Here is a 54556-nt window from a genome sequence, read left to right on the forward strand (position 1 = left end):
CAAGATCGACAGCCGCACCATCCTGGGCGAGATGGGCGCCGAGCAGCTGCTCGGCCAGGGCGACATGCTCTACATGGCCGGCGGCGGGCGCATCACCCGCGTGCACGGGCCCTTCGTCTCGGACGCCGAGGTCGAGAAGGTGGTGGCCCATCTCAAGACGCAAGGCCGGCCGGACTATCTCGAGGCGGTCACCGCCGAGGAGGACGAGGGCGGCGAGGCCGAGGACGGCGCGGTGTTCGACAAGAGCGCCATGGGCCAGGCCGACAGCGACGACCCCTACGAGCAGGCCGTCGCGGTGGTGCTGCGCGACCGCAAGGCCTCGACCTCCTACATCCAGCGCCGCCTCCAGATCGGCTACAACCGCGCCGCCTCGATCATGGAGCGCATGGAGACCGAAGGCATCGTCGGCCCCGCAAACCACGCCGGCAAACGCGAGATCCTCGTCGAGGCCGGGGCGCCGCGCGAGGACGAGGAGTGAGCGCCTCGGCGAAACCGGTCCTGAAAATGCCATGAGACCGCTGCAACCTCGCGCAGGTCGCGGCGGTCTGCCCTTGCGTCTGCCGGCGATCGCCCCGATATCCGACGCAAGGCCCTGAACGGAACCGACGCGCTTGATGACCACGACCCGAGCCCTGCCAGTCCTCGCTGCCGCCGCCCTGGCGCTCGCGCTGGCGCCGGGATTCGCCACGGCGCAGCCGCTGGACATCAAGCCGTCCTCGCAGCCGGCCGCGCCCCGCGTCGCCGCCCCGCGCGGCATTCCGCTGCCGCCGGCCCGTCCGCCGGGCCTCGGCATGCCGGCCGGCACCGCCCCCGTCCAGGCCCAGCCGGTCGCGAGCGCGACGGAGGCCCCGCCTGTCGCGACCCCGGTGCGCCAGGCCCGCCCGAGCGGCAATCTCTCGCGCGCCGAGGCGGTCGAGCGGCTCAACGCCTATTTCAACAGCTTCGCCACGCTGCAGGGCAATTTCACCCAGGTCGGCGCCGATGGCCGCCGCATGCAGGGGCGGCTCTACATCCAGCGCCCCGGCAAGATGCGCTTCGAATACGATCCGCCGGCGACGACCGAGGTGATCGCCGACGGCACCTCGGTGGCGATCCGCGACCGCCGGCTCGCCACGCAGGATCTCTACTCGATCGGCCAGACGCCGTTGAAGTTCCTGCTCAAGGAGCGGATGGACCTCGCCCGCGACACCGTCGTCACCGGCGTCACCACCCGCGGCGACATCCTCTCGGTGCGTCTCGACGACAAGTCGACGCTCGGCGGCACCTCGAAGATCACGCTGAACTTCGACCTCGCCGCCAACGAGCTGCGGCAATGGGTCGTGGTCGACCCGCAGGGCTACGAGACCTCGGTCTCTCTGCGCAATCTCGACACGCAGAGCCGGCCCGACCAGAAGAACTTCATCATCAACTACGAACGCGTTCTCTGAGGGCCAGTCACTCAGCCGTCATTCCGGGGCATCGCGGAGCGATGAACCCGGAATGACGGTGACATTGCGAGCCTTGCTTTTCGCCGCGCCGCGCCACAGGTTCCCGCCCGACCCGCCCAAAGCCGGAAGCCGTTCGTGAACCTCACCGTCACCACCTGGAACATCAACTCGGTGCGCCTGCGCATCGGCCTGGTCACCGATTTCCTCGGCACGCACGCGCCCGACGTGCTCTGCCTGCAGGAGACCAAGACGCCGGACGAGCAGTTCCCGGCCAAGGCCTTCGCCGAGGCCGGCTATCCGCACCAGGCCTTCATCGGCAACAAGGGCTATAACGGCGTCGCCATCGTCTCGAAGCTGCCCTTCAGCGAGCGCGACGCCATGGCGATGTGCGAGCGCAACGACGCCCGCCATATGAGCGTGGTGCTCGACGCCGGCGCCGGCCCGGCCGCAGGCATCGCCATCCATAACTTCTACATCCCGGCCGGCGGCGACATCGCCGACCCGGTGGCCAATCCGAAATTCGCCCACAAGCTGCAGTTCCTCGACGCGATCGGCGCCTGGGGCGTCAACAAGAACCCGGCCGGGCGGCCGAGCATCCTGGTCGGCGACCTCAACATCGCCCCTTACGAGCACGACGTCTGGAGCCACAAGCAGCTGCTCGACGTGGTCAGCCACACGCCGATCGAGACCACGACGCTGGAGCGGCTGCGCAGCGAGCTCGGCTGGACCGACGCCGCCCGCACGCTGATGCCTGAGCCGGAGAAGCTCTACAGCTGGTGGAGCTATCGCGCCGCCGACTGGCAGGCCTCGAACCGCGGCCGCCGGCTCGACCATATCTGGCTGTCGGAGGCGTTGAAGCCCGCGCTGCGCCAGGTCTCGTTCCTGCGCGAGGCCCGCGGCTGGGAGCGTCCCTCCGACCATGTCCCGGTGACGGTGAGCGTGGCGCTCTGACGGCGGACCGGCGCAGCCGGCTCCCGGCTCAGCGCCAGTCGATGGCGCGCAGCGCCATGCCGACCGAGGCGAGCTCGCCGGTGAAGCTCTGCAGGCGCTCCTCGATCGCCGCGGCGATCGCGTCGGCGGAGGCCGGCGATTCGCCGAGCACGCGCCGCATCACATTGCGCGACAGCTTCATCACCTGCGTCTTCTCGCGGGCGATCGCCGTCGCCGGCCGCTCGACCGGGGCAAACAGCGCCAGCTCGCCGAGCAGCGTGCCGGGCCCGGCGATCTCCTCGGCCGGGCGCCCGTCGTCGACCCGGCTCAGCGCCACCGCGCCCGACACCACGAGATAGGCCCCGTCGGCGCCGTCGCCATGGCGGAACAGGACGTCGCCGGCGCGCAGCGTGCGCGGCTCCGCCGCGAAGGCGACCAGCCGCAGCGCGTCGCGATCGAGCAGGCCGAGCAGCGGCTGCCGCGTCAGGAGCCGGATATCGTCTTCGAGCGCCATGCCGGCTCAGGGGTCGAGCCGGTAGCCACCGGCGTCGGTCACCAGCAGCCTCGCATTGGCGGGATCCGGCTCGATCTTCTGCCGCAGCCGGTAGATATGCGTTTCGAGCGTGTGGGTGGTGACCTGCGCGTTATAGCCCCAGACCTCCTGCAGCAGCACGTCGCGCGCGATCGGCTTGCGCCCGGCGCGGTAGAGGAAGCGCAGGATCGCCGTCTCCTTCTCGGTCAGCTTGGTCTTGGAGCCCTTGGCGCTGACCAGCAGCTTCGAGCCGGGATGGAAGGTGTAGGGGCCGACCTGGAAGACCGCGTCCTCGCTCGCCTCGTATTGGCGCAGATGCGCGCGGATGCGGGCGAGCAGCACCGCGAACTTGAACGGCTTCACCACATAGTCGTTGGCGCCGGCCTCGAGCCCCAGCACCGTGTCGGCGTCGGAGCCCTGGGCGGTGAGCATGATCACCGGCCCCTTGAAGCCGTTGCGGCGCATCAGCTTCACCGCCTCGCGCCCGTCCATGTCGGGCAGGCCGACATCCATCACCACGAGGTCGATACGCTCGGCCTGAACGGCCTTCAGCGAGGCGCCGGCGGTCTCGGCCGACGACACCTTGAAGTCGTCGAGCGGCGCCAGCTGCTCGGCCAGGGCCTCGCGCAGGGTCTGGTCGTCGTCGACGAGGAGGATATGATGCGTGGCTGGCATGGCCCGGTTCGGATCGGTTTCGGACGCCGCAACACTAGCCCGCCCCGAGCGGACGGCAAGTCGCGCAGGATGGATTTCCCGTGAAGAGAGCAGAGAATGCCGGCCCGAAGCGCGGGCTGACCCGCTTGCGGGTGGTCCGCTCGGTCCGCGACCGGCGCAAGGGCTTCCTCATCGCGGGCGCCGCGATCGTGCCCTGCGCGCTCGGGCGCGGTGGCATCGTCGTCGCGAAGCGCGAGGGCGATGGCGGCACGCCGCGTGCCGGCATGCCACTGCGGCGCGTGTTCTACCGCGCCGACCGGCTGCCGCGGCCGCGCTGCCTGCTGCCGGTGCGCCGCATCGATCCACGCGACGCCTGGTGCGACGACATGGCCGATCCGCGCTACAACCGCCTGATCCGGCGCCCGCCGGGCGAGGCTGAGGAGCGCCTCGCCCGCGCCGACCATCTCTACGACGTGATCGTCGAACTCGGCTGGAACGACGCGCCCGTCCGGCGCGGACATGGCAGCGCCATCTTCTGGCACCTCGCCCGCCCGGGCTTCACGCCCACCGCCGGCTGCGTCGCGGTGACGCGGCAGGTCTTCGCGCGGCTGCTGCCGCGGCTGTCGCGCGACTGCGTGCTGATGGTGCGCTGACGGCACCGGCCTGACCGCCTTGCGGCCGGCCGCGCCCTGGGGCAAGACTGGCGGCGAGCACCGTCTCGTCGATCATCATGGGTCAGGAACCGCCGTCCGGAGCACCGTCTCCGCGCCGGCGCGTCCGCCCCGCACGAGACCCGCCATGACAGACCAGCCCGACCTCCCGGCATCCCCGATCGGCTTCGGCCGCATCGCGGCGACGCTGCCCGTGCGCGACATCGCGCGCGCCTGCGCCTTCTATGAAGGCGCACTCGGCTTCTCCCGCAGCTTCCAGAACGGCGAACCGGTCGGCTTCGTCATCCTGACCAGCGGCGCCGCCGAACTGCACCTGACCTTGCAGCCCGGACACCGCGCCGCGCCCTTCCCCGTCGCCCATATGCTGGTCGACGATATCGAGGCCCTGCACGCGCTCTGCCAGAGCCGGGGCTTGCGCATCGTCAAGGGGCTGAAGAGCCAGGATTACGGGCTGCGGGCCTTCGTCTTCGAGGATCCGGACGGCAACCGCATCGATGTGGGCCAGCGCCTCTGAGCAACCGAACGCCGGCTGCGAGGACGAACGGTTCGGACCGGGATCAGCCGCGCGCGCCGAAGATCGCGCTGCCGACCCGGACATGGGTGGCGCCGAGCTGGATCGCCGCCTCGTAATCGGCGCTCATGCCCATCGACAGCATCGAGAGCCCGTTGCGGGCGGCGATCTTCTTGAGCAGGGCGAAATGCGGCGAGGGCTGGTCCTCGACCGGCGGGATGCACATCAGCCCGGCGATCGACAGGCCGTAATGCACACGGCACAGCGTCAGGAAGCCGTCGACCTCGGCCGGCAGGACGCCGCCCTTCTGCGGCTCAGCCCCGGTGTTGACCTGGACGACGAGCTGCGGCGCGCGGCCGCTGCGGGCGATCTCGCGCGACAGCTCCTTGGCCAGGCTCTCGCGGTCGAGCGACTGGATCACGTCGAACAGCGCCACCGCCTCGCGCGCCTTGTTGGACTGCAGCGGCCCGATCATGTGCAGGCGCGCCTGCGGGAAGCGCTCGCGCAGCGCCGGCCACTTCTCCTTGGCCTCCTGCACGTAGTTCTCGCCGAAATCGATCTGCCCGGCCTCGAGCACCGGCAGGATCTCCTCCGCCGGCTTGGTCTTGGAGACGGCGATCAGCGTCACCTCGCCGGGCTTGCGGCCGACATCCCGCGCGGCCCGCGCGATCGCCGTCCTGGTCTCCTCGAGCCTCGCCACCGCATCCGGGGTCATCGCCTGCTTCCTCGTCTCTCGTGCCGCCGCCGGCCCGATCATTGACCCGGAGCCTGCGATGGTGTCCTAGTCCGGGCCAGTCCGCTCACGCAAGAACGACACGATCAGCATGGCCGCCGAACGCTACAATCCCAAGGAAGCCGAGCCGAAATGGCGCAAGGTCTGGGACGAGCGCAAGCTCTACGAGACCCGGAACGACGACACCCGGCCGCCCTACTACGTGCTCGAGATGTTCCCCTATCCGTCGGGCCGCATCCATATGGGCCATGTCCGCAATTACGCGATGGGCGACGTCGTCGCGCGCTACAAGCGCGCCAAGGGTTTCGCCGTCCTGCATCCGATGGGCTGGGACGCCTTCGGCCTGCCGGCGGAGAACGCCGCCAAGGCCAACAAGGTCCATCCGCGCGAATGGACCTACGCCAATATCGCGACCATGCGCGCCCAGCTGCAGTCCATGGGCCTGTCGCTCGACTGGAAGCGCGAGCTCGCCACCTGCGACCCGAGCTATTACCGCCACCAGCAGAAGCTCTTTCTCGACTTCCTGAAGGCCGGGCTGGTCGACCGCAAGACCGCCAAGGTCAACTGGGACCCGGTCGACGAGACCGTGCTCGCCAACGAGCAGGTGATCGACGGGCGCGGCTGGCGCTCCGGCGCGATCGTCGAGCAGCGCGAGCTGACCCAGTGGTTCTTCCGCATCACCGCCTTCGGCCAGGAGCTCAGCGACGCCCTCGACGGGCTCGACCGCTGGCCGGACAAGGTCCGGCTGATGCAGAAGAACTGGATCGGCCGCTCCGAGGGGCTGATGGTTCGTTTCGCGCTCGAATCGAATGCGGTCGGCGAGAACGAGGTCGAGGTCTATACCACCCGCCCGGACACGCTGTTCGGCGCGCGCTTCCTCGCCGTCGCCGCCGATCATCCGCTCGCCAAGGCGGCCGCGGCCGGCAATCCGGCGCTGCAGGGCTTCATCGCCGAGTGCAAGAAGACCGGCACGGCGCAGGAGGTCATCGACAAGGCCGAGAAGCAGGGCTTCGACACCGGCATCCGCGCCGTGCACCCGCTCGACCCCAGCTGGACGCTGCCGGTCTACGTCGCCAATTTCGTGCTGATGGACTACGGCACCGGCGCGGTCTTCGGCTGCCCGGCGCATGACCAGCGCGACCTCGACTTCGTCAACAAATACGGGCTCGGCAACACGCCCGTGGTCTGCCCCGAGGGCACCGACCCGGCGAGCTTCGTCATCACCGACACCGCCTATGTCGATGACGGGCGGATGATCAATTCGCGCTTCCTCGACGGCATGACCATTTCGGAGGCGAAAGAAGAGGTCTCCCGTCGCCTCGAGAGCGAGGAGCGCGGCGGCCGGCCGGTCGCGACGCGCAAGGTCAATTTCCGCCTGCGCGACTGGGGCGTTTCGCGCCAGCGCTACTGGGGCTGCCCGATCCCGATCGTGCACTGCGAGGCCTGCGGCGTCGTGCCGGTGCCCGCGGCCGACCTGCCGGTGAAGCTCCCCGACGACGTCTCCTTCGACAAGCCCGGCAACCCGCTCGACCATCATCCGAGCTGGAAGCATGTCGCCTGCCCGTCCTGCGGCAAGCCGGCCCGGCGCGAGACGGACACGATGGACACCTTCGTCGATTCGTCCTGGTACTTCGCGCGCTTCACCGATCCGTGGCGCGAGCAGAGCCCGACCGACCGCGCCGTCGTCGACCGCTTCCTGCCGGTCGACCAGTATATCGGGGGCGTCGAGCACGCGATCCTGCACCTGCTCTATTCGCGCTTCTTCACCCGCGCGATGAAGGCGACCGGCCATGTCGGGCTCGACGAGCCCTTCGCCGGCATGTTCACCCAGGGCATGGTGGTCCACGAGACCTACAAGGCCCAGGATGGCAGCTGGATCGAGCCCGGCCAGGTCCGCATCGAGACGCTGGACGGCGCGCGCAAGGGCTTCGACGTCGATAGCGGCGCCCCGGTGACGATCGGCGCCATCGAGAAGATGTCGAAGTCGAAGAAGAACGTCGTCGACCCGGACGAGATCATCGCCTCCTACGGCGCCGATACAGCCCGCTGGTTCATGCTCTCCGACTCGCCGCCCGATCGCGACGTGATCTGGACCGACGAGGGCGTGCAGGGTTCGGCGCGCTTCGTGCAGCGGCTCTGGCGCATGATCGCCGAGATCGCCGAGCGCACCGGCAACGCGGTCGCGCGCCCGGCCAGCTTCGGCGAGGCCGCGCTCGGCCTGCGCAAGGCCACGCACCGCGCGCTGCACACCGTCGGCGCCGATATCGAGCGCCTCGCCTTCAACCGCTGCGTCGCGCATATCTACACACTGACAAACGCCATCGGGAAGGCGCTGGACGGCGCCGCCGAGAGCGCCGAGCTGCCCGCCGACATGGGCTTTGCCCTGCACGAGGCGGCGACCATCCTGGCCCAGCTCGTGGCGCCGATGATGCCGCATCTCGCCGAGGAGTGCTGGCAGGCGCTCGGCCGGCCGGGGCTGATCGGCGAGGCCGCCTGGCCCGAGACCGAGGCGGACCTGTTGACCGATGACAGCATCGTCCTGCCGGTCCAGATCAACGGCAAGAAGCGCGCCGAGGTGACGGTGGCCGCGGATGCGGATACTCTGGCCGTCGAGGCGGCCGCCCGCGCATCCGACGCCGTTCAGAAGGCGCTCGAAGGCCGGCCGATCCGCAAGATCATCGTGGTTCCTCGGAGAATCGTGAATGTCGTCGTCTGAAGCCCGCCTCGCCGGCCGCCTGCGGCCTCTCGCGCTCGGCGGCGTGCTGTTGCTGGCGGCACTCGCCGGCGGCTGCTTCCGCCCGCTCTATGCCGAGAGCACCGCCAGCACGGTCGGCGGCAGCGTCCGCTCGGCCCTGCTCAGCGTCGACGTGCCCGAGATCAAGGGCCTCGTCGGGCACTATCTGCGCAACGAGCTGGTCTTCGATCTCGACGGCAGTGACGCGCCCGACGCGCCGAAGACGCTGACGCTCGACATCACCACCACCGAGAGCCTCGAGGTCATCACGGTCGACTACGCCAATGGCCGCGCCGATTCCGCCATCCTGATCGCCACGGCGAACTGGTCGCTGAAGCGCAAGGGCTCCGGCGAGGTCGTGGTCTCGGGCCAGAGCGTGGCGCGCGCGCCCTATGAGCGCTCGCAGCAGCGCTTCGCCACGCTGCGCGCCGCCCGCGACGCCCAGATCCGCGCCGCCAAGAGCCTGGCGCAGCTGATCCGCGCCCGCATCGCCGGCGCCATCACCGCCGCCTGACGGCCGGCCGATGGCATCGATCAAGGCGCATGAGGCCGAACGGGCACTCGCCCGGCCGGACCCGGCCTGGCGCCTGTTCCTGTTCTACGGCCCCGATTCCGGCCTGGTCTCCGAGCGCGCGGCGGCGATCGCCCGCGCCAGCGTCGACGATCCCGAGGACGGCTTCCAGCTGATCCGGCTCGACGGCGACGATGTCGCGGCCGATCCGCTGAGACTGGTCGACGAGGCCAATACGATCGGCCTGTTCGGCGGCCGCCGCGCCATCCGCGTCTCGCAGACGGCAAAGCAGCTCACCGCCGCCGTCGAGCCGCTGCTCGCCACGCCCTCGCGCGACGCCATCGTGGTGATCGAGGCCGGCGACCTGCAGAAGTCCAATCCGCTGCGTGTAGCCTGCGAACGCGCCCGCTCGGCGCTGGCCGTTCCCTGCTATGGCGACGCCGCCCGCGATCTCGGCACCATCATCGACGAGATGGTCCGCGCCGCCGGCAAGAGCATCGACCGCGGCACACGCGAGCACCTCACCGGCATGCTCGGCGGCGACCGCCAGAGTTCGCGCCGCGAGATCGAGAAGCTGCTGCTCTATGTCGGCACCGATCCGGCCGTCACCCAGGCCCATGTCGAGGCGATCGTCGGCGACAGCGCCGCGCGCGAGCAGGCCAGCCTGATCGACGCGGTCTTCGCCGGGCGCTTCCCCGCGCTCGACCAGGCCTTCGGCAGGCTCGCCGGCGAGATGGACCAGGGCGTGCTGCTCGGCGCGGTGCTGCGCCATGCGCTGGCGCTGCTCAAGGCGAAGCTCGCCATGGAAGCCGGCCGCAGCGCCCGCGACGCGGTCTCCGGCATGCGCCTGCCCTATCCGCGCATGGCGCCCGCCGAGGCGGCGCTCCAGGGCTGGAGCACCGAGAAGCTGCGCGAGGCCGTGGTCATCCTCGGCACCGCGATCGCGGCCGTGCGGCGCGATGGCGACATGGCCCGCCCGCTCGCGGCGCGAGCGCTCTGGACGCTGGCGCGCACCGGCCCGGCCGCGCGGCGCTGACCGGCGACGTGCGTGCGGTCTCCGTCTCTAAAATACTATTGAAATCAAGACTTTAGGCGGCGGCAGAGTGTCTCGAGCTGCTCCAGCGTGCGATAGCTGATCCGCATCTCGCCGGCGCCATTGGCCTTGTGCTGGATGCTGACGCCGAGGCCCAGCGCCTCTTCCAGCGCCTTCTCGACCGCACGGGTGTCGGCATCTTTCTCGGGCCGGGCCGCAGCCGGCTTCGGGGCGACGGCGCTCTTGGTCTCGCCCCGCGCCTCGTCTTGGCCGATGCGCTCGACATCGCGCACGGTCAGGCCCTGCTCGACCACGCGGCGCGCGACGAATTCCGGATCCGAAACGGCCAGCAGCGCGCGGGCATGGCCCGCCGAGACTGCGCCCTCGCTGACCAGCTTGCGCACCGGCTCGGGCAGCTTGGTCAGCCGCATCGTGTTCGCGACATGGCTGCGGCTCTTGCCGATCACCTTGGCGAGGTCGTTCTGCGTGTAGTCGAATTCGGCGATCAGCCGCTCATAGCCGGCCGCCTCCTCCATCGGGTTGAGGTCGGCGCGCTGGACGTTCTCGACGATGGCGATCTCGAGCGCCTCGCGGTCGTCGGCCTCGACGATGATGACCGGGACCTCGTGCAGCTCGGCCCGCTGGGCCGCGCGCCAGCGCCGTTCGCCGGCGATGATCTCATAGGCGTCGAGCATGCCGGGAATGGCGCGCACGATGATCGGCTGCAGGATGCCGCGCTCGCGCACCGAGGCCGAGAGATCGGCGAGATCCTCCTCGGCGAAGACCCGGCGCGGATTGCGCGCATTCGGGCGCAGGAACTCCACTGGCACCTTGCGCTGCCCGCGGGCGCGCTCGATCGCGCCGATCTCGTCGCCGACATCGCCGATCAGTGCGGCGAGGCCCCGGCCAAGGCGCGAGCGTCCCTGTTCCTCAGCCATCGTCATTCCCCTCGAATCATGCGTCGTTCAGCGGTTCAGGCGGCGCGCAGGGCGCGTTCGCGCCGGATGACCTCGGAGGCCAGCCGGAGATAGGCCTGCGAGCCCTGGCAGCGCAGGTCGTAGAGCAGCGCCGGCTTGCCGTAGGACGGCGCCTCGGAGACCCGGACATTGCGCGGGATCACGGTCTCGTAGACCTTGTCGCCGAGGAAATCGCGGACATCGGCCATGACCTGGCCGGAGAGATTGTTGCGCGGGTCGAACATGGTCAGCACCACGCCCTGGATGATCAGGCGCGGATTGAGCCCGGCCCGCACCTGCTCGACCGTCTTGAGCAGCTGGCTGAGGCCTTCCAGCGCGAAGAACTCGCATTGCAGCGGCACCAGCACCGCATCGGCCGCCGTCATCGCGTTGATGGTGATCAGGCTGAGCGAGGGCGGGCAGTCGATCAGCACATAGGTCAGCTCGCTGCAGCGCTGGTCGTGTTCGAGCTCGTCGATCGCCTTCCTCAGGCGCAGCGCCCGATCCTTGGCGCTGGCGATCTCCAGCTCGACGCCGAGCAGGTCGAGCGTCGAGGGCGCCAGGAACAGATTGGGAACAGCGGTGGCCTGCATCGCGAGACCGAGGCCGATATCGCCGCAGAGCACGTCATAGGTCGAGGCGCGCCGGCTTTTGCGATCGACGCCGAGCCCGGTCGAGGCGTTGCCCTGCGGATCGAGATCGATGATCAGCACCTTCTCGCCGATCGCCGCCAGCGCCGTGCCGAGATTGATCGCGGTCGTCGTCTTGCCGACGCCACCCTTCTGATTGGCCAGAGCCAGGACACGTGGCCGGCCGGGACTGTGACGATGACCCGGTTCGTTCATGGATCTGCCCGCCTCTGAGCCTCGCGGATCACAAGGATTCGCGCGGCCGGATCAGTGACTGAAGGAAAGGTTAACGCCTGAAGTGTCCAAGATTTAGACGCTTCGGTCAATTCCGCATCTAGATGTTGACCCTTCGGAAAGACCGCGGTCACCCCGGTTCTCAACAGCTCTTTGCACCAGTCGAGCAGTTGCGGCAGCGGCGCCAGCGCCCGCGCCGTCACCACGTCGACCTTGCCGACGAAGCGCGGCATCGCCTGCTCGATCCGCTCGGCATGGACGGTGACCGGCGCGCCGGTCAGCCGCGCGACATGGCGCAGGAAGGCGCATTTGCGCGCATTGCTCTCGACCAGATCGATATGGCCGCCGGTCTCCGCCAGGCAGATGCCGAGGACGAGCCCCGGAAAGCCACCGCCGGAACCGAGATCGAGCCAGCGCCTCGCCCCGTCGGGTGCATGGCGGAAGAGCTGGAGCGAATCGGCAATGTGGCGGGTCCAGACCTCGGCCAGCGTCGCCTCGGAGACGAGGTTCTTCGCCTTCTGCCAACGCCCCAGCTCGGCGACGAGGATGTCGAGGCGCTCCACTGTTTCACGTGAAACAGGCGTCAAGCCCAAAGCGGTGCGCCGGCCGGAGTTGTCCTTGTTATCAACAGAGTTCACAGCATCACGCCGCCGATTCGATGGGTCTCTCCCGTCTACGCCGCGCCTGCGCGGCGAGCAACGTCAAAGCCGCCGGCGTCATGCCCTCGATCCGCGCCGCCTGGGCGATGCTGGCCGGCCGTGCCTCCTTGAGCTTCAGCCGCAATTCGTTGGAGAGGCCCGACACCCCGTCGAGATCGAGGTCGTCGGGCAGGGCCAGCGCCTCGTCGCGGCGATAGGAAGCGATCTCCTGCGCCTGCCGGTCGAGATAGACCGCATAGGTCGCATCGGCGACGACGCGATCGACCACGCCCGCCGCGAACCCGCGGATCTCCGGCCAGTTGCGCGCGAGATCGTCAAAACCGACTGCCGGATAAGACAAAATCTGGAAGGCGCTGCGGCGGACACCGTCGCGATTGACCTGAAGGCCCAGCGCCTCAGCCTCAGACGGCGTCATCACCCGCTCCTGCAGCAGGGCCGTCAGCCAGCCGATCTCGGCCTGCCGCCCCTCGAAATGTCCCCGGCGCTCACTGCCGACCACCCCGAGCCCGATGCCGAGCCCGGTCAGGCGCTCATCGGCATTGTCGACCCGCAGCGACAGCCGGAACTCGGCCCGCGAGGTGAACATGCGATAGGGCTCGGTCACGCCGCGCGTCACCAGATCGTCGATCATCACGCCGATATAGGATTGCGTCCGGTCGAGCGTGATCGGCTCGCTGCCGCCGGCCCGTCGAGCCGCGTTCAGCCCGGCGAGCAGGCCCTGCCCGGCCGCCTCCTCATAGCCGGTGGTGCCGTTGATCTGCCCGGCCAGGAACAGCCCGCGCAACGCACGGGTCTCCAACGTCGCCGACAACGCGCGCGGATCGACGAAGTCGTATTCGATCGCATAGCCGGGGCGCAGCATCACCGTCCGTTCCAGGCCCGGAATGGTCTTGAGCAGGCCAAGCTGAACGTCCTCCGGCAGCGAGGTCGAAATGCCGTTGGGGTAGACGGTCGGGTCGTCGAGCCCTTCCGGCTCCAGGAAGATCTGATGGCCGTCGCGATCGCCGAACCGGCCGACCTTGTCCTCGATCGACGGGCAATAGCGCGGCCCCCGCCCCTCGATCTGGCCGGAGAACATCGGGGCGCGATGCAGATTGGCGCGGATCAGCTCATGCGTCGCCAGCGTGGTGCGGGTGATGCCGCAGGCGATCTGCGGCGTCTCGATCCGCGCCGTCAGCGCCGAGAACGGCTCCGGCGGGTCGTCGCCGGGCTGCATCTCCAGCGAGTTCCAGTCGATGGTGCGTCCGTCGAGCCGCGGCGGCGTGCCGGTCTTGAGCCGGCCGAGCGGAAAGCCGTGACGCTCCAGCGTCAGCGAAAGCCCGACCGAGGGCGCTTCGCCGACACGGCCGGCCGCGATCTGGGTCTCGCCGATATGGACGAGGCCGCGCAGGAAGGTGCCGGTGGTCAGCACGACTGTTCCGCAGGCGAATCGACGGCCATCGGCGAGCACGACGCCAGCGACCCGCGCCTCGTTCACCACCAGATCGAAGACCTCGCCGGCGACGAGGTCGAGGCCGGGCTGGGCCGCGAGCGCCGCCTGCACCGCCTCGCGATAGAGCCTGCGGTCGGCCTGGGCCCGCGGACCGCGCACCGCCGGGCCCTTGCGCCGGTTGAGCATGCGGAACTGGATGCCGCCCTTATCGGCGCAGCGGGCCATGATCCCATCGAGCGCATCGATCTCGCGGACGAGATGGCCCTTGCCGAGACCGCCGATCGCCGGATTGCAGGACATCACGCCGATCGTGTCGAGGCGATGGGTGATCAGGGCAGTGCGCGCACCGGCCCGGGCCGCCGCGGCGGCCGCCTCGGCGCCGGCATGGCCGCCACCGACCACGATCACGTCATAGCTGCTGTCTTCGCTCATCGTGTCTCGGGATCCCGCTGGAACATCGGCTCGGCAGGCGCCTGAGGCGGTCCGCACCGTCCGCGGACGGCGTGGCTGTCACGGCCTGCCCATCCGGGGGCCGGCGCATCTCCGCGAGCCGGAAGAACGCCGCATCTCTCTACAGCATCGCCCGCTCGCGTGGAAACGCGATTTCGCGGGTGTGGAGGCGAGGGAAGGCGGCAAGTGGGCGCGGCGGCGATGTCGAAGCGTGCGGTGGCCTGTCACTCATCTGACCAGTGCCACGCCCAGCAGAGCCGCAGCCCCATACCCCAATCCGCTGTCGCCCTGTCATGCCGGAGCGCGGCGCGCGCGGGAAACCCGCCACCGTATCATCCAGACCAGTTGAGCGGCCTCATCCGTCATGGTCGGGCTTGTCCCGACCATCCACGTCTTGCGACGGCACGGTACACGCGCCAGCCCGGGACGTTTTGGCTTCGAATGACGGTAGCCGGTGAGCGCGGCGCTGGGCGCGCTGGCTGGACCGATCTCGTAGTCATGGGTTCCGGGCTCGGGCCTGCGGCCCGCCCCGGAATGACGGGCGAGGCATACCGCGCATACGGGGGGATACAGGGATATGGGACGTAATGTGGGCTGCCGGGCCGCGTCAGCCTCTGCGCGATGAGCAGCGCCGGGTGCAAGCCATGCCCGGATCGGGCCGCAGTGTTGCCTCCCGGTCCGTCCAGCGGTTCTGACCCGCCACCGCCGGGCCACCACCCCTGCCATCGCAAGCCTCCACCCGTCATTCCGGGGCGCCGCGCAGCGGCGAGCCCGGAACCCGCGACTGGGCGCAGAGGGAAAACACTGACGCCACTGACGGTAACGCCGCCCTCCCCTCAACGCACACCAAGACCTCCCGCGCGCCATCACACCCGGTATGACTCGCGGTATGACCGGCTGGCCCTACCCGAATGCGGCCCTATTTTCCGATGCAGAAGCCCGCGAACAGGCTGTCCAGCACGTCCTCGACATCGATGCGCCCGACCAGGCGTTCCAGCGCCCGCGCCGCCAGCCGCAGCTCCTCGGCGGCGAGCTCGGCGCTGTCGGGATCGACCAAAGCGGCACGCCGGATCGCGGCCTCGGCCTCGGCGATGGCGAGACGCTGGCGCTCGCGGGTGACCAGCGCCGGCTCCGGCGTGACGATCTCGCGTAGTCGAGCACCGATGGCGCCGATCAGCGCTTCGAGCCCGGCCCCGCTCATCGCGGAGACCGGCAGTTCGTGCGGCAGGATCGGCCCGGCGAGATCGGCCTTGGTGGCGAGCGCGATTTCGGCCGGTACTACCTGGGATGATGACGGCACCGAATCGATCGCGCGCAGGCGCAGGACGAGATCGGCCTGGGCGAGCTTGCCCAGCGTGCGGCGCACGCCCTCCTGCTCGATCGCGTCGTCGCTGTCGCGCAGGCCCGCGGTGTCGACCAGCAGTACCGGCAGGCCATCGAGATCGAGCCGCACCTCGATGGCGTCGCGCGTCGTGCCGGCGACCGGCGAGACGATCGCCACGTCACGGCGGGCGAGCGCATTGAGCAGGCTCGACTTGCCGGCATTGGGCGGGCCGGCAAGCACGACCAGAAAGCCCTCGCGCACCCGCTCGCCGGCGCGGAAGCTGCCGAGCGCCGCGGCGAAGTCGGGCAGCAGCGTCTGGGCGATCGCCAGCGCCTGCGGGACGAGGCCGCCGGAGACGTCGCCCTCGTCGGCGAAGTCGATCTCCGCCTCCAGCAGCATCAGTGCCTCGACCAGCCGCGCCCGCCAGCCGGCCGCCATGGTGCCGAGCGCGCCCTCCATCTGGCGCAGCGCCTGGCGGCGCTGCCATTCCGTCTCCGAATCGATCAGGTCGGCCAGCCCCTCCACCGCGGCAAGGTCGAGCTTGCCGGCCTCGAAGGCGCGGCGGGTGAAGGCGCCGGGCTCGGCCAGCTTCAGCCCCGGCAATGCGGTCAGCCGGGCGATCAGGCGCGCCAGCACGGCGCGCGAACCGTGGACGTGGAATTCCGCGACATCCTCGCCGGTGAAGGAGGACGGCCCCTGGAAGAACAGCACGAGGGCATGATCGATCACCGCACCGTCGGCGTCGCGCAGCGCGGCATAGCGGGCCCGGCGCGGCTCCGGCACAAAACCGATGATCGTTTCGAGGACGAATCGGACGCGCGGCCCCGAGACGCGGACCACAGCGACACCGGCGCGCCCCGGCGCGGAGGACAAGGCCAGGATGGTCGGATAGGCTCGTTCGCTCACCTCACGCCCCCTGCGCGCTCCGGAGGAACGGCCCTGTGAACCGCCTCGCCCATGCCGCCAGCCCCTACCTCCTCCAGCACGCGACCAACCCGGTCGATTGGTGGCAATGGGGTGACGACGCCTTCGCCGAAGCCCGCCGCAGCGACCGGCCCGTGCTGCTCTCGATCGGCTACGCGGCCTGCCACTGGTGCCATGTCATGGCCCATGAGAGCTTCGAGGATCCCGCAACCGCGGCGGTGATGAACGAGCTGTTCGTCAACATCAAGGTCGATCGCGAGGAGCGGCCGGATATCGACCATGTCTACATGTCGGCGCTGCACAGCCTCGGCGAGCAGGGCGGCTGGCCGCTGACCATGTTCCTCGACAGCGACGGCGCGCCCTTCTGGGGCGGCACCTATTTTCCGCCGAGCGACCGCTATGGCCGGCCCGGCTTCGTCTCGGTGCTGCGGCGGATCGCGGCGATCCATGGCGGCGATCGCAGCCGGATCCGCCACAATGCCGAGGCGATCCGCGCGGCGCTGGCCCGCGCCGAGCCGGGCACGCAAGCCGCCGAGCCCGGCGAGCCCGATCTCGACGGTCTGGCGCAGGCGATCGCCGGCCGCTTCGACCCCGAGCTCGGCGGGCTGACCGGGGCGCCGAAATTCCCCAATCCCGGCCTGATCGAGTTGCTCTGGCGCCGCGGCGCCCGGCCGGGCGGCGAGGCGGCGCTTGAGCGGGCGCGCATCGCGCTCACCCGGATGGCGCAGGGCGGCATCCAGGACCATCTCGGCGGCGGCTTCGCGCGCTATGCGGTCGACGAGCGCTGGCTCGTGCCGCATTTCGAGAAGATGCTTTACGACAACGCCCAGCTCCTGCCGCTCTACGCGCTGGCCTGGCGCGACACGGGCGACCCGCTGATGCGCGAGGCGGCCGAGGGCATCGTCGCCTGGCTCGAGCGCGAGATGACGGTCGAGGGCGGCGCCTTCGCCGCCAGCCTCGACGCCGATTCCGAGGGCGAGGAAGGCCGCTACTATGTCTGGACGCCGCAGGAGCTGGTCGCAGCGCTGGGCGAGGCGGACGCCGCCCTGCTCGCCCGGTATTACGACGTCACCGCTAACGGCAACTGGGAAGGCCGGTCGATTCTCAACCGGCTCGACGGCCCCGACCCGACGCCGGAGGAGGCGCAGCGCCTGGTCGCGATCCGCGCGCGGCTGCTGGCGCATCGGGCGCAGCGTGTACCGCCCGGTCTCGATGACAAGGTGCTGGCCGACTGGAACGGCCTCGCCATCGCCGGCCTCGCCCGTGCGGCCGGCCTGCTGGAGCGGCCCGACTGGCTGGCCATGGCCGAGACCGCCTTTCGTTACGTCGACGAATCGATGGCGGATGGCGACGGGCTCTGCCATGCCCGGCGCGGGGAACGGCGCATCGCGCCGGGCTTTGCGCTCGACCACGCCGCGATGGCAGATGCCGCAATGGCCCTGCACGACGCGACCGGCGCGCGGCACTACCTTGCCGCGGCGCAGCGCTGGAGCGCGCATCTCGACAGGTACTACTGCGAGGAGTCCGGACTTCTGCGGATGACGCGCGGCGACGAGGCCGGTTCCGGCGCGGTCATCCTGCCGGCCATACCGAGGCCCACTCACGACGACGCGGTGCCCAACGCCAACGGCATCCACGCCCAGGTGCTGCTGCGCCTCGCCGCCGCAACCGGCAGGCAGGCGGATCGCCAGCGCGCCGACGCCTTCCTGGCCGCTCTCCTGCGCGCCGCCATGCCGATGCCGATGGCGCATGCCTCGGCGCTCAACGCCTACGATCTCGCCCGCAACGGCGTCGAACTGGTGATCGCCGGCCCGGAGCGCGCGCACTTCCGGCAGGCGGCGCTGCGCCTGCCCTCTCTTGGCCTGATGATCGCCGATGCGGGCGAGGCCGGCGCATTGCCACCCGATCATCCGGCGGCGGCGATGCTGGCCCGCGCCGGCGCGGGCGCAGCCTTCATCTGCCGTCACGGACGCTGCCTGCCGCCCGTCACGGACCCGAATCGACTCGCGGAAGCCGTCGCTTCGGCGTGACGGCCGCCCAGGTCCGGCCCGTTGCCGGGCGAGAGAGCACGCCGGCGCTGGATGATGGCCGGCGGCGATCCATACCGTCGCGCGCAAACTGCGGAGGTCGTTGCCGCGCCGGAACCGCGGGCCATCGAGCGTACGCCACTCGTCACGGTCCCGATTCGGTCGGGCATCGGGCCCGCTAAGCCGTCCGGCGAAACCATGTGTCGGTGTTCAGTCTGCGGCAGCGGCAGAGCCTGGCTGGCATGCTTTCCGGCGCTGGCAGCACGCACAGGCCCTTGAGCACTCCGGCACGCATGCCAGCCGCATCCGCTCAGGACTCTGGCCCCTGACCTTGAGCAGACCGTCACGGCTCCGATTCGACATGGCGGAGCCGGAGCCAAGCGCCGTGGCCCTGCCCGGCCAATGCTCTTCGCTCACACGACCTGCGTCCAAACGAAAAGGACCACGGCATCGCTGCCATGGCCCTTCGCTTGATCATCCTCCGCCGCTGCTGCGGCGGCGATCAGGTGTTCATCGAATCGAAGAACTCGGAGTTCTGCTTGGTCTGGCGCAGCTTGTCGATCAGGAACTCGATCGCGTCCTGCGGGCCCATCGGGTTGAGGATGCGGCGCAGCACATAGGTCTTCTGCAAATCGGAGCGCGGCGTGATGAGCTCCTCCTTGCGGGTGCCGGATTTGAGGATGTCGATCGCCGGGAAGATGCGCTTGTCGGCCACCTTGCGGTCGAGCACGATCTCGGAGTTGCCGGTGCCCTTGAACTCCTCGAAGATCACCTCGTCCATACGGCTGCCGGTGTCGATCAGCGCGGTGGCGACGATGGTCAGCGAGCCGCCTTCCTCGATATTGCGCGCCGCGCCGAAGAAGCGCTTCGGACGCTGCAGGGCGTTGGCGTCGACACCGCCGGTCAGCACCTTGCCGGAGGACGGCACCACGGTGTTGTAGGCGCGGCCGAGGCGGGTGATCGAATCGAGCAGGATGACGACGTCGCGGCCGTGCTCGACCAGGCGCTTGGCCTTCTCGATCACCATCTCCGCGACCTGGACGTGGCGGGTGGCCGGCTCGTCGAAGGTCGAGGAGACGACCTCGCCCTTCACCGAGCGCTGCATGTCGGTGACCTCTTCCGGCCGCTCGTCGATCAGCAGCACGATGAGGTAGCATTCCGGGTGGTTGGTGGTGATCGACTGCGCGATGTTCTGCAGCAGCACGGTCTTGCCGGTGCGCGGCGGCGCCACGATCAGGGCGCGCTGGCCCTTGCCGATCGGCGCCACGATGTCGATGACGCGCGGCGAGAAGTCCTTCTTGGTCGGATCCTGCACCTCGAGCTTGAGCCGCTCGTCCGGATAGAGCGGGGTCAGGTTGTCGAAGTGGATCTTGTGCTTGATCTTCTCCGGATCCTCGAAGTTGATCGTGTTGACCTTGAGCAGCGCGAAATAGCGCTCGCCGTCCTTGGGGCCGCGGATCGGGCCCTCGACGGTGTCGCCGGTGCGCAGGCCGAACTTCCGGATCTGGGTCGGCGAGACGTAGATGTCGTCCGGGCCGGGCAGGTAGTTCGAATCGGAGGAGCGCAGGAAGCCGAAGCCGTCCTGCAGGACCTCGACCACGCCCTCGCCGAGGATCTCGGTCTCCTTGGCGGCGAGCTGCTTGAGAATCGCGAACATCAGCTCCTGCTTGCGCATGGTGCTGGCGTTCTCGACCTCGACGCCCTCGGCGAAGGCGATCAGCTCGGTCGGCGACTTCGCCTTCAGTTCGTGAAGCTTGATTTCCCGCATGGGGCACCCGGATGAGAATGGCCCTGCGGGCGCAGGGACCGGCAACAGCTGAGGATCGACGGCACCAAGGCGGCAGCGGGCCGCTCTTGTCGGATTGTCGTGGCTGTCTGGCGCGAGGCAGACCCTGCACGAACCGTCGACGATAGGGAGGACGTTTACGAGGAAACGCAGGGCTTGATAGCGGTTTTCCCGACGCCGCTCAAGCAGGAAACCGCGGAAGGCCTCAGAACGGCTTGACGATGACCAGGATGACGATGCCGACCATCAGCACCGCCGGCACCTCGTTGAGGATGCGGTAGAAGCGCGGCGACTTGGTGTTGCGGTCATTGGCGAAGTCGCGCACGCGGCCGACCAGGTAGCCATGGATGCCCGAGAGCAGGAAGACCAGCAGCAGCTTGCCGTGCAGCCAGCCGCCCTTGAAGGCGAAGACGCTCCAGGCGAGGTAGAGGCCGAGCACCCAGGTGACGATCATCGCCGGGTTGATGATGCCCTTGAGCAGCCGCCGTTCCATGACCTTGAAGGTCTCGGACTGGATCGAGCCGGTCTGCGCCTCGGCGTGATAGACCATCAGCCGCGGCAGGTAGAGCATCCCCGCCATCCAGGCGATCACCGCGATCACATGCGCGGCCTTGATCCACTCATAGGCCATGGCGACCTCCCTCAGCTGCGCACCAGCGCGACCAGCCGCTCGACATGCGCGACCGGCGTCTGCGGCTGGATGCCGTGTCCCAGATTGAAGATGTAGGGGCGATCCCCCATCGCGGCGCGGATCGCGGCGACGCCGTCCTCCAGAGCCTTCCCGCCGGCGATCAGCGCCAGCGGGTCGAGATTGCCCTGCAGGATCGCCTTGCGGTCGAGCGTGGCGGCGGCCCAGGCCGGATCGACGCTCCAGTCCAGCCCGATGCCCTCGGCGCCGCTCGTCGCCGCCAGCGCCTCCAGCCGGGGGCCGGCGCCGCGGGCGAACAGGATCACCGGCACATGCGGATGGCGCGCCTTGACGCCGGCGACGATGCACCGGAGCGGCGCGAAGGAGAGCCGCTCGATCAGCCCCGGCGGCAGCGCGCTGGCGAAGCTCTCGAAGATCTGCAGCACCTGCGCGCCGGCCTCGACCTGCCGGCAGAGATAGGCGATCGAGGATTCGACCAGGAGATCGATCAGCCGGTCGAGGAAGGCCGGGTCTCTATAGGCGGTCAGCCGGGCCGGCGCCTGGTCGGGGGTGCCCTTGCCGGCGATCATGTAGCTCGCCACGGTCCAGGGCGCGCCGCAGAAGCCGATCAGTGCGGTCTCCGCGGGCAGGGCCGCCCGGATGCGCTCCAGCGCCTCGAACACCGGTGCCAGCCGCTCCAGCGACAGGGCCTCGTCGATGCGGACGAGATCGGCCTCGCCGGTGATCGGTTCGAGCTTGGGCCCCTCGCCCTCGGCGAACCAGACCTTCTGGCCGAGCGCATGCGGGATCACCAGAATGTCGGAGAACAGGATCGCCGCGTCGAAGCCGAAGCGGCGGATCGGCTGCAGGGTGACCTCGGTGGCCAGCGCCGGATTGTAGCAGAGATCGAGGAAGCCGCCGGCCTTGGCCCGGACCTCGCGATACTCCGGCAGATAGCGTCCGGCCTGGCGCATCATCCAGAGCGGGGGGGTCGGCGAAGCCTGTCCGGCCAGCGTGCGCAGGAAGAGGGGTTTGTCCATGGCTCTCTCGGATCAGGCCTCTCGGCCACTCGATATCGAAAAGAATCTTATTTGAGAGAGTCTTCTGTTTTGACTCTTGGTAGGGGGCAGATAGCCCGTCGCAAATCGCTCCACAACCTGTCCACAGGCCACATGGAGTCGCAGCGGCTCCTGCCCGCCCGTCGCCACATTCCTTAATGCTTTCTTAACGAAGCGGAATCCGGCTTAAGGGCGGCGCGCCCCGCCGACCCCCTCGGGTGATTCACGTGAAACACTTGGAATCGCCGCACAGGCTCCGGCCTGTTGACGATTCGTTAGGCTTACCCAGAGGTGAATCGTCGGCCCCTCGGCCGGGCCGACTTGTCCCCAGCCGTCCCCACCCCCTTGTATAACCGCAAGTCGGCCTCCCACGGCCTTTCAACGCCCGAAAGCGCTTCGGTCCGGCCCAAAATCCGGTCTATATCTGGCGAATCGGCGAGCGGCTTCGTGCGTCGGGCAATGCCCGCCTCGCGACGGGACGATCTGGCCGCTGCCAGCCCGCCTGGGCCGGCGACGGGACCGACAGACGGCGAGAGCGAAGGACATCCGTGCCCCGCAATTACTTCCATCTCCACCTCGTCTCCGACGCCACCGGCGAGACGCTGATCGCGGTGAGCCGGGCCGCGGCGGCGCAATACGAGACCGTCTCGGCGATCGAGCACGTCTATCCGCTGGTGCGCTCCGAGAACCAGCTGTCGCGGGTGCTGGCCGAGATCGAATCCTCGCCGGGCGTGGTGCTCTACACGCTGGTCGAGCCCGAGTGGGCCGAGCGGCTGGAGAGCTTCTGCCGCGAGCTCGGCTGCCCCTGCCTCTCGGTGCTCGATCCGGTGCTGTCGCTGTTCCAGTCCTATCTCGGCCAGGCCTCGGCGACGCGGCCCGGCGCGCAGCACGTGCTCAACGCTGACTATTTCCGCCGCATCGACGCGATGAACTACACGCTGATGCATGATGACGGGCAGCTCGGCGGCGATCTCGACAATGCCGACGTCATCCTGGTCGGCATCAGCCGCACCTCGAAGACGCCGACCTCGATCTATCTCGCCAATCGCGGCATCAAGACCGCCAATATCCCGCTGGTGCCGAACGTGCCGCTGCCGGCCGAGCTCGAGCGGCTGAAGAAGCCGCTGATCGTCGGCCTGGTCGCCAGTCCCGAGCGCATCATCCAGATCCGCCAGAACCGCCTGCTCTCGCTGCGGGCCGATGATGAGACCCCCTATGTCGATCCCGATGCGGTGGCCGACGAGGTCACCCAGTCGCGCCGGCTCTGTGCCCGCCGCGGCTGGCCGGTGATCGACGTGACCCGCCGCTCGATCGAGGAGACCGCGGCCGGCATCCTCGACCTGCTGCGCGATCACCGCATGAAGTTCATTGCGACATGAGCCTCGGCATGCCTGGCTTCTGGCGCGATGGCGAGCCGCTGGTGCTGGCCTCGGGCAGCGCGACGCGCCGCGACATGCTCGCCAGCGCCGGGTTGCCGGTGGAGGTGGTCAGGCCGGAGCTCGACGAGCGCACTGTCGAGGCGGCCTTCCTGGCGTCCGGTGGCGCGGCGTCCGGCATCGCCGCGGCGCTGGCCGAGGCCAAGGCGCTCGCCGTCTCGCCATTGCGGCCCGGGCGCTGGATCCTCGCTGCCGACCAGACGCTGAGCTGTGGCGGCGAGGCCTTCCACAAGCCGCGCGACGCCGCCGAGGCGCGGGCCCAGATCGCCGCGCTCGCCGGCCGCGACCATGTCCTGACCTCGGCCTATGCGCTCGCCCGCGACGGCATGATCCGGGCCAACGGCGCCCGCGACGCCCGGCTGACCATGCGCCCGCTTGGCCCCGAGGAGATCGCGCGCTATGTCGCGCTCGCCGGCGAAACCGCGACCGGTAGCGTCGGCGGCTATCGCATCGAGGAGCTGGGCGCGCATCTCTTCGCCGCGGTCGAGGGCGATCACTTCACTATTCTCGGCCTGCCGCTTTTCGACTTGCTGGCGTCGCTGCGCGCCTGCGGCCTTCTCGCCTGAACCGGTCCCGCCCCATGCCCGCCACACGTTGCTTCGTCATCGGAAATCCCATCCGCCATTCGCGCTCGCCGGTGATCCACGGACACTGGCTCGCCGAGCACGGCATCGACGGCAGCTATGAGCGCATCCAGGTCGCGCCCGAGCACGTGCCGGCCTTCCTCGACCGGCTGCGCGCCGGCGAGTTCGCCGGCGGCAACGTCACCGTGCCGAACAAGGAGGTGGTGATGCCGCTGCTCGACAGCGTCAGCGACACCGCCCGGCGCATCGGCGCGGTCAACACGCTCTGGGTCGCGGACGGGCGGCTGCATGGCGACAATACCGACGCCTATGGCTTCCTCGCTCATCTCGACGCCAGCGCGCCGGGCTGGGACGGGCGCGTCCGCTCGGCGCTGGTGCTGGGGGCGGGCGGCGCGGCCAAGGCGGTGGCGCACGGCCTCGCGGCGCGCGGGCTGGAACGCATCGTCATCGTCAATCGCGGGCCGGAGCGGGCGATCGAGCTCGCCGCCGCGGTCGGCCCGGCCGCAGAGGCCCGGCCGCTGGCGGAGGCCGCGGCGCTGGTCGGCGAGAGCGGCCTGATCGTCAACACCACCTCGCTCGGCATGCGCGGCCAGCCGCCGCTAGAACTCGACCTCGCGGCGCTGGTGCCGGGCAGAATCGTCTACGACATCGTCTACGTCCCGCTGGAGACGCAGTTGCTGGCGCAGGCGCGCGCGCTGGGCGGCGTGCCCGTCGACGGGCTCGGCATGTTGCTGCATCAGGCGGTACCCGGCTTCGCCCGCTGGTTCGGCGTGCGGCCTGCGGTGACGCCGGCCCTGCGCGCTCTGCTCGAGGCCGATCTCCCGCGCAGCTGAGGAGCCGCCATGACCTTCCTGCTCGGCCTTACCGGTTCGATCGGCATGGGCAAGTCGACCACCGCGACCCTGTTCGCCGAGGCCGGCGTGCCGGTCCACGACGCCGACCGCGCCGTGCACCGGCTCTATGCCGGCCCGGCCGTGGCGGCGATCGAGGCGGCCTTTCCCGGCACGACGACCGAGGCCGGCGTCGACCGTGCCAGCCTGTCGGCGGCGGTGCTCGGCCGGCCCGAGGCGCTGAAGCGGCTGGAGGCGATCGTGCATCCGCTGGTGCGGGCGGAGGAGGAGGCCTTCGTCGCCGGCTGCCGGCGCGCCGGCGCCACCGTCGCGGTGCTCGACATTCCGCTGCTCTTCGAGGCGGGCGGCGAGGGGCGCTGCGACGCGGTGGTGGTGGTGACGGCGCCGGCCGCGGTGCAGCGCAAGCGCGTGCTGGCGCGCGAAGGCATGACGGCGGAGAAGCTCGACGCCATCCTGGCCCGCCAGATGCCGGACGCGGAGAAACGCCGGCGCGCCCACTTCCTTGTGGACACGGGGCACGGGCTGGTGGCGGCCCGGCGCGCGGTCCGGTCTATCCTCGCCGCCGTCGCCGGCCGGCCGGGCCGGGCGCGGAGCTGAGGCAGGCAGGAGCTGGACGCGGCATGCGCGAGATCGTCCTCGATACCGAGACTACCGGCGTCGAAGCCAACAAAGGCGACCGCATCGTCGAGATCGGCTGCGTCGAGCTGGTCAACCATTGCCCGACCGGGAACAGCTTCCACGTCTACATCAACCCCGAGCGGCCGATGTCGGACGGCGCCTTCCAGGTGCACGGGCTCTCCGACGCCTTCCTGTCCGACAAGCCGGTCTTCGCCGCGGTCGCCGAGGACTTCGCCGGCTTCATCGACGGCGCCAGGCTGGTGATCCACAACGCCGCCTTCGACGTCGGCTTCATCAATATGGAGTTCGCCCGGCTCGGCCGGCCGCCGGTCCGGCAGGAGCTGGTGGTCGACACGCTGAGCATGGCGCGCCGCAAGCATCCCGGTGCCTCCAACAGCCTCGACGCGCTCTGCTCGCGCTACGGCATCGACAACAGCCGCCGCACCAGGCACGGCGCGCTGCTCGACGCCGAAATCCTGGCCGAGGTCTATATCGAGCTGATCGGCGGCAAGCAGGCCGATCTCGGCCTTGGTGCGGTCGGCACCGGCCGGGGCGGGCCGGGGCTGACGGCGTCGGGCGAGCGGCCCGTCAGGCAGCGCCCGCTGGCGCCGCGCCTCTCCCCGGAGGAGAAGGCGGCGCACGAGGCCTTCGTCATGAAGCTCAAGACCCCGCTCTGGCGCGGCTATCTCGGCGTTCCCGACGAAGGCTGAAGCCCGGCTTACGCGTCGGGCGGGTCGCCCTCGCGCTTGCGGCTGGCCGCACGGCGCGAGAGCATGTTGAGCGCCTCGATCAGGGCCGAGAAGGCCATGGCGGCGTAGATGTAGCCCTTCGGGACATGCGCGCCGAAGCCCTCCGCGATCAGCGTGGTGCCGATCATCAGCAGGAAGCCGAGCGCCAGCATCACGATGGTCGGGTTGCGGTCGATGAAGGTCGCCAGCGGGTCGGCGGCGAGCAGCATGACCAGCACCGCGACGACGACCGCGATGACCATGACCGGGATGTGCTCGGTCATGCCGACGGCGGTGATGATGCTGTCGATCGAGAACACCAGGTCGAGCAGCAGGATTTGGAAGATCACGCCGCCGAAGGTGACCGCGACCGCCTTGCCGCCGTCGAACAGGTCGTCGCCGCCGCCGGGATCGACCTTGTGATGGATCTCCTTCGTCGCCTTCCAGACCAGGAAGAGGCCGCCGGCGATCAGGATGATGTCGCGCCAGGAGAAGCCCTTGCCGAACACCTCGATCACCGGGGTGGTCAGCTGGACGATGATGGCGACGGTGGAGAGCAGCAGCAGGCGCAGGATCAGCGCCAGCCCGATGCCGATCCTGCGGCCGCGCGAGCGCTGATGCTCGGGCAGCTTGTTGGTCAGGATCGAGATGAAGATGAGGTTGTCGATACCGAGGACGACCTCCATGGCGATCAAGGCGCCGAGCGCCGCCCAGACTGCTGGATCGGCGGCAAGCGTCATCAGGTAATCCATGGAAGGGTGTCGACCTCTCTGGCACGGCGCGCCGTCATGGCGGCCTTCGGCCGGGTCGAGATGGAAACGGACTCGCCGTCCCGCAACGGCAGCCCATAAAAAAAGAGCCCCGAAGGGCTCTTTTCGTCGTCGTCAGGCTTGGTTCGTGGCGCGAAGCGCTCAGGAGACCGGGGCGTTGTCCTGGCCCTGCAGCTCCTCGACGCGCTGGCGATACAGCGTCGCGAAGTCGATCGGGTCGATATAGAGCGGCGGGAAACCGCCATTGCGGACGGCGTCCGCGACGATCTGGCGGGCGAAGGGGAAGAGCAGGCGCGGGCAGTCGATCATCACCACCGCATGCAGCTGGTCCTGCGGCACGCCGACGATGCGGAACACGCCGGCATAGCTCAGCTCGAAGGCGAAGAGCGTCTCGGACTCGCCGACGGTCGCCTTGCCTTCCAGGGTCAGGACGGCCTCGAACTCGCTGTCGCTGAGCGCGTTGGCGGTCACGTTGACCTGCAGGCCGATCTGCGGGCCCTGCTGCTGCTGGCCGCCGAGCGAACGCGGGGCGTTGGGGTTCTCGAACGAGAAATCCTTGATGTACTGGATCAGCGTGCTGAGGCTCGGCCCCTGCTGGTTGGCGTCTGCTGCGCCGTTGCCGTTTTCGTTGGCCATCGGTCCCATCGTCTTCTGGCGGCTGGACGGTGACGTCCGCGCGGGCGGAATTTCTTGTCCGCCACGCGGCTGCGCCGGACTCGCGTCGGCTATCACGGAAGCGCGTCGCGGCACAAGCGCGCCGACCCGAACCCTTGTCGGCCCAGGGGGTGGATGTTACGAGCCTGTGTCACCATATCCGCGGTGAGATGCGGCGATCACCCATCGCCGAGAGGTGGTGTTCTTTTCAAGGTTCGGATCGGCCGGCGATGCAAAATCTCGATATGACGACCCTGGTCTTCCTGGCCCTGGCCGTTTTCGTCGCCTGGAAGCTGCGCTCCGTGCTCGGCCAGAAGACCGGCCACGAGCAGCCGCCGACCGACCCCTTCCGCCGAGACCGCCCGCAGGCCGGGGCCGACCAGGCCACCGGCGCCGAGGGCCGCCCCGACAACGTCATCCGTCTGCCCGGTGCCGCCAACGATGCCGGCCAGGAACTGCCGGCGGCCGAGCGCTGGAAGGACATCGCCGCGCCAGGCTCACCCGTCTTTGCCGGCATCGAGGCGATCGACCGTCAGGAGCCCGGCTTCGACCCGCGCAATTTCCTCGGCGGCGCCAAGGCGGCCTACGAGACCATCGTCACCGCCTTCGCCCGCGGTGACCGCAAGGCGCTGAAGGGCCTGCTCGCCAAGGAGGTCTATGAGGGCTTCGAGGCGGCGATCTCCGAGCGCGAGAAGCGCGGCGAGACGGCCGAGTCCAATTTCGTCTCGATCGACAAGGCCGAGATCGTCGCCGTCGACGTCAAGGGCAAGACGGCGCAGGTCACCATCGCCTTCGTCTCCCAGCTGATCAGCGTGGTGCGCGACGCCCAGGGTGCCGTGGTCGACGGCAGCGCCGACAGCGTCTCCGAGGTCAACGACGTCTGGACCTTCTCGCGCCAGCTCGGCAGCCGCGACCCGAACTGGCTGCTGGTCGCGACCGAATCGGCCGCGTGATCCGTGCCGCCGGTCTGGTTCTGGGGCTTCTGGCCGCAGGCGGATCGGCGATGAGCGCCGCCGCTTCGCCGCCCGTCCCCGCCGGGGCGGAACTCGTCCGTATCGAACCCTCCACGCTCCCGGGCTGGAGCCGCGACGACCAGCGCGTCGTGCTGCGCCTGTTCGCCAAGGGCTGCCAGACCGATCCGCCGCTGCGCCAGGGCATCGCCCAGCCCGAGGGCCTGACCAGGGCCTGCGCGGCGGCCGCCACGCTCCTCGCCGCCGGCGAGCCCGATCTCGCCACGGCGCGCGCTTTCTTCGAAAGCCATTTCGACTTCTGGCGCGTGCGCCTGCCGGGCGCGGGCACGGGCTTCATGACCGGCTATTTCGAGCCGGAATTCGAAGGCTCTCTGACGCCCTCTCCGGCCTTTCCGACTCCGCTCTACGGTCGCCCGCCCGAGCTCGTCACCAAGATGCCCGGCGACGACTGGCCGGGCCTTGATCCCGACCTCTCCGCGGCGAAGCGTGGCGCGGACGGGCTCGAACCCTTCGCCGCCCGCGCCGCGATCGAGGACGGGGCGCTCGACGGGCGCGGGCTCGAAATCCTCTTCCTGCGCGACCCCGTCGACCGCTTCGTGCTGCAGGTCCAGGGCTCCGGCCGGGTGCGCCTGCAAGACGGAAGCGTCATCCGCCTGGTCTATGCCGGGCGCAACGGCCATCCCTACACCTCACTGGGCCGCGAACTCAGCCGGCGCGAGTCGATCCCGCCTGCGCAGATGACCATGGACCGGCTGGTCGCGCGGCTGAAGGCCGATGCCGGCTTCGCCCGCGAGCTGATCGCGCTCAATCGCTCCTTCGTCTTCTTTGCCCGGCGCGACGATCTTCCGCCGGAATCCGGGCCGATCGGCGCCGCCGGCCTGCCGCTGACCCCGCTGCGCAGCATCGCGGTCGACCGTTCGGTCTGGCCCTATGGGATGCCGGCCTGGATAGACGCCGAGATCCCGGACGGTGAGGGCAGCAGCGAAGCGATCGCCCGGCTCGTGCTGGCGCAGGATACCGGCTCGGCCATTCTCGGCCCCTCGCGGCTCGATCTCTTCGTCGGCTCGGGCTCCGCGGCCGGCCATCGCGCCGGGCTGATCCGCCACCCGGTCGCGCTGACCGTGCTCTGGCCGCGCGGGCAGGGGCGCTGAGGCGATGGCGCGCCGGCCCGGCAAGACCCTGACGGAGGCGGAGATCGCGCTCTGGCGGCAGGTGGCGCGCACGGTGACGCCCCTGCCCGGCCGCGGCGCGCTGGAACCTGAGCCCAAGCCCGAGCCCGAGCCCGAACCGCCGCCGGCTCCCGCGCCGGTGACCGCCACCGCATCCGCCGCGCTGATGCTCACCACCCGCCCCGCCCCGGCGAAGCCGGCGCAGCCGCCGCTCGCGCCGCTGGAGCGACGCCTGCGCACCCAGCTGCGCCGCGGCCGCCAGGGCGTCGAGGCCTCGATCGACCTGCACGGCATGCGCCAGGACGAGGCGCATCACGCCCTGCGCGGCTTCCTCCGGCTGCAGCAGCAGCGCGGCGCCAGGCTGGTGCTGGTCGTCACCGGCAAGGGCGGCGGCAGCGGCGGCCTGTCCGGCTTCGGCGAGGAGCGCGGCATCCTGCGCCGCAACGTGCCGCACTGGCTCAGCCTGCCCGACCTGCGCGCGCTGGTGCTCGGCTTCGACGAGGCGGAGCAGCGCCATGGCGGCGCCGGCGCGCTCTATATCCGCCTGCGCCGCGGCCGCGAGGCCGGGCTGTGACGCCCTATGGCCGCCGCGTCCGCGAATTGCGCGCGGCGCGCGGGGTGACGCTGGCGCAGATGGCGCAGGCGCTCGGCGTCACGCCGGCCTATCTCTCGGCGCTGGAGCACGGCAAGCGCGGCCAGCCGACCTTCTCGCTGATCCAGGGCACGATCCATGTCCTCGGCATCATCTGGGACGAGGCCGACGAGCTGATCCGCCTGGCCGATCTCTCGCATCCGCGCGTCACCGTCGACACGGCCGGGCTCGAGCCCGAGGCGACGCTGTTCGCCAACCGGCTGGCGCGCGAGGTGGAATGGCTCGGCCCCTCCGATCTCGCGGCGCTGACCTCGATCCTCGACGGCGCCGCCCGCCGGCGCGGCCGCGCTTGACCTCGCCGGGCCGCGATGCAACACGCCGCCCATCGCTCACCATCCCCGGATCCAGCCATGACCGCCAAGCGCTACGACGTTCTCGCCCTCGGCAACGCCATCGTCGACGTCATCGCCACGGCCGAGGAGGACTTCCTCGCGACGCACGGGCTGGTGAAGGGCTCGATGGCCCTGATCGACGAGGCCCGCGCCGAGGCGCTCTACGCCGCCATGGGGCCGGGCAAGGTGGTCTCGGGCGGCTCGGCCGCCAACACCATCGCCGGCCTCGCCTCCTTCGGCGGCCGCGGCGCCTTCATCGGCAAGGTCCGCGACGACGAGCTCGGCCGCCTCTACCGCCACGACCTGACCGCGCTCGGCGTCGGCTTCGACACGCCGGCCGCCTCCGAAGGCCCGGCGACGGCGCGCTGCTTCGTGATCGTCACGCCGGATGGCGAGCGCACCATGAGCACCTATCTCGGCGCCTGCCAGAACCTGACCCCGGCCGATGTCGACGAGGCGACCGTCGCGGCCGCCGACATCGTCTATCTCGAGGGCTATCTCTGGGATCCGCCGGCCGCCAAGGATGCCTTCCGCAAGGCCTCCGAGCTGGCGCACCGCGCCGGCGGCCGCGTCGCCCTCTCCCTGTCGGATTCCTTCTGCGTCGACCGCTATCGCGACGAGTTCACCGGTCTGATCCGCAACCGCACGGTCGATCTGGTCTTCGCCAACGAGCACGAGCTGAAGAGCCTGTACCAGACCGGCGATTTCGACGCGGCGATGCAGGCGCTGCGGGCCGAGAACGTGCTCGCCGTCGTCACCCGCTCGGAGAACGGCGTGCTGGCCGTGACGCCGGACGGCATCGTCGCCGAGCCGGTCTTCCCGGTCGAGCGCGTCGTCGACGCGACCGGTGCCGGCGACCTCTTCGCCGCCGGCTTCCTCCACGGGCTGACCTCGGGCCGCGAGGTGCGCGACTGCCTGCGCCTCGGCGCGCTCGCTGCTGCCGAGATCATCAGCCATGTCGGCGCGCGCCCGGACGTGAACCTCAAGACCTTCGCCGGCAATAACGGCCTGCTCTGAGGCAGAGCGCGCCGCTGCGGCGGCGCCCTGTCGAGGTTTCCAGAGATGACGTCATGGCCGGACCCGCCCCGGCCATGCGCGTTTTCGGGCGGTCGCTGCGGCCTGATATGCGAAAGCCCGCCGGTAGGCGGGCTTTCAGGCATCGTCGGGCGCTGCTTTGACGCTCAGGCGGCGCGGCGCAGCCCGCTCGCGCCCCAGATCTCGCTCAGCGCCGCCACCAGCGCGGCGATGTCGTCGTCGGAATGCAGCGGCGTCGGCGTGATGCGCAGGCGCTCGGTGCCGCGCGGCACGGTCGGATAGTTGATCGGCTGGACATAGATGCCGTAGCGCGCCAGCAGCTCGTCGCTGACACGCTTGCACAGCGCCGCCTCGCCGACCATCACCGGCACGATATGGCTCGGATTCGGCAGATGCGGGATGCCGGCCTCGTCGAGCTTGGCCCGCAGCGTGCGCACCCGGTCGCGCTGACCGTCGCGCTCGGCCGTGCTCGTCTTGAGATGACGGATCGCGGCGAGCGCACCGGCGGCGAGGGTCGGCGGCAGCGAGCTCGAGAAGATGAAGCCCGAGGCGAAGCTGCGCAGATAGTCGACCAGCGCGGTCGAGCCGGTGATGTAGCCGCCCATCACGCCGAAGGACTTGGCCAGCGTGCCCTCGATCAGGTCGAGCCGGTGCGTCAGCCCCTCCTGCTCGCTGACACCGCCGCCGCGCGCGCCGTAGAGGCCGACGGCGTGGACCTCGTCGATATAGGTCATCGCGCCGAATTCCTCGGCAATGTCGCAGAATTCGGCGATCGGCGCGATGTCGCCGTCCATCGAATACACCGACTCGAAGGCGATCAGCTTGGGCCGGTCGCGCCCGAAGCTCTCGAGCTTGCGGCGCAGGTCGGCCGGGTCGTTATGGGCGAAGATCGCCTTGTCGGCGCGCGAATGGCGGATGCCCTCGATCATCGAGGCGTGGTTCAGCGCATCAGTCAGCACGACGCAGCCGGGAATACGCGAGGCCAGCGTCGAGAGCGAGGCCCAGTTCGACATGTAGCCGGAGTTGAACAGCAGCGCGGCGTCCTTGCCGTGCAGATCGGCCAGCTCCTGCTCGAGCAGGACATGGTGGTGATTCGTGCCGGCGATGTTGCGGGTGCCGCCGGCACCTGCGCCGGCGCCCTCCAGCGCCTCGCGCATCGCCGCCAGCACGCTCGGATGCTGGCCCATGCCGAGATAGTCGTTCGAGCACCAGACCGTGACCTCGCGCGGCCCGTCCGGCCCGTGGAAGGTGGCGCGCGGAAAGGCGCCGGCCTTGCGCTCGATGTCGGTGAAGACGCGATAACGGCCCTCGCGACGCAGAGTTTCCAGCTCCGTACGGAAAAAGCTCTCGAAATCCATCATGCTGCTCCCGGAGCACGCGTCGCGGGGCCGACAGCGCCCCGGGATCGGAATGGTGCTCCATTCTATCGCAAACGCAGGACAATTCACCCCGGCACCGCGCGGTGCCGGGTGCTTTCCCTGCTGGCTGCACTCTTTGGCGATCGGAGGGCCGGCGTAAAGGCGCGCCATTGTCGCGCTTCCCCCGCGGCAGCCCGCGCGAAAGCCCATTTCCCTGCGCCGCGCCTGCTGGTTAGATCGGGCCGGAGCGAAGGAAAGGGACGGTCATGGCGGTATCGATCGACGGGCGCACGCTGAAGGGGGCGCAGGTGCTGCGCGTGGCGCGGCCCTCCGCATCCGGGCGCTTCGAGAAGGCGACGCTGGCCAGGAGCGCGCGCGAGGCGATCGCGGCGACCCGCGCCCATATCGACGCCAACTTCATGCATGACGACGCGCCGTTCATGTACTCCTTCAACACCGGCGTCGGCTTGTTCAAGGACCAGCGCGTGCTGATGTCCGAGATGGCGGAGTACCAGCGCAAGACCGTCTACGCCCACGCCACCGGCATCGGCGAGCCCTTTGCCGAGGACGTGACGCGCGCCACCATGCTGCTGCGCGCCAACGCCTTCGCCTCGAACTATTCCGGGCCGCAGCCGGCGCTGGTCGAGCGACTGCTCGCCTGCCTCAACGCCTGCATCCACCCGGTCATCCCGCAGAAGGGCTCGGTCGGCGCCTCGGGCGACCTCGCGCCGCTGGCGCATATGTCGGCAGCGATCTGCGGCTTCGCCGAGGGCGAGGCGGTGTACAAGGGCCGGCGCATGCCGGCGCGCGAGGCGCTGGCCAAGGCCGGGCTGGCGCCCGATTTCGTGCTCGGCGCCAAGGATGCCTCGGCCCTGATCAACGGCTCCACCGTCTCGCTGGCGCTCGGCGTGCTGGCGAGCGAGGACGCCGCCCGGCTGATCAAGGCCGCCGATATCGGGCTGTCGCTCTCGCTGGAGGCGATGCGCGGCGAGCTCGCCGCCTTCGATCCGCGCGTTCACCGGGCCCGCCCGCATCCCGGCCAGGCGCTGGTCGCCCGCAACCTGCTGCGCCTCACCGAGGGCAGCCGGCGCTGCTCGGCCGCTGCCCGCGAGACGATCTATCCCGACGAGATCGGCCGCACGCCCGGCAAGCCGCCGGCGCCGCGGGTGCAGGACGTCTATTCGCTGCGCTGCGCCCCGCAGGTGCACGGCCCGGCGCGCGAGGCGCTCGACTATGTCCGCCGCATCATCGGCACCGAGATCAATTCCGCCACCGACAACCCGCTGATCTTCGGCGAGGACGAGGGCTTCGTGGTGATCTCCGGCGGGCACTTCCACGGGCAATACGTCGCCCAGGCCATGGACCTGCTCGCCATCGCCATGACCGATCTCGGCTCGATCTGCGAGCGCCGCCTCGCCCGGCTGGTCGACCCGACCATGAGCTACGGCCTGCCGCGCAACCTGCTCGCCGGCAAGCGCGGGCTCAACACCGGCTACGCCACGGTGCAGTGCTCGATGTCGGCGCTGGTGATGGAGAACCGCACGCTCTCGGCGCCGGGCTCCGTCGATTCGATTCCGGGCAAGTCCAATGCCGAGGACCATGTCTCGAACTCGACCTGGTGCGGCCGCAAGGCGCGCACCGTCGTCGAGAATGTCGAGATGATCGTCGCCATGGAGATCCTGATGGCCTGCCAGGCGCTCTCGCTGATCGCCGAGACCGCGAGCGCCCACCCGCTCGGCAAGGGCACCCAGGCCGCGCTGGAGGCGGTGCGCGCCGCCATCCCGCCGGCGCTCGACGGTGACCGCTGGTACGCCGCCGAGATGAACCGCGCCACGGCGCTGATCCGCTCCGGCGAGCTGGTCGCGGCGGTCGAGGCGGCGATCGGCACGCTGGAGTAAGGCTGGGGGCTCCCCTGTCCCGTAAGGAGAGGGGGCCCGCGCCGGCCGGTCGCCATGGCGGCGACGGGCCCGCGTATGACGCCGGTCAGTACAGCGTCGCCTTGACGCGCGCGGGTAGGGCCGCGTCATAGGCCTCGCCGTCGAAGACCGGCCCGGCGGCCCGCCGTGAGATCGCGTTCAACATGGCGCCGGGGCTCGGCAGCGCGCGCTTGTCGACCTGCGCCGCCGGGTTCCACAGGTCGGCCCGCACCACTGCCCGCGAGCACTGGAAATAGGCGGCCTCCACCGTGACGACGATGACGCAGGCCGGCGGCTTGCCCGCCATGACGAAGCGCGCGCACAGCGCCGGGTCCGCCGAGATCGCCGCCCGGCCGTTGATGCGCAGGGTTTCGCCCATTCCGGGGATCAGGAAGAGCATTCCGATGCGATCGTCCGACAGGAGATTTCGCAACGTATCCAGGCGGTTATTGCCTTTTCGGTCCGGAATCAGCAGCGTTTTCGGGCCCTCGACCGTGACGAAGCCCGGCAAATCCCCGCGCGGCGAGCAATCCAGGCCCCCCGGACCCTGCGTCGCCAGCACCATGAAGGGCGAGGCGGCGATCAGTGCGGCGTAGTTGGCGTCGACATGGTCGAGCTCCTTGAGCAGCGAGGCCGGCGCCGGCTGGGCCGGATAGAGCGCGGCGAGCTGCTCGGGCGTGGTGATGCGGTCGGTGGTCATGGCGGATCCCGGTTGAGATAAGTCTAGACTATTGGGGATCGGTGCAGAAGGCCAGCCCGTCCCGTCTTGGCGGCCGCATCGACGCCATCCGGGCAGGGTGATGATCGCGGGCGACCGCGGTGGCTTCAGCCTCCTCCGGCGGCCGACGCGGAAGACGCCCCAAACGAAAACGCCCCGCATCTCGCGATGCGGGGCGTCTGATTCACGTGGAACGCCGGCCCGGAGGCCGGGGCGAGATCACTCGCCCTGCTTCTCGCGGGACTTCTCGGCGTCGCGCTCGGCCTTGAGCTTCTCGGTGATGTCCTCGCCGGTCTCCTGGTCGACGACCTTCATCGAGAGGCGGATCTTGCCGCGCTCGTCCTGGCCGAGGAACTTGACCTTGACCTTGTCGCCTTCCTTGACGACGTCCTGGACTTTCTGGACCCGGCGCGCGGCCAGCTCCGAGATGTGGACCAGGCCGTCCTTGGCGCCGAAGAAGTTCACGAAGGCGCCGAACTCCATGATCTTCACGACGGTGCCGTCGTAGATCATGCCCGGCTCGGCCTCGGAGACGATCGACTTGATCCACTTGATCGCGGCTTCGATCGACTTGCCGTCGGCCGAGGCGATCTTGATGGTGCCGTCGTCCTCGATGTTCACCTTCGCGCCGGTCTTCTCGACGATCTCGCGGATGACCTTGCCGCCCGAACCGATGACTTCGCGGATCTTCTCGACCGGGATCTTCATCGTCTCGATGCGCGGCGCATACTCGCCGAGCTGGCTGCGCGAGGCCGACAGCGCCTTGGCCATCTCGCCGAGGATGTGGTCGCGACCGCCCTTGGCCTGCTCGAGGGCGACCTTCATGATCTCCTCGGTGATGCCGGCGATCTTGATGTCCATCTGCAGCGAGGTGATGCCCTCGGCCGTGCCGGCCACTTTGAAGTCCATGTCGCCGAGATGATCCTCGTCGCCGAGGATGTCGGAGAGCACCGCGAAGCGCTCACCCTCGAGGATGAGGCCCATGGCGATGCCGGCGACCGGCGCCTTCAGCGGAACGCCCGCATCCATCAGCGCCAGCGAGGTGCCGCAGACGGTGGCCATCGAGGAGGAGCCGTTCGACTCGGTGATCTCCGAGACGACGCGGATCGTGTAGGGGAACTCGCTCTTGGCCGGCAGCATCGGACGGATCGCGCGCCAGGCGAGCTTGCCGTGACCGATCTCGCGGCGGCCGGGCGAACCCATGCGGCCGGCTTCACCCACCGAATAGGGGGGGAAGTTGTAGTGCAGCAGGAAGGTCTCCTTGTAGGTGCCTTCCAGCGAGTCGATGTACTGCTCGTCGTCGCCGGTGCCGAGCGTGGTCACGACCAGCGCCTGGGTCTCGCCGCGGGTGAACAGCGCCGAACCGTGGGTGCGCGGCAGGATGCCGGCCTCGGAGACGATCTTGCGGACCGTCTTCAGGTCGCGGCCGTCGATGCGCACGCCGTCGTCGAGGATGGTCCAGCGCACGACCTTGGCCTGGGCTTCCTTGAACTGGCTGGCGACCTGCTCCTTGGTGAAGGTGGTCTTGCCGTCCGGGGTCTCGGAGACCAGCTCCGCGACCTTGGCCTTGGCGGCGTCGAGGGCCTTGTAGCGCTCGGCCTTGGTGGTGATCTTGTAGGCGGCGCGGATATCGGCGTCGACCAGCTTGAGCACGGCGTCGAGCACGACCGAATTGTCGGCCGGGACGTAATCGCGCGGCTCCTTGGCGGCCTTCTCGGCCAGGCGGATGATCGCCTCGATCACCGGCTGGAAGTGCTTGTGGCCGAACATCACGGCGCCGAGCATGACCTCTTCGGAGAGCTGCTTGGCCTCGGACTCGACCATCAGCACGGCGTCGGGCGTGCCGGCGACGACGAGGTCGAGCTGCGATTCCTTGACCTCGTCGACCAGCGGGTTGAGCTTGTAGGCGCCGTCGAAATAGCCGACGCGCGCTGCGCCGACCGGGCCCATGAACGGCACGCCGGACAGGGTCAGCGCCGCAGAGGCGGCGACCATCGCGACGATGTCGGGATCGTTCTCGAGGTCATGCTGCAGCACGGTGCAGACGACCTGCGTCTCGTTGCGGTAGCCCTCGACGAAGAGCGGGCGGATCGGCCGGTCGATCAGGCGCGAGACCAGCGTCTCCTTCTCGGTCGGACGGCCTTCGCGCTTGAAATAGCCGCCGGGGATGCGGCCGGCCGCGAAGGTCTTCTCCTGGTAGTTCACCGTCAGCGGGAAGAAGTCGATGCCGGGCTTGGGCGACTTGGCGGAGACGACGGTGGCGAGCACGACGGTCTCGCCATAGGTGGCGAGCACCGCGGCATCGGCCTGGCGGGCGATCTTGCCGGTCTCGAGCACGAGCTTGCGCCCGCCCCAGATCAGCTCTTCGGTCTGAACATCGAACATGAATGTCTTCTTTCGGTCGGATGCGATCCGTCCGGCGTTCGAGCCCATGAGCAAGACGGCGGAGCGTCCGGGGCGGCGGCTTTCAAGCAGCGCGCCCGGGCGCTCGGCGATCCTGCCATGGACGTCGCGGACGCCGGCGGATCATGCGGGGAAGGCCGCCCATGCGGCCGCCGCACTTCGTGATGGCCGGCCGCACCATTGCGGCGACCCGTGTGGCCGGGGGGACGTGAGCGGCCCCCTTGGCCTCTCCCCTGGCGGGATGCGCTTCCGGCGCGCCGCCGTCGGGGCTTCTAGCAGAACCGCCCGGAGCGGTGACGCACCGGGCGGATCCTGTCGTCTGTGCTCAGCGGCGGATGCCGAGGCGGCCGATCAGCGTGCGATAGCGCGCCTCTTCCTTGCCCTTGAGATAGTCGAGCAGCGAACGGCGCTGCGAGACCAGCTTGAGCAGGCCACGACGCGAATGGTTGTCCTTGGCGTGCGACTTGAAGTGACCGGTCAGGTTGTTGATCCGCTCGGTCAGGATCGCGATCTGCACTTCCGGGGAGCCGGTGTCGTTCGGCTTGGTGGCGTATTCCTTGACGAGCTCGGTCTTGCGCTCGGGCGTGATCGACATCGGGATGATCCTTTGGTTGGGTGTTGCTGTGGCGGGCCGGGCCGGGATGTCGTCCAGCGCGGTCCGGATCCCGCATCCGCCTCATCGTGGAAGGGATGCGCAGCCGGCATGATCGGCCGGTTGGGCCGGGCATATACACGAAATACGGCGAAACGCCAGCGCTACCGCTGCGCCCTGGCCGGAGCCGCCTCAGCCTTGCCGTCGCCGTCGCCGTCGCCCGCCGCCGCGTCGTAGCGGCGCTGCGCCGCCTCGATCTCCGCGACGTGCTCTTCGGCCCAGCGCGTCAGCCCCGCCACGGTGACGGCGAGCGTGCGCCCCAGCGGCGTCAGCGCATATTCCACCGTCACCGGCACGGTGGCGAAGGCGCGCCGCGCCACCAGCCCGTCGCGCTCGAGGCTCTTCAGCGTCTGCGACAGCATCTTCTGCGAGATATTGTCGATGCGCCGGCGCAGCGCGTTGAAGCGCAGCGTCTCGCGCTCCAGCAGGATCAGGATCAGCACGGCCCATTTGTCGCCGATGCGGTCGAGCACCTGCCGCGTCGGGCAGCGCGCGTCGAACGGGTCGGGGCGATGCAGCATGGCGGACGGTATCCTGCAGGTGACCAGATGCGGGGAAAGTGCCTTCTTGAGCGCTTGTCCCATGGCTGCCATCTGGTGTCCATCGGAACCCTGGTTCCTTCTGGATACCACGAGAGGATCGTCGCGATGACCACGTCGCCCACCGCCGCTGGCGCTGCCCGCACCGCCAAGCCCCAGACCGTCGCCTTGATCGGCGCCACCGGCTTCGTCGGCGCGCGCCTGCTGGCCGAGCTCGTCGCCCGCGGCCACCGCGTCACCGCCATCGTGCGCAACCCCGGCAAGGTCCCGGCCCTGGACGGCGTCACCGCCCGCGCCGGCGACGTGCATGACCGCGACGGGCTGGCCGCCCTGCTGGCCGGGCACGATGCGGTGATCAGCGCGGTGCATTTCCTCGCCAGCGACGGGCCGACCCTGCTCGCCGCGGTCCGGAAGTCCGGCGTGCCGCGCTATCTGGTGGTCGGCGGTGCCGGCAGCCTCGAGGTCGCGCCCGGCGTCCGGCTGGTCGACACCGAGGGCTTCCCGGAGATCTATCTCGGCGAGGCGCGGGCCGGCGCCGCCTATCTCGACCTGCTGCGGGCCGAGCGGGCGCTGGACTGGACCTTCCTGTCGCCATCCGCGGTGATCGCGCCGGGCGAGCGTACCGGGCGCTTCCGCCTCGGCGACGACGCTCTGCTGGTCGGCGCGGACGGCGAGAGCCGCATCTCGGCCGAGGATTTCGCGGTGGCGCTGGTCGACGAGCTGGAGAGGCCGGCTCATCCGCGCCGCCGCTTCACCGTCGGCTACTGACGAAAGCGCCGAACGGCCTGCCGCCGCCCTGAGGCTGCGGCAGGCGCGTCGAGGCTCAGAGCAGGCCGCGCTTGGCCAGGTTGCGCATCAGATGCGAGGTGCCGAAGCGCCAGGGCGCGCATTCGTCGCTGCGGCGCATGCGGTTGACCAGCGCGCCGAGCTCCGGGGCGGCGATGGTGACCACGTCGCCGTATTTGTGGGTGAAGCCGCCACCCTTGGTGTCGCGGTCCTTGATCGGCGCGAACATGGTGCCGAGGAACAGCACCGCCCCGTCAGGATACTGGTGATTCGGGCCGATCATCTGCGCGGCGAGATCGGCCGGGTCGCGGCTGATCTTGGCGATCGAGGACGCGCCCTCCAGCTGGAACCCGTCCTCGCCCTCGACCGTCAGCGTCACCGTGGTGCGCCGGACATGGTCGAGCGTGAAGCCTGCGTCGAAGAAGCGGATGAAGGGGCCGATCGCCGAGGCGGCGTTGTTGTCCTTGGCCTTGCCGAGCAGCAGGGCCGAGCGGCCCTCGACGTCGCGCAGGTTGACGTCGTTGCCCAGCGTGGCGCCGACGATGCGGGTGTCGGAGGCGACGACCAGCACGATCTCCGGCTCGGGATTGTTCCAGGTCGAGACCGGGTGCAGCCCCGCATCGGCGCCGGTGCCGACCGAGGACATCGGCTGGGCCTTGGTGAAGATCTCGGCATCGGGGCCGATGCCGACCTCGAGATACTGGCTCCAGGCGCCCTGCGCCATCAGCACCTCCTTGAGCCGCATCGCCTCGGCCGAGCCGGGCTTCAGCTTGGAGAGGTCGTCGCCGATCAGCTTGCCGATCTCGGTGCGGATCTCGGCGGCGGCGGCCGGGTTGCCGCGGGCCTTCTCCTCGATCACGCGCTCGAGCATCGAGACGGCGAAGGTCACGCCCGCCGCCTTGACCGCCTGCAGGTCGATCGGCGCGAGCAGCCAGGGCTTGCCGGCGTCGCGGGCGTCGGCGACCGAATTGGCCAGCAGCTCGGCCAGGCTGCCGACGCGCTCGCCTGTCGCCGCGCGCAGCGCGGCTGCCGGATCGGCAGTCTCGCACAGGTCGCGCATGGTCGGGTAGGAGCGGCTGACGTCGATCACGTCGTCGCCGCGCAGCACGACGACCGAGGGGCCGTCGAGATCCGGGCGCCAGATCCGGCCGGCGAGCGCGGCGTCGGCGGCGTCGGCGGGGAGCGAGCTGGCGGGGGTCAGGGCAATCGTCGGCATCGGTTCATCCATGGCTGTCGCACGAGACGCGCGACCACACCCGCTTCCGCTCGGTTAGGCAAGAGGCCATGGCGGCATGCCCGCCCCTCGTCGGAGCAAACCGTCATCCTTTTGTCGTTGAAGCGTCACCCGATCTTCATGCTAGCTTGCGCACCAACGACAAGCGCCGCCCGGGGAAGGGCGGACCCCAAGAGGGAGCAAGCCATGACCACGAAATTCACGATTCTGGCGACGGTCGCGACCTTCGCGCTGAGCGCGGCCTCGCCCGCGCTGGCGCAGACCGAGATCCAGTGGTGGCACGCCATGACGGGCGCCAACAACGACGTCATCGTCAAGCTGGCCGAGGAATTTAACGCCGCCCAGAAGGACTACAAGATCGTCGTCGCCTATAAGGGCTCCTATCCCGACACGCTGAACGCTGGCATCGCCGCCTTCCGCGCCGGCAACGCCCCGCACATCATCCAGGTCTTCGAGGTCGGCACCGCGACGATGATGTCGGCCAAGGGCGCCATCAAGCCGGTCCAGGAGATGATGAAGGACGCCGGGGAGAACTTCGACCCGAAGACCTATCTCCCGGCCATCACCGGCTACTACTCGACGACGAAGGGCGAGATGCTGTCCTTCCCCTTCAACTCGTCCTCGATGGTGATGTGGTACAACAAGGACGCCTTCAAGAAGGCCGGCCTGGACCCCGAGACCCCGCCGAAGACCTGGCCCGAGACCTTCGAAGCCGCCCGCAAGCTCAAGGCCGCCGGCTACGACAAATGCGGCTTCTCGACCGCCTGGACCACCTGGGCCAACATCGAGCAGCTCGGCGCCTGGCACAATGTGCCGGTCGGCACCAAGGCCAACGGCTTCGACGGCTTCGACACCGAGTTCCGCATCAACAGCGACCTCTTCGTCAAGCACCTGACCAACCTGGCCGAGCTGCAGAAGGAGGGCGTGTTCTCCTATTCCGGCCGCACCAACACCGGCGAGGGCCGCTTCACCTCCGGCGAATGCCCGATCTTCCTGACCTCGTCGGGCTTCTTCGGCAACGTCAACGCCAACGCCAAGTTCGCCTGGTCGAACGCGCCGATGCCCTATTATCCGGACGTGAAGGGCGCGCCCCAGAACTCGATCATCGGCGGCGCCTCGCTGTGGGTGATGGGCGGCAAGAAGGCCGAGGAATACAAGGGTGTCGCCAAGTTCTTCACCTTCCTCTCCGACGTCGACCGCCAGGTGAAGCTGCACACCCAGTCGGGCTACCTGCCGATCACCAAGGCGGCCTATGAGAAGGTCAAGGCCTCCGGCTTCTACAAGGAGAAGCCCTATCTCGAGATCCCGCTGCTCGAGCTGAACAACAAGGAGCCGACCGAGAACTCCCGCGGCGTCCGCTTCGGCGGGCTCGTCCAGATCCGCGACATCTGGGCCGAGGAGATCGAGGCCGCCCTCAACGGCCAGAAGACCCCGAAGGCGGCGCTCGACGCCGCCAACGAGCGCGGCAACCAGGCGCTGCGCCAGTTCGAGCGCACCGCCTCGCGCTGATCCAGCCTGCAAGGCCGGGGCCCTCGCCCCGGCCTTCGTCCTTCCGCTGCAGGTGCCGATGCAGAAATACGCTCATTTCAAGGGGCTGACCGTGCCGCTGCTGCTGCTTCTGCCGCAGCTCGTGATCACGATCGTCTTCTTCTACTGGCCGGCGAGCCAGGCCGTCTGGCAGAGCTTCCTGATGGAGGACGCCTTCGGCATCTCGACCGAGTTCGTCTGGTTCGAGAACTACCGGCACCTGTTCTCGCGGCCGGACTATTACCGCGCTCTCGGCAACACGCTGATCTTCTCCTTCTTCGTGGCGCTTTTCTCGCTGTCGCTTGCCCTGCTCTTCGCGGTGATGGCCGACCGGCACATCCGCGGCGCCGAGATCTACAAGACGCTGCTGATCTGGCCCTATGCGGTGGCGCCCGCCATCGCCGGCGTGCTCTGGATCTTCATGTTCGATCCCTCGCTCGGCATGCTGGCGCGCGGGCTGCAGAATCTGGGCGTCGCCTGGAATCCGCGACTCGACGGCCGGGACGCCATGACGCTGGTCGTGCTCGCCGCGACCTGGAAGCAGATCTCCTACAATTTCCTGTTCTTCCTGGCGGGGCTGCAGTCGATTCCGAAGAGCGTGATCGAGGCGGCGGTCATCGACGGCGCCCGGCCGATGCGCCGCTTTTGGACCATCGTCTTCCCGCTGCTCTCGCCGACCACCTTCTTCCTGCTGGTGATCAACCTCGTCTACGTCTTCTTCGACACCTTCGGCATCATCGACACCATGACCGGCGGCGGCCCGTCGGGCGCCACCGAGACCCTGGTCTACAAGGTCTATTCCGACGGCAAGGGCGGCACGGATCTCGGCGGCTCGGCGGCGCAGTCGGTGATCCTGCTGGTGATGGTCGTGGCGATGACGGCGGTGCAGTTCCGCTTCATCGAGCGCAAGGTGACCTATTGATGGCGGCCCCGCGCACGCGCCCGTCATGGCCCGGTCGCGGCGGGGATGCCCGCGGCCCGCGCGGAAGGATGGTGTGATGGCATCGGTTCTCTGGCAGGAGCTCACCGCCGAGGAATTGCGCGCCTTGGCGGCGCGCGACGCGGTGGTGGTGCTGCCCGTCGCCTCGATGGAGCAGCACGGCCCGCATCTGGCGGTCGGCGTCGACACCGTGCTCTGCGGCGCGGTCTGCCGGCTGGCGGCCGAGCGCGCCGGGACCGAGGTCGTGGTCGCGCCGACGCTCTGGTGCGGCATGGCCGAGCACCACATGGCCTTCGGCGGCACCTTCACCTTCGACATCCCGACCTATCGCGCCGTGCTGCTGGCGCTGCTGAAGAGCCTCGAGCGCCACGGCTTCCACCGCGTCGTCATCGTCAACGGCCATGGCGGCAACATCGCCGCGCTCGGCGCCTTCCTGCCGGATTTTGCCCGCGAGACCGGGCTCGCGATCCGCGCCACCACCTATTTCGTGCTGGCGCAGGAGGCGATGGCGCCTTTCATGGACGACCAGGTCAGCGTGCTGCACGCCTGCGAGGTCGAGACCGCGATGATGATGGCCGTCGCCCCCGATCTGGTGCGCCCGGAGCGCCTCCCGGAGGCCTTCGGCATGCTGGGCGCCGATCTCGCCGCGCTGACGCGGCCGGCGGTCGGGCGCTACCGGCCCTTCCGCGAGATGACCGAGGCCGGCGTGATCGGCGATGCGCGCCGCGCCACGCCCGAGAAGGGCAGGGCCTTCCTCGACGCCGCCGCGTCGAGCCTGGCGGCCCTGCTGGATGCGCGCGAGGAACAGGGCTGATGGTCGAGGACCGCCGCCTCGGCGACGCGATCGCCTATGTCGTGTTGACGCTCGGCGTGCTGGTCGTCGCCTTTCCGGTCTGGCTGACCTTCGTCGCCTCGACCTGGGACAACGCCACCATCATCAACGGCCAGCTGCCGCTCTGGCCCGGCCCGCATTTCCTCGAGAACTACCACCGCATCCTGTTCGTCGGCACCACCGGCTCGACGCGCGAGCCGGTGCTCGGGATGATGTTCAACTCCTTCGTGATGGCGATGACCATCGCGCTGGGCAAGATCTTCATCTCGGTGCTCTCGGCCTACGCCATCGTCTATTACCGCTTCCCGCTGCGGATGACGGCGTTCTGGATCATCTTCGTCACGCTGATGCTGCCGGTCGAGGTCCGCATCTTCCCGACCTTCAAGGTCGTCTCCGATCTCGGCATGCTGGACAGCTACCAGGGCCTGGCCGTGCCGCTGATCGCCTCGGCGACCGGCACGCTGCTCTTCCGCCAGTTCTTCATGACCATTCCCGACGAACTGCTCGAGGCCTCGAAGATCGACGGCGCCGGCCCGTTCCGCTTCTTCAAGGACACGGTGCTGCCGCTCTCGCTGACGACCATCGCGGCGCTGTTCGTCATCCAGTTCATCTATGGCTGGAACCAGTATCTCTGGCCGCTGCTGATCACGACCAAGGACTCGATGCAGACCATCGTGATCGGCATCCGCAAGATGATCGTCACCTCCGACGCCCTGACCGAATGGTCGCTCGCCATGGCCACCGCCATGCTCGCCATGCTGCCCCCGGTCATCGTCGTCATCGCCATGCAGAGGCTTTTCGTGAAGGGCCTCGTCGAAACCGAGAAGTAAGCCGCCATGGCCCAGGTCACGCTCACCAATGTCAGGAAGGTCTATGCCGGCGGCGTCGAGGCCGTGAAGGGCGTGACCTTCGACATTCCCGACGGCGGCTTCTGCGTGCTGGTCGGCCCGTCCGGCTGCGGCAAGTCCACGCTGCTGCGCATGGTCGCCGGGCTGGAGACGATCTCGGGCGGCCAGGTCGCGATCGGCGACCGCGTCGTCAACCAGATCGAGCCGGCCGATCGCGACATCGCCATGGTCTTCCAGAACTACGCGCTCTATCCGCATATGAGCGTCTACGACAACATGGCCTACGGGCTGCGCAATCGCGGCACGCCGAAGGACGAGATCGACCGGCGCGTGCAGGAGGCGGCGCGCATCCTCGCCATCGAGCCCTTCCTGCAGCGGCGCCCGCGCCAGCTCTCCGGCGGCCAGCGCCAGCGCGTCGCCATGGGCCGCGCCATCGTGCGCAAGCCGCAGGTCTTCCTGTTCGACGAGCCGCTCTCCAATCTCGACGCCAAGCTGCGCGTGCAGATGCGCGTCGAGATCAAGAAGCTGCAGCGCACGCTCGGCGTCACGTCGATCTACGTCACGCACGACCAGGTCGAGGCGATGACGCTCTCCGACAAGCTCGTGGTGATGAATGGCGGTCAGGTCGAGCAGATCGGCGTGCCGGCCGACGTCTACCGCAAGCCGGCGAGCCGCTTCGTCGCGACCTTCATCGGCTCGCCGCCGATGAACCTCCTGCCCGGCCTCGTCGACGGGCCCGGCATCGTGGCGCTCGGCGATGCCATCCTGCAGGCGCGCGACCTGCGCGAGGACCTTCCGGCCGGCACCGCGGTCGAGATCGGCCTGCGGCCGGAGGATGTCGAGCTGGTCTCCGAGGGCGAGGCCGGCTCGCTGCCCTTCGACATCGAGTTCGTCGAGGAGCTCGGCGCGACGCAGCTCTTCCACGGCCGGCTTGCCGGCAAGCCCTTCGTCATGCAGGCGGCGACGGGCGAGGTCGGCGTGCAGGGCGGGCGCGTCTGGGTCACGGTCGATGCCGAGCGCGTCCATGTCTTCGACGCGGAATCGGGACTGCGGCTCGGCCGGGACTGAGCCTACCAGCCGGCGGCCCGGCGCAGCAGGTCGAGCCCGACCACGGTCAGGATCGTGCGGATCGCGATCTGGAACCAGCGCTCGGGCATCCGCTCCAGCAGCCGCGTGCCGAGCAGCGTCCCGGCGAAGCCGGCGGCGATCATCGCCGCCACCAGCGGCAGCCAGTCGGCGAAAGCGAGGCCGAGCGCCCCGAAGGCGCCGACCTTCAAAAGATGCTGGATGCTCTGGCAGGCGGCATGGGTGGCGACGAGACCGCGCTTGTCGAGCCCGAGCGGCAGCAGCAGCGCCTGCACGAAGGGCCCCGTCGCCCCGACGAACATGGTGACGAAGCTGGCGAGCGCCCCGCCGATCACCAGCCCGGCGGCGCCGAGGCCCGGCAGGCGCGGCTTCGGCACCCAGGTCATCGCCAGGATGAAGCCGCCGAGCAGGAGCAGCAGCAGGCGCTCGGGCAGGGCGGTGACGAACCAGGCGCCGAGGGCCACGCCGACCACCGAGCCCAGGGTGAAGCGCAGGATCACCGGCAGCGCGACATGGGCGCGCTGGACGACCGTGCGGCCGATATTCGAGCCGAACTGCACCAGCCCGTGCACGGCGATGACCAGGGCCGGCGGCACCGTGCCGGCCAGCGCGCCGAGCATCGCCACCCCGCCGCCGATGCCGAAGGCGGCGGTGAAGGCCGAGGTCAGGAAGCTGAAGGCGACGAGCAGGAGCGCGATCGCGGGCGACAGGCCGGCGGGCAGCAGGGTCTCGGGCATGGCGGCGTCCGGATGGGGCGCTCTTTCTGGCATCGGCCGCCTCGCGCGGCAATCCGTGCGGCGGCGGAAAACCATGACGGGCGATCCGGCTTTACAGCCGCAACGTTTCGCCGTTCACTTCATGGCAACGGCCATGATCTCGTCGCGTCCGGCATGATTTCGGCCGGTGCGGCGAAGAGGAGAGCCGGTCAGGGTTGCGTCATTCGGGAGTAGCGTCATGCGTCGATTCTTCGGCCTCCTCGCCTTCGTCCTCGTATCGCTGGCGGGCCTGGCGCCGGCGCGCGCCGGTCTCGACATCCGCGTCGATCTCGCCGCCCAGCGCATGAGCGTCACCACCGGCGACGGCGAGCGCCATGTCTGGACGATCTCGTCCGGCCGCAAGGGCTTCCGCTCGCCCAACGGCGTCTACCGCCCGACGCGGCTCGAGAAGAACTGGTACTCGCGCAAATATGGCGGGGCGATGCCGCATGCGGTGTTCTTCCGCGGCGGCTACGCCATCCACGGCACCACCGCGGTCGGCGCGCTCGGGCGCCCAGCCTCGCATGGCTGCATCCGCCTGCACCCGGCCAACGCCGCCAAGCTCTTCGCGCTGGTCAGGAAGCATGGCGCCGGCGCCACCCGCATCGCGCTCGGCGGCACGGCGCCGGACGGTCTCTCCCGCTTCGCCAAGGCGGCGCCGGCGAAGAAGCACGGCGTGGTCACGGCGCGTGCGGGCGCCAAGACGACGCTCGCCAAGTCCCGCTCCGGCCAGAAGGCGCATCTCGCCCGCGGCGGCGCGCAGGGCAAGCCGCAGCTCGCCAAGGCGCGGGCCCGCGGTGGCCAGCCGGCCGCGCTCGCCGCCGGCATGCGCACCGCCCCCGGCTGGGGCGAGGCGCGCGGCCGGATCCTGCTGCGCCCGGCCATCCCGGCGGAGGCCTATGGCTTCCAGCCCTATGCCGGCCCCAGCTGGCGCTGAGGCGGTTCAGAGCGCCGCCGCCGCGATCCGCATCCAGCTGGAGAGCGTCTCGCCCGGAGCGAGACGCGCCAGCGGCGAGACCGCCCGCACCGCGGCTTCGCTCGGGGCGCCCGCGGCGTGGCTTTGCGGCTCGACGCAGAGGAACGCCGCGCCGGCCGGCTGCCAGACCAGCGGGCAGGCGAGGCTGTCGCTGGCGGCGATCGCGATCGCAAGCCCGCGCGACGGCGTCTCGATCCGCGCGCGGCCGTCCCAGCCGAGGAAGCTCCAGGCCGTCTCCCGCCCGGTGGCGAAGACCGGCGCGCCGGCATAGGGGCCGCCATCGGTGAAGCGCTCGGCCCCCCTGGCGCGGAAGGCCTCGCCGAAGACCAGCGCGCCCTCGACCCGCATCGCCAGCGTCGTATCGTCGGCGCAGGGGAACCAGGGATGCAGCCCCATGCCATAGGGCAGGGTCTCGCCGGCCTCGTTGGTGAGGTCGAGGCCGATGGTCAGCCCGTCGGCGCCGAGCGCGATCTCCTGCCGGGCGCGATAGCGATACGGGTCCGGCCCGTCGACGCGCCGGTGCAGCAGCACGACGCGGTCCGGCGCCTGCTCCGTGACCTCCCAGGCCGCCTGCCAGCCGAAGCCGTGGATCGTGCCGGACGGATCGTTGGCCGGCACGGTGAAACGGGTGGTGCCGTCGTCGACCAGGCTGCCGAAGGCGCGGTTTGCGAAGGGCAGCATCGCCCAACAGCCGAATTTGTTGGTGGCCTGCGTCCAGGGCACGACGCCCTCTGGCGCGTGCAGCACGGGCAGCGTCCGTCCGTCCGGTGCCTGCCAGTCGAGCGCGGCGATCGTGCCGCCGGCTTCCGCCGCGATCCGGCAGGTATAGGGCCCGTGGGCGAGGGTGAGCATGGCGCGGATCCCGGTTCTGGCGGCGACGGACGGCGCAGAGCCATGCCCGGCTTCGCCGCCGTGGGCAAGATCGCCGTGCGCCCCGCACGCCTCGGCGCTTGACCGGCGCCCGTCCACCCGGAAACTGTCGGCCGGCCGCGCCTGCTCGTGGCTCTCATCTCGCCTCGATCCGCCGGAGCCCGCCATGTCCCGACCCCTGATCGCGCTCGACTGGGGCACCACCCGTGCCCGCGCCGTCCTGATCGCGGCAGACGGCACGGTGCAGGCGAGGCGCAGCGCCGATCGCGGCATCCAGTCGGTGCCGGCCGGCGGCTTCCCGGCCGCCTTCGCCGAGATCGCCGGCGAATTGCGCCGCATGGCGCCGGAGGCGCCGGTCTTGCTCGCCGGCATGGTCGGCAGCCGCAATGGCTGGGTCGAGGCGCCCTATGTCGCCTGCCCGGCCTCGCCGGAGGCGATCGCCGCCGCCGGCATCGCCGTGACGCTGGAGGACGGCGCGCGCGCGACGATCCTGCCCGGCCTGTCCTGCGACGACGGCGCCTTCGACGTGATGCGCGGCGAGGAGACGCTGCTGGTCGGCCTCGGGCTCGCGGACGGCATCGTCTGCCTGCCGGGCACCCATTCGAAATGGGCGCGGGTCGAGCGCGGCGTCATCACCGGCTTCGCCAGCTTCATGACCGGCGAGGTCTACGGGCTGCTCGCTGGCCAGTCGATCCTGGCCCGGCTCGCCACCGAACCGAGCCCGGCGGAGGCCGAAGCCGGGGCGCGGCTCGGCATCGCCGCCGCCGCTCGTCCCGGCGGCCTGCTCAACGCCGCCTTCGCCGCCCGCAGCGAGGTGCTGGCCGGGCGCATGAGCGGCGGCATGGTCGGCCCCTTCCTCTCGGCGCTGCTGGTTGCGCAGGAGATCGCCGGGGCGCGGGCGCTGTTCGGATCGCTCGACGGGCTGGCGCTAGTGGCGGACGGCGCATTGGCGCGGAGCTATGGCGCCGCGCTCGCCGCCGCCGGGCTCGCGCCTTCCGTCACCGACCCGCAGGACGCCTTCGTCGCGGGGGCGCTCCGGCTCGCCGGTGCGCTGCGCGGCTAGCGCATCGGGCCGAAAAGCGGCGTCCGCTCTCCGGACTGATCCGACGCGATGCCAAGGTCATAGATCACCGTTCCCGCATTTGTTCGGACGCGCCGCGATTTAGGCGAGCGCCCGCCGCATCGCCGCGAGGAAGGCGGCCGGATCGGCGGCGCGCATCGCTTCGCCCATGACCGCCACCGCACTCGCGCCGGCGGCGAGGCAGGCGCCGGCCGTCTCCGGCGTCACGCCGCCCAGCGCCACCGAGGGCGTCGCCGCCGCCAGCGCGCCCGTGCCGAGCGCCGGCCCGTAACCCGGCTTGCTGGCGGAGGCGAAGATCGGACTCAGCGTCGCATAATCGGCGCCGGCCGCCAGCGCTCGGCGTGCCTCGGTGCCGCCATGGCAGGAAACGCCGATCAGCGCCGTCGGCCCGAGCCGCCGGCGGGCCGCCGCGATGTCGGCGCCGGCCGGCAGCTGCACCCCGTCCGCCTCGACCGCCTCCGCCAGCGCGAGATCCGCGCCGATGGTCAGCGTCGCGCGATGATGCGCGGTCGCCTCGCGAAGCTGGCGGGCCAGTGCCAGCCGCTCCGCGCCCGGCAGGTCCTTGTCGCGCAGCCAGATCCAGTGGGCGCCCGCCGTGAGCAGTGCCTCGACCTGCGCGAGCAGGGGGCCGGCGCATTGATGGCGGTCAGTGACGATCAGCAGCCGGTCGGGTAGCCGGCTCACGATCCGACCAGGCCGAGCTGCGGGCTCGACGGTTCGGCCCGGCCGCGGCGCGGGATGCGCCCGGCGCGATGGGCATGGTGCCCGGCCTCGACGGCATGGCGCATGGCGCGCGCCATCCGCACCGGATCGGCCGCCTTGGCGATCGCGGTGTTGAGCAGCACCGCCGCGGCGCCGCACTCCATCGCGATCACCGCGTCGGAGGCGGTGCCGATGCCGGCATCGACGATCACCGGCACCGGCGAACGCGCGCAGATCAGCTCGAGCTGCGCCGGATTGGCGACGCCCATGCCGGAGCCGATCAGCGAGCCCATCGGCATCACGGCCGCGGCCCCGAGATCGGCGAGGCGGGCGCAGACCACGGGGTCGTCGCTGCAATAGGGCAGCACGGTGAAGCCGGCGTCGACCAGCGTCGCGGTTGCCGCCAGTAGCTCGCCGACATCGGGATAGAGCGCCTCGCGGTCGCCGATGATCTCGAGCTTGACCCAGTCGGTGCCGAGCGCCTCGCGGGCGAGCTCGGCGGTCAGCACCGCGTCGCGCGCGGTCTCGCAGCCGGCTGTGTTGGGCAGGAGCCGGTAGCCCGAGAGCAGCTGCGCCGTGTCGGAGCCGTGTCCGGCCAGCGAGATCCGCCGCAGCGAGACCGTGACGATCTCGGCGCCGCTGGCCGCGACCGCCTCCGTCATGATCGCCTGCGTCGGATAGCCGGCGGTGCCGATCAGCAGGCGCGAGGACAGGGTCGTCCCGGCAATGGTGAAGCCGTCATCGTTGCTGCTCATCTCATCCTCCCGCGAAGGCGCGCACGATCTCGACGCGGTCGCCGGCGGCCAGCGGCGTCTGCGCCCATTGCGCCCGGCGCACCACGGCGCCGTTGAGGGCGATGGCGAAGCCGCGTGGCTCGGCGATCTCGCGCGCGGCGGCGTGCTCGCGCCAGAGCGCCATCAGGTCGGGCGCGCTGCTGTCATGGGCGACCCCGTTCAGGGTCAGGCTGATCGCGGACCCGGTCATGCCGCATGCTCCTGCTTGCGGAAGCGGCCGGTGGCGAAGGGGGCCGCCGGCTCGCCGATGGTGCCGTTGAGGACGAGCGCGGCCATCGCCATGGCGGTGGCGGGCGCCAGCAGATAGCCGTTGCGGTGGTGGCCGGTGGCGACCAGCAGCCCACGCGTCTCGGTGGTGCCGAGGATCGGCGCGTCGTCCACGCTGGTCGGCCGGAAGCCGGACCAGACCGCCTCGACCGAAAGCTCCTCCGCGCCGGGCAGGACGCGCCTGACCCCGTCGAGCAGGGCGAACAGGCCGCCGGCGGTGACGGCATCGTCGAAGCCGCGCTCCTCCATGGTGGCGCCGACGACCAGCGTGCCGTCCCCCTTGGGTGCGAGATGCACCTCGTCGGTCCAGACCATGCGGCCGAGCAGCGGCCGTCCCGGCTCCATCGCCAGCGCCAGCGACTGGCCGCGCAGCGGGCGCAGCGGCAGCGTCTCCTCCGGCAGCCGGGTCCAGGCGCCGCCGGCGGCGATCACCGTCCCGGCCCGCAGCAGCCCCTGCGGGGTCTCGACGCCCTCGACCGCTTCGCCCGCGATGGCCGGCTCCGCCGCGCAGAAGGGCAGGATATGCCCGCCGCGCCGGCGCACGGCCTCGACCAGCGCCGCGACCACGCGCGGCGGGTCGACCTGGTGGTCGTCCGGGCAGAAGACGCCGGCGGTGATGGCGGGCCGCAGCGCCGGCTCGAGCGCGCGGCACTCGGCGCCGGCGAGCCAGCGCGTCGGCAGCCCGGCGGCGAGCTGCAGGCGGTGGCGGAAGCGCAGTCGCTCGACCTCGTCGCGCGACTGGGCGACGATCAGCACGCCGTCGCTGCGATAATCGACCGAGAGGCCGCTTTCGGCCTCCAGCCGCGCGGCGAAGCCGGGCCAGAGCCGCTGGCTGTCGCGGGCGAAGTCGAGATGCTGCTCGGCGCCCGGCTCGAACTCGGCCGCGGCGGCCAGCATGCCGGTGGCGGCGAGGCTGGCGCCGCCGCCGATCGCGCCGCGATCGAGGATCGCCACGCTGAGGCCGGCCGCCAGCAGCCGCCAGCCGATCGACAGGCCGATCACGCCGCCGCCGATGATGGCGACGTCGACATGGGCCGGCAGAGCGGGAGCGTCGCCGCCCGGATCGGGAGGCGCGGGCACGCGCCGCAGCACGGTGGACGGGGGGCCTCTCATCGCCATCTCCTCTGGTCGGGAGAGGCGGGGATCGTCGCGGGGCACGAGCGGCCGGGCCGAGATCTCCATCCCTCCGCCGGTGCGAGCCGGATCAGGTTCGAAGGATTTCCGCGCGCTTCTCCGGAGATGTCCGGTCAGCCAGCGGTGTCTCAGCCCCTTGCCGGGGATCTCCCTGGATGGCGGCACTCTGGCGAGCGCCTGCCCCCAGGTCAAGGGCGCGAATTGTCCCGTCGCGTGCCGGCCGCAGGCTCCCTCGCCGCGGAAGCCCGGGGTGCCCTGGACCACTCCGGCCGCCGTCTTGCGCGGCGAGGTTCCGCGGCCTGCCGCCGATGCGCGGGCGCGCGCTGTGCTTTCCGGCGAAGACGTCCGTGCCGCCGCCGCACCCCGGCTCGGTGCGGAGGAGCACGCGTCGCTCCTCGCCCGGGGATCAGTGCTTGTGGCCGGCGTCGCCGCCGCCATGGCCGGCATGGCCGCCCTCGCGGGCGCCGACCGACTGCACGGCGAAGTCGACATCGACGGTGCCGGCCTTCTCGAAGCGCAGCTGGCCCTTGACCTTCTCGCCTTCCTTGAGCTGGCGCTTCAGGTCGAGGAACATGATGTGCAGGCCGCCGGGCTTGAGCTCGACCGTCTCGCCGGCCTTGACCGGCAGGCCGTCATTGAGCGGGCGCATGGTCATCACCCCGTCCTTTACCGCCATTTCGTGGACCTCGACGCGGCCGGCGATCTCGGAGGTCGCGCCGACCAGCCGGTCGGCGTCCGCGCCGGTGTTGCGCACGCTGAGATAGCCGCCGGCGACCTTGGCGCCGGCCGGCGTGGCGCGCGTCCAGGGATGGCCGATCTTGAGCGGGCCGACGGTGTAGTCATGGGCGAGGGCGGCGCCGCCGGCGAGCGTCAGCGCGAGCGCGGCGAGGAGCGAGATCGGCTTGGTCATGATGTCTGTTCCTTGGGTGGATGGCCTGCCGCTGGCAGGGGGTGGCGAAGGGATGAGCGCCATGTCGGCGCGGGGTGAGGGCGGGGCCCGGCCTCCCGCTCGTCGGGCCTCGCGCGGGCCTGGGGCGATGCGGCGTGCCGATGCGTCGGGCGGGCGAACCGGCGCCATGCGACCGGTTGGCGGGGAGAGCACGGGATTGCGGGCGTCAGGTCGCGCGGCCGCGTCTGCGACGGCGGAGGCGCGGCACGAGCGGCGGTCGCGGCCGCCTCAGGGCGGCGGACGGCGGCTCAGCCGGCGAACGGTGGTGCGCGGGGGCTGCCGGGCGAGCGGATCGCCAGATAGCCGACCGGGCGGTCGAGCCGGCGGCTGAAGGCGACATGGTCGGCGGGACGATGCGCCAGCGGGCTGAAGCCGGCGGGCGCCGGGCCGGTGCCGCCCAGCATCGGGCAGCCGGCGGTGCAGCAGCTCTTGTCGGCATGGGCGAGGCCCTTGCCGGTGTCGCCGGGCAGGCCGTTCAGGTCGCCGCCGGGCAGGCACAGGCTCATCGCCAGCGCCTGGTCGAGACGGGCCGCGTCGGCGCGGGCG

The 54556-nt window shown here is 70.3% G+C and carries 55 protein-coding genes (1 of these 55 cut by a window edge); 28 read left to right on the forward strand and 27 right to left on the reverse strand.

Features of this window, described 5'->3' with window-relative positions; all coding sequences use genetic code 11:
• From ABE438_RS18475 to xth, 3 genes are all read left to right on the forward strand, one after another.
• Positions 1-478: DNA translocase FtsK (locus ABE438_RS18475; RefSeq protein WP_346504139.1), on the forward strand; the 478-nt coding region annotated here is incomplete at its 5' end.
• A 136-nt stretch (positions 479-614) separates the two neighbouring features.
• The gene (locus ABE438_RS18480; protein WP_346504140.1) at positions 615-1427 is read left to right on the forward strand and encodes an outer membrane lipoprotein carrier protein LolA; all 813 of its coding nucleotides are present in this window, start codon (positions 615-617) and stop codon (positions 1425-1427) included.
• A 135-nt stretch (positions 1428-1562) separates the two neighbouring features.
• On the forward strand, positions 1563-2378 hold the full coding sequence (gene xth, locus ABE438_RS18485; RefSeq protein ID WP_346504141.1) for an exodeoxyribonuclease III: 816 nt from the start codon (positions 1563-1565) through the stop codon (positions 2376-2378).
• 28 nt (positions 2379-2406) lie between these two features.
• Here the strand turns inward: xth and ABE438_RS18490 are convergent, their stop codons facing one another.
• Together ABE438_RS18490 and ABE438_RS18495 are read right to left on the reverse strand one after the other, a co-directional pair.
• Positions 2407-2871, reverse strand: a complete 465-nt coding sequence (locus ABE438_RS18490; protein ID WP_346504142.1) for a cyclic nucleotide-binding domain-containing protein — start codon at positions 2869-2871, stop codon at positions 2407-2409.
• Between the two features lie 6 nt (positions 2872-2877).
• On the reverse strand, positions 2878-3564 hold the full coding sequence (locus tag ABE438_RS18495) for a response regulator transcription factor (RefSeq protein WP_346504143.1): 687 nt from the start codon (positions 3562-3564) through the stop codon (positions 2878-2880).
• Positions 3565-3644: 80 nt separating this feature from the next.
• On the opposite strand from ABE438_RS18495, the gene ABE438_RS18500 reads away from it, so the two are divergent.
• Together ABE438_RS18500 and ABE438_RS18505 are read left to right on the forward strand one after the other, a co-directional pair.
• Complete coding sequence (locus ABE438_RS18500; protein WP_346504144.1) at positions 3645-4196, forward strand: L,D-transpeptidase family protein; 552 nt, start codon at positions 3645-3647, stop codon at positions 4194-4196.
• 145 nt (positions 4197-4341) lie between these two features.
• Positions 4342-4728 (forward strand): VOC family protein, encoded by a 387-nt coding sequence (locus ABE438_RS18505; RefSeq protein WP_346504145.1) that lies wholly within the window; start codon positions 4342-4344, stop codon positions 4726-4728.
• A gap of 43 nt (positions 4729-4771) precedes the next feature.
• On the opposite strand, the gene ABE438_RS18510 is transcribed toward ABE438_RS18505, so the two are convergent.
• On the reverse strand, positions 4772-5440 hold the full coding sequence (locus ABE438_RS18510; RefSeq protein WP_346504146.1) for a YggS family pyridoxal phosphate-dependent enzyme: 669 nt from the start codon (positions 5438-5440) through the stop codon (positions 4772-4774).
• Between the two features lie 109 nt (positions 5441-5549).
• On the opposite strand from ABE438_RS18510, the gene leuS reads away from it, so the two are divergent.
• Genes leuS through holA form a run of 3 tightly spaced genes read left to right on the forward strand, consistent with a single transcriptional unit; the run spans position 5550 to position 9739 of the window.
• Complete coding sequence (leuS, locus tag ABE438_RS18515; RefSeq protein ID WP_346504147.1) at positions 5550-8174, forward strand: leucine--tRNA ligase; 2625 nt, start codon at positions 5550-5552, stop codon at positions 8172-8174.
• Positions 8161-8706: an LPS assembly lipoprotein LptE gene (locus tag ABE438_RS18520; protein ID WP_346504148.1), complete on the forward strand. Its 546-nt coding sequence runs from the start codon at positions 8161-8163 to the stop codon at positions 8704-8706. The genes leuS and ABE438_RS18520 overlap by 14 nt, the downstream gene beginning before the upstream one ends.
• 10 nt (positions 8707-8716) lie before the next feature.
• The gene (gene holA, locus ABE438_RS18525) at positions 8717-9739 is read left to right on the forward strand and encodes a DNA polymerase III subunit delta (protein WP_346504149.1); all 1023 of its coding nucleotides are present in this window, start codon (positions 8717-8719) and stop codon (positions 9737-9739) included.
• Between the two features lie 44 nt (positions 9740-9783).
• On the opposite strand, the gene ABE438_RS18530 is transcribed toward holA, so the two are convergent.
• The 5 genes from ABE438_RS18530 to mnmE all read right to left on the reverse strand — a co-directional run bounded on the left by ABE438_RS18530 (position 9784) and on the right by mnmE (position 16326).
• Entirely contained in the window at positions 9784-10674 is an 891-nt protein-coding gene (locus ABE438_RS18530) for a ParB/RepB/Spo0J family partition protein (RefSeq protein WP_346504150.1), read from the reverse strand.
• 35 nt (positions 10675-10709) lie between these two features.
• Positions 10710-11537 (reverse strand): ParA family protein, encoded by an 828-nt coding sequence (locus ABE438_RS18535; protein WP_346504151.1) that lies wholly within the window; start codon positions 11535-11537, stop codon positions 10710-10712.
• On the reverse strand, positions 11534-12193 hold the full coding sequence (gene rsmG, locus ABE438_RS18540; RefSeq protein WP_465248637.1) for a 16S rRNA (guanine(527)-N(7))-methyltransferase RsmG: 660 nt from the start codon (positions 12191-12193) through the stop codon (positions 11534-11536). The genes ABE438_RS18535 and rsmG overlap by 4 nt, the downstream gene beginning before the upstream one ends.
• Before the next feature lie 4 nt (positions 12194-12197).
• Entirely contained in the window at positions 12198-14078 is a 1881-nt protein-coding gene (gene mnmG / locus ABE438_RS18545; protein ID WP_346504152.1) for a tRNA uridine-5-carboxymethylaminomethyl(34) synthesis enzyme MnmG, read from the reverse strand.
• 937 nt (positions 14079-15015) lie between these two features.
• On the reverse strand, positions 15016-16326 hold the full coding sequence (gene mnmE, locus ABE438_RS18550; RefSeq protein ID WP_346504153.1) for a tRNA uridine-5-carboxymethylaminomethyl(34) synthesis GTPase MnmE: 1311 nt from the start codon (positions 16324-16326) through the stop codon (positions 15016-15018).
• Positions 16327-16361: 35 nt separating this feature from the next.
• Here mnmE and ABE438_RS18555 point away from each other — a divergent pair, with 35 nt between their 5' ends.
• Positions 16362-18374 (forward strand): thioredoxin domain-containing protein, encoded by a 2013-nt coding sequence (locus ABE438_RS18555; RefSeq protein WP_346504154.1) that lies wholly within the window; start codon positions 16362-16364, stop codon positions 18372-18374.
• A gap of 499 nt (positions 18375-18873) precedes the next feature.
• Here the strand turns inward: ABE438_RS18555 and rho are convergent, their stop codons facing one another.
• The 3 genes from rho to hemE all read right to left on the reverse strand — a co-directional run bounded on the left by rho (position 18874) and on the right by hemE (position 21825).
• Positions 18874-20139 (reverse strand): transcription termination factor Rho, encoded by a 1266-nt coding sequence (gene rho / locus ABE438_RS18560; RefSeq protein ID WP_346504155.1) that lies wholly within the window; start codon positions 20137-20139, stop codon positions 18874-18876.
• A gap of 223 nt (positions 20140-20362) precedes the next feature.
• Positions 20363-20788 carry a protoporphyrinogen oxidase HemJ gene (gene hemJ, locus ABE438_RS18565; protein ID WP_346504156.1) on the reverse strand — a complete coding sequence of 142 codons (426 nt, stop codon included), beginning with the start codon at positions 20786-20788 and terminating at the stop codon, positions 20363-20365.
• 11 nt (positions 20789-20799) lie between these two features.
• Positions 20800-21825 carry a uroporphyrinogen decarboxylase gene (gene hemE, locus ABE438_RS18570; RefSeq protein ID WP_346504157.1) on the reverse strand — a complete coding sequence of 342 codons (1026 nt, stop codon included), beginning with the start codon at positions 21823-21825 and terminating at the stop codon, positions 20800-20802.
• Positions 21826-22391: 566 nt separating this feature from the next.
• On the opposite strand from hemE, the gene ABE438_RS18575 reads away from it, so the two are divergent.
• The 5 genes from ABE438_RS18575 to dnaQ are packed head-to-tail and all read left to right on the forward strand — an operon-like array spanning position 22392 to position 26042.
• Complete coding sequence (locus ABE438_RS18575) at positions 22392-23222, forward strand: pyruvate, water dikinase regulatory protein (RefSeq protein ID WP_346504158.1); 831 nt, start codon at positions 22392-22394, stop codon at positions 23220-23222.
• 8 nt (positions 23223-23230) lie between these two features.
• Positions 23231-23845, forward strand: coding sequence for a Maf family protein (locus tag ABE438_RS18580; RefSeq protein WP_346504159.1), 615 nt, complete (start codon positions 23231-23233; stop codon positions 23843-23845).
• Positions 23846-23859: 14 nt separating this feature from the next.
• The gene (locus ABE438_RS18585; RefSeq protein ID WP_346504160.1) at positions 23860-24696 is read left to right on the forward strand and encodes a shikimate dehydrogenase; all 837 of its coding nucleotides are present in this window, start codon (positions 23860-23862) and stop codon (positions 24694-24696) included.
• A 9-nt stretch (positions 24697-24705) separates the two neighbouring features.
• Positions 24706-25311 carry a dephospho-CoA kinase gene (coaE, locus tag ABE438_RS18590; protein ID WP_346504161.1) on the forward strand — a complete coding sequence of 202 codons (606 nt, stop codon included), beginning with the start codon at positions 24706-24708 and terminating at the stop codon, positions 25309-25311.
• Between the two features lie 23 nt (positions 25312-25334).
• A complete protein-coding gene (gene dnaQ, locus ABE438_RS18595) occupies positions 25335-26042 on the forward strand; it encodes a DNA polymerase III subunit epsilon (RefSeq protein WP_346504162.1) in 708 nt (235 codons plus the stop codon).
• An 8-nt stretch (positions 26043-26050) separates the two neighbouring features.
• On the opposite strand, the gene ABE438_RS18600 is transcribed toward dnaQ, so the two are convergent.
• Both ABE438_RS18600 and secB read right to left on the reverse strand, forming a co-directional pair.
• A complete protein-coding gene (locus tag ABE438_RS18600; RefSeq protein WP_346504163.1) occupies positions 26051-26812 on the reverse strand; it encodes a TerC family protein in 762 nt (253 codons plus the stop codon).
• Between the two features lie 159 nt (positions 26813-26971).
• Complete coding sequence (gene secB, locus ABE438_RS18605) at positions 26972-27475, reverse strand: protein-export chaperone SecB (RefSeq protein ID WP_465248638.1); 504 nt, start codon at positions 27473-27475, stop codon at positions 26972-26974.
• 239 nt (positions 27476-27714) lie between these two features.
• Here secB and ABE438_RS18610 point away from each other — a divergent pair, with 239 nt between their 5' ends.
• The 5 genes from ABE438_RS18610 to ABE438_RS18630 are packed head-to-tail and all read left to right on the forward strand — an operon-like array spanning position 27715 to position 31625.
• Positions 27715-28437, forward strand: a complete 723-nt coding sequence (locus ABE438_RS18610; RefSeq protein ID WP_346504165.1) for a Tim44/TimA family putative adaptor protein — start codon at positions 27715-27717, stop codon at positions 28435-28437.
• Between the two features lie 50 nt (positions 28438-28487).
• A complete protein-coding gene (gene mltA, locus ABE438_RS18615; RefSeq protein ID WP_346504166.1) occupies positions 28488-29606 on the forward strand; it encodes a murein transglycosylase A in 1119 nt (372 codons plus the stop codon).
• A 4-nt stretch (positions 29607-29610) separates the two neighbouring features.
• Complete coding sequence (locus ABE438_RS18620; RefSeq protein WP_346504167.1) at positions 29611-30198, forward strand: Smr/MutS family protein; 588 nt, start codon at positions 29611-29613, stop codon at positions 30196-30198.
• Positions 30195-30569 carry a helix-turn-helix domain-containing protein gene (locus ABE438_RS18625; RefSeq protein WP_346504168.1) on the forward strand — a complete coding sequence of 125 codons (375 nt, stop codon included), beginning with the start codon at positions 30195-30197 and terminating at the stop codon, positions 30567-30569. The genes ABE438_RS18620 and ABE438_RS18625 overlap by 4 nt, the downstream gene beginning before the upstream one ends.
• Before the next feature lie 57 nt (positions 30570-30626).
• Positions 30627-31625, forward strand: a complete 999-nt coding sequence (locus ABE438_RS18630) for an adenosine kinase (RefSeq protein WP_346504169.1) — start codon at positions 30627-30629, stop codon at positions 31623-31625.
• 164 nt (positions 31626-31789) lie between these two features.
• Here the strand turns inward: ABE438_RS18630 and hemA are convergent, their stop codons facing one another.
• Positions 31790-33001 (reverse strand): 5-aminolevulinate synthase, encoded by a 1212-nt coding sequence (gene hemA / locus ABE438_RS18635; RefSeq protein ID WP_346504208.1) that lies wholly within the window; start codon positions 32999-33001, stop codon positions 31790-31792.
• A 266-nt stretch (positions 33002-33267) separates the two neighbouring features.
• On the opposite strand from hemA, the gene ABE438_RS18640 reads away from it, so the two are divergent.
• Positions 33268-34899 (forward strand): HAL/PAL/TAL family ammonia-lyase, encoded by a 1632-nt coding sequence (locus ABE438_RS18640; protein ID WP_346504170.1) that lies wholly within the window; start codon positions 33268-33270, stop codon positions 34897-34899.
• An 85-nt stretch (positions 34900-34984) separates the two neighbouring features.
• Here ABE438_RS18640 and ABE438_RS18645 read toward each other — a convergent pair whose 3' ends face one another.
• From ABE438_RS18645 to ABE438_RS18660, 4 genes are all read right to left on the reverse strand, one after another.
• Positions 34985-35617 carry a pyridoxamine 5'-phosphate oxidase family protein gene (locus ABE438_RS18645; protein WP_346504171.1) on the reverse strand — a complete coding sequence of 211 codons (633 nt, stop codon included), beginning with the start codon at positions 35615-35617 and terminating at the stop codon, positions 34985-34987.
• 237 nt (positions 35618-35854) lie between these two features.
• The gene (gene pnp / locus ABE438_RS18650; protein ID WP_346504172.1) at positions 35855-38020 is read right to left on the reverse strand and encodes a polyribonucleotide nucleotidyltransferase; all 2166 of its coding nucleotides are present in this window, start codon (positions 38018-38020) and stop codon (positions 35855-35857) included.
• Positions 38021-38363: 343 nt separating this feature from the next.
• Positions 38364-38633, reverse strand: a complete 270-nt coding sequence (rpsO, locus tag ABE438_RS18655; protein ID WP_346504173.1) for a 30S ribosomal protein S15 — start codon at positions 38631-38633, stop codon at positions 38364-38366.
• Between the two features lie 161 nt (positions 38634-38794).
• Positions 38795-39211 carry a winged helix-turn-helix transcriptional regulator gene (locus ABE438_RS18660; protein WP_346504174.1) on the reverse strand — a complete coding sequence of 139 codons (417 nt, stop codon included), beginning with the start codon at positions 39209-39211 and terminating at the stop codon, positions 38795-38797.
• Positions 39212-39337: 126 nt separating this feature from the next.
• Here ABE438_RS18660 and ABE438_RS18665 point away from each other — a divergent pair, with 126 nt between their 5' ends.
• On the forward strand, positions 39338-39997 hold the full coding sequence (locus ABE438_RS18665) for an NAD(P)-dependent oxidoreductase (RefSeq protein WP_346504175.1): 660 nt from the start codon (positions 39338-39340) through the stop codon (positions 39995-39997).
• 55 nt (positions 39998-40052) lie between these two features.
• Here ABE438_RS18665 and ABE438_RS18670 read toward each other — a convergent pair whose 3' ends face one another.
• Positions 40053-41231, reverse strand: a complete 1179-nt coding sequence (locus ABE438_RS18670) for a fumarylacetoacetate hydrolase family protein (RefSeq protein WP_346504176.1) — start codon at positions 41229-41231, stop codon at positions 40053-40055.
• 204 nt (positions 41232-41435) lie between these two features.
• Here ABE438_RS18670 and ugpB point away from each other — a divergent pair, with 204 nt between their 5' ends.
• From ugpB to ABE438_RS18695, 5 genes are all read left to right on the forward strand, one after another.
• Positions 41436-42758 carry a sn-glycerol-3-phosphate ABC transporter substrate-binding protein UgpB gene (gene ugpB / locus ABE438_RS18675; protein ID WP_346504177.1) on the forward strand — a complete coding sequence of 441 codons (1323 nt, stop codon included), beginning with the start codon at positions 41436-41438 and terminating at the stop codon, positions 42756-42758.
• A gap of 58 nt (positions 42759-42816) precedes the next feature.
• Complete coding sequence (ugpA, locus tag ABE438_RS18680; RefSeq protein ID WP_346504178.1) at positions 42817-43698, forward strand: sn-glycerol-3-phosphate ABC transporter permease UgpA; 882 nt, start codon at positions 42817-42819, stop codon at positions 43696-43698.
• A gap of 76 nt (positions 43699-43774) precedes the next feature.
• Positions 43775-44530, forward strand: a complete 756-nt coding sequence (locus tag ABE438_RS18685; protein ID WP_346504179.1) for a creatininase family protein — start codon at positions 43775-43777, stop codon at positions 44528-44530.
• Positions 44530-45378: a sn-glycerol-3-phosphate ABC transporter permease UgpE gene (gene ugpE / locus ABE438_RS18690; protein ID WP_346504180.1), complete on the forward strand. Its 849-nt coding sequence runs from the start codon at positions 44530-44532 to the stop codon at positions 45376-45378. The genes ABE438_RS18685 and ugpE overlap by 1 nt, the downstream gene beginning before the upstream one ends.
• 6 nt (positions 45379-45384) lie before the next feature.
• Positions 45385-46464 (forward strand): sn-glycerol-3-phosphate import ATP-binding protein UgpC, encoded by a 1080-nt coding sequence (locus ABE438_RS18695; protein ID WP_346504181.1) that lies wholly within the window; start codon positions 45385-45387, stop codon positions 46462-46464.
• A gap of 2 nt (positions 46465-46466) precedes the next feature.
• Here the strand turns inward: ABE438_RS18695 and ABE438_RS18700 are convergent, their stop codons facing one another.
• Positions 46467-47219, reverse strand: coding sequence for a sulfite exporter TauE/SafE family protein (locus ABE438_RS18700; RefSeq protein ID WP_346504182.1), 753 nt, complete (start codon positions 47217-47219; stop codon positions 46467-46469).
• A 217-nt stretch (positions 47220-47436) separates the two neighbouring features.
• Here ABE438_RS18700 and ABE438_RS18705 point away from each other — a divergent pair, with 217 nt between their 5' ends.
• Positions 47437-48174 (forward strand): L,D-transpeptidase, encoded by a 738-nt coding sequence (locus ABE438_RS18705; RefSeq protein WP_346504183.1) that lies wholly within the window; start codon positions 47437-47439, stop codon positions 48172-48174.
• Between the two features lie 6 nt (positions 48175-48180).
• Here the strand turns inward: ABE438_RS18705 and ABE438_RS18710 are convergent, their stop codons facing one another.
• Positions 48181-49065: an aldose epimerase family protein gene (locus ABE438_RS18710; RefSeq protein ID WP_346504184.1), complete on the reverse strand. Its 885-nt coding sequence runs from the start codon at positions 49063-49065 to the stop codon at positions 48181-48183.
• A gap of 184 nt (positions 49066-49249) precedes the next feature.
• Between ABE438_RS18710 and ABE438_RS18715 the strand changes: the two genes are divergently transcribed.
• On the forward strand, positions 49250-50146 hold the full coding sequence (locus tag ABE438_RS18715; RefSeq protein WP_346504185.1) for a 2-dehydro-3-deoxygalactonokinase: 897 nt from the start codon (positions 49250-49252) through the stop codon (positions 50144-50146).
• A 99-nt stretch (positions 50147-50245) separates the two neighbouring features.
• Here the strand turns inward: ABE438_RS18715 and ABE438_RS18720 are convergent, their stop codons facing one another.
• From ABE438_RS18720 to ABE438_RS18745, 6 genes are all read right to left on the reverse strand, one after another.
• Positions 50246-50848: a thiamine phosphate synthase gene (locus ABE438_RS18720; protein WP_346504186.1), complete on the reverse strand. Its 603-nt coding sequence runs from the start codon at positions 50846-50848 to the stop codon at positions 50246-50248.
• Positions 50845-51621: a thiazole synthase gene (thiG, locus tag ABE438_RS18725; protein WP_346504187.1), complete on the reverse strand. Its 777-nt coding sequence runs from the start codon at positions 51619-51621 to the stop codon at positions 50845-50847. The genes ABE438_RS18720 and thiG overlap by 4 nt, the downstream gene beginning before the upstream one ends.
• A gap of 1 nt (position 51622) precedes the next feature.
• Positions 51623-51850, reverse strand: a complete 228-nt coding sequence (thiS, locus tag ABE438_RS18730) for a sulfur carrier protein ThiS (protein ID WP_465248639.1) — start codon at positions 51848-51850, stop codon at positions 51623-51625.
• Positions 51847-53040 (reverse strand): glycine oxidase ThiO, encoded by a 1194-nt coding sequence (gene thiO / locus ABE438_RS18735; protein ID WP_346504188.1) that lies wholly within the window; start codon positions 53038-53040, stop codon positions 51847-51849. The genes thiS and thiO overlap by 4 nt, the downstream gene beginning before the upstream one ends.
• Positions 53041-53467: 427 nt before the next feature.
• Positions 53468-53971 carry a copper chaperone PCu(A)C gene (locus ABE438_RS18740; RefSeq protein WP_346504189.1) on the reverse strand — a complete coding sequence of 168 codons (504 nt, stop codon included), beginning with the start codon at positions 53969-53971 and terminating at the stop codon, positions 53468-53470.
• A gap of 287 nt (positions 53972-54258) precedes the next feature.
• Positions 54259-54556 carry the 3' portion of a hypothetical protein gene (locus tag ABE438_RS18745; protein ID WP_346504190.1) on the reverse strand. 68 nt of this gene lie beyond the right edge of the window, so the window shows 298 of its 366 coding nt (coding positions 69-366); the start codon falls outside the window, past its right edge; its stop codon occupies positions 54259-54261.

The organism is Allobosea sp. TWI1241 (assembly GCF_039673065.1).
In the GTDB taxonomy this organism is placed as follows: Bacteria; Pseudomonadota; Alphaproteobacteria; order Rhizobiales; family Beijerinckiaceae; genus Allobosea.

Excerpts from the sequence above, each read along its gene's own strand:
- ABE438_RS18480 (WP_346504140.1), top strand. The coding sequence starts at position 615 with ATGACCACGACCCGAGCCCTGCCAGTCCTCGCTGCCGCCGCCCTGGCG.
- ABE438_RS18490 (WP_346504142.1), bottom strand. The coding sequence starts at position 2,871 with ATGGCGCTCGAAGACGATATCCGGCTCCTGACGCGGCAGCCGCTGCTC.
- ABE438_RS18495 (WP_346504143.1), bottom strand. The coding sequence starts at position 3,564 with ATGCCAGCCACGCATCATATCCTCCTCGTCGACGACGACCAGACCCTG.
- ABE438_RS18505 (WP_346504145.1), top strand. The coding sequence starts at position 4,342 with ATGACAGACCAGCCCGACCTCCCGGCATCCCCGATCGGCTTCGGCCGC.
- ABE438_RS18510 (WP_346504146.1), bottom strand. The coding sequence starts at position 5,440 with ATGACCCCGGATGCGGTGGCGAGGCTCGAGGAGACCAGGACGGCGATC.
- leuS (WP_346504147.1), top strand. The coding sequence starts at position 5,550 with ATGGCCGCCGAACGCTACAATCCCAAGGAAGCCGAGCCGAAATGGCGC.
- ABE438_RS18520 (WP_346504148.1), top strand. The coding sequence starts at position 8,161 with ATGTCGTCGTCTGAAGCCCGCCTCGCCGGCCGCCTGCGGCCTCTCGCG.
- holA (WP_346504149.1), top strand. The coding sequence starts at position 8,717 with ATGGCATCGATCAAGGCGCATGAGGCCGAACGGGCACTCGCCCGGCCG.
- ABE438_RS18530 (WP_346504150.1), bottom strand. The coding sequence starts at position 10,674 with ATGGCTGAGGAACAGGGACGCTCGCGCCTTGGCCGGGGCCTCGCCGCA.
- ABE438_RS18535 (WP_346504151.1), bottom strand. The coding sequence starts at position 11,537 with ATGAACGAACCGGGTCATCGTCACAGTCCCGGCCGGCCACGTGTCCTG.
- mnmG (WP_346504152.1), bottom strand. The coding sequence starts at position 14,078 with ATGAGCGAAGACAGCAGCTATGACGTGATCGTGGTCGGTGGCGGCCAT.
- rho (WP_346504155.1), bottom strand. The coding sequence starts at position 20,139 with ATGCGGGAAATCAAGCTTCACGAACTGAAGGCGAAGTCGCCGACCGAG.
- hemJ (WP_346504156.1), bottom strand. The coding sequence starts at position 20,788 with ATGGCCTATGAGTGGATCAAGGCCGCGCATGTGATCGCGGTGATCGCC.
- hemE (WP_346504157.1), bottom strand. The coding sequence starts at position 21,825 with ATGGACAAACCCCTCTTCCTGCGCACGCTGGCCGGACAGGCTTCGCCG.
- ABE438_RS18580 (WP_346504159.1), top strand. The coding sequence starts at position 23,231 with ATGCCTGGCTTCTGGCGCGATGGCGAGCCGCTGGTGCTGGCCTCGGGC.
- ABE438_RS18585 (WP_346504160.1), top strand. The coding sequence starts at position 23,860 with ATGCCCGCCACACGTTGCTTCGTCATCGGAAATCCCATCCGCCATTCG.
- coaE (WP_346504161.1), top strand. The coding sequence starts at position 24,706 with ATGACCTTCCTGCTCGGCCTTACCGGTTCGATCGGCATGGGCAAGTCG.
- dnaQ (WP_346504162.1), top strand. The coding sequence starts at position 25,335 with ATGCGCGAGATCGTCCTCGATACCGAGACTACCGGCGTCGAAGCCAAC.
- ABE438_RS18600 (WP_346504163.1), bottom strand. The coding sequence starts at position 26,812 with ATGGATTACCTGATGACGCTTGCCGCCGATCCAGCAGTCTGGGCGGCG.
- secB (WP_465248638.1), bottom strand. The coding sequence starts at position 27,475 with ATGGGACCGATGGCCAACGAAAACGGCAACGGCGCAGCAGACGCCAAC.
- ABE438_RS18610 (WP_346504165.1), top strand. The coding sequence starts at position 27,715 with ATGCAAAATCTCGATATGACGACCCTGGTCTTCCTGGCCCTGGCCGTT.
- mltA (WP_346504166.1), top strand. The coding sequence starts at position 28,488 with ATGAGCGCCGCCGCTTCGCCGCCCGTCCCCGCCGGGGCGGAACTCGTC.
- ABE438_RS18620 (WP_346504167.1), top strand. The coding sequence starts at position 29,611 with ATGGCGCGCCGGCCCGGCAAGACCCTGACGGAGGCGGAGATCGCGCTC.
- ABE438_RS18630 (WP_346504169.1), top strand. The coding sequence starts at position 30,627 with ATGACCGCCAAGCGCTACGACGTTCTCGCCCTCGGCAACGCCATCGTC.
- hemA (WP_346504208.1), bottom strand. The coding sequence starts at position 33,001 with ATGGATTTCGAGAGCTTTTTCCGTACGGAGCTGGAAACTCTGCGTCGC.
- ABE438_RS18640 (WP_346504170.1), top strand. The coding sequence starts at position 33,268 with ATGGCGGTATCGATCGACGGGCGCACGCTGAAGGGGGCGCAGGTGCTG.
- ABE438_RS18645 (WP_346504171.1), bottom strand. The coding sequence starts at position 35,617 with ATGACCACCGACCGCATCACCACGCCCGAGCAGCTCGCCGCGCTCTAT.
- pnp (WP_346504172.1), bottom strand. The coding sequence starts at position 38,020 with ATGTTCGATGTTCAGACCGAAGAGCTGATCTGGGGCGGGCGCAAGCTC.
- rpsO (WP_346504173.1), bottom strand. The coding sequence starts at position 38,633 with ATGTCGATCACGCCCGAGCGCAAGACCGAGCTCGTCAAGGAATACGCC.
- ABE438_RS18660 (WP_346504174.1), bottom strand. The coding sequence starts at position 39,211 with ATGCTGCATCGCCCCGACCCGTTCGACGCGCGCTGCCCGACGCGGCAG.
- ABE438_RS18665 (WP_346504175.1), top strand. The coding sequence starts at position 39,338 with ATGACCACGTCGCCCACCGCCGCTGGCGCTGCCCGCACCGCCAAGCCC.
- ABE438_RS18670 (WP_346504176.1), bottom strand. The coding sequence starts at position 41,231 with ATGCCGACGATTGCCCTGACCCCCGCCAGCTCGCTCCCCGCCGACGCC.
- ugpB (WP_346504177.1), top strand. The coding sequence starts at position 41,436 with ATGACCACGAAATTCACGATTCTGGCGACGGTCGCGACCTTCGCGCTG.
- ugpA (WP_346504178.1), top strand. The coding sequence starts at position 42,817 with ATGCAGAAATACGCTCATTTCAAGGGGCTGACCGTGCCGCTGCTGCTG.
- ABE438_RS18685 (WP_346504179.1), top strand. The coding sequence starts at position 43,775 with ATGGCATCGGTTCTCTGGCAGGAGCTCACCGCCGAGGAATTGCGCGCC.
- ugpE (WP_346504180.1), top strand. The coding sequence starts at position 44,530 with ATGGTCGAGGACCGCCGCCTCGGCGACGCGATCGCCTATGTCGTGTTG.
- ABE438_RS18695 (WP_346504181.1), top strand. The coding sequence starts at position 45,385 with ATGGCCCAGGTCACGCTCACCAATGTCAGGAAGGTCTATGCCGGCGGC.
- ABE438_RS18700 (WP_346504182.1), bottom strand. The coding sequence starts at position 47,219 with ATGCCCGAGACCCTGCTGCCCGCCGGCCTGTCGCCCGCGATCGCGCTC.
- ABE438_RS18705 (WP_346504183.1), top strand. The coding sequence starts at position 47,437 with ATGCGTCGATTCTTCGGCCTCCTCGCCTTCGTCCTCGTATCGCTGGCG.
- ABE438_RS18710 (WP_346504184.1), bottom strand. The coding sequence starts at position 49,065 with ATGCTCACCCTCGCCCACGGGCCCTATACCTGCCGGATCGCGGCGGAA.
- ABE438_RS18715 (WP_346504185.1), top strand. The coding sequence starts at position 49,250 with ATGTCCCGACCCCTGATCGCGCTCGACTGGGGCACCACCCGTGCCCGC.
- thiG (WP_346504187.1), bottom strand. The coding sequence starts at position 51,621 with ATGAGCAGCAACGATGACGGCTTCACCATTGCCGGGACGACCCTGTCC.
- thiS (WP_465248639.1), bottom strand. The coding sequence starts at position 51,850 with ATGACCGGGTCCGCGATCAGCCTGACCCTGAACGGGGTCGCCCATGAC.
- thiO (WP_346504188.1), bottom strand. The coding sequence starts at position 53,040 with ATGAGAGGCCCCCCGTCCACCGTGCTGCGGCGCGTGCCCGCGCCTCCC.
- ABE438_RS18740 (WP_346504189.1), bottom strand. The coding sequence starts at position 53,971 with ATGACCAAGCCGATCTCGCTCCTCGCCGCGCTCGCGCTGACGCTCGCC.